The organism is Kitasatospora sp. NPDC050463 (genome assembly GCF_040655255.1).
GTDB lineage: Bacteria > Actinomycetota > Actinomycetes > Streptomycetales > Streptomycetaceae > Kitasatospora.
Genome location: NZ_JBFAJO010000027.1, coordinates 1 through 57,671, shown reverse-complemented (window position 1 = coordinate 57,671; position 57,671 = coordinate 1). Strand labels below are relative to the sequence as shown.

General features: G+C 74.4%; 41 protein-coding genes and 1 pseudogene (1 of these 42 running past the window's edge). 11 read left to right on the top strand and 31 right to left on the bottom strand.

What is annotated here, in order from left to right; all coding sequences use genetic code 11:
• On the top strand, nt 1-3,024 hold the 3' portion of the coding sequence (locus tag AB0J08_RS18900; protein ID WP_360634886.1) for an FtsK/SpoIIIE domain-containing protein. It extends 1,542 nt beyond the left edge of the window; 3,024 of the gene's 4,566 nt are visible here — the last part of the coding sequence; its start codon lies off the left edge, out of view; it ends in the stop codon at nt 3,022-3,024.
• Between the two features lie 51 nt (nt 3,025-3,075).
• Here the strand turns inward: AB0J08_RS18900 and AB0J08_RS18895 are convergent, their stop codons facing one another.
• Nucleotides 3,076-3,378 (bottom strand): WXG100 family type VII secretion target, encoded by a 303-nt coding sequence (locus AB0J08_RS18895; protein WP_360634883.1) that lies wholly within the window; start codon nt 3,376-3,378, stop codon nt 3,076-3,078.
• 46 nt (nt 3,379-3,424) lie between these two features.
• The gene (locus tag AB0J08_RS18890; RefSeq protein WP_360634880.1) at nt 3,425-4,234 is read right to left on the bottom strand and encodes a hypothetical protein; all 810 of its coding nucleotides are present in this window, start codon (nt 4,232-4,234) and stop codon (nt 3,425-3,427) included.
• Nucleotides 4,235-4,478: 244 nt separating this feature from the next.
• Between AB0J08_RS18890 and AB0J08_RS18885 the strand changes: the two genes are divergently transcribed.
• On the top strand, nt 4,479-12,344 hold the full coding sequence (locus AB0J08_RS18885; protein WP_360634877.1) for a hypothetical protein: 7,866 nt from the start codon (nt 4,479-4,481) through the stop codon (nt 12,342-12,344).
• A complete protein-coding gene (locus AB0J08_RS18880) occupies nt 12,344-14,908 on the top strand; it encodes a right-handed parallel beta-helix repeat-containing protein (RefSeq protein ID WP_360634874.1) in 2,565 nt (854 codons plus the stop codon). Before AB0J08_RS18885 ends, AB0J08_RS18880 begins: the two co-directional genes overlap by 1 nt.
• Nucleotides 14,909-14,990: 82 nt before the next feature.
• On the opposite strand, the gene AB0J08_RS18875 is transcribed toward AB0J08_RS18880, so the two are convergent.
• The 25 genes from AB0J08_RS18875 to AB0J08_RS18755 form a co-directional block, all read right to left on the bottom strand.
• Nucleotides 14,991-17,120 (bottom strand): molybdopterin-dependent oxidoreductase, encoded by a 2,130-nt coding sequence (locus tag AB0J08_RS18875; RefSeq protein WP_360634871.1) that lies wholly within the window; start codon nt 17,118-17,120, stop codon nt 14,991-14,993.
• Between the two features lie 60 nt (nt 17,121-17,180).
• On the bottom strand, nt 17,181-17,969 hold the full coding sequence (locus AB0J08_RS18870; RefSeq protein ID WP_360634868.1) for a DNA alkylation repair protein: 789 nt from the start codon (nt 17,967-17,969) through the stop codon (nt 17,181-17,183).
• Between the two features lie 94 nt (nt 17,970-18,063).
• Nucleotides 18,064-18,765: a hypothetical protein gene (locus tag AB0J08_RS18865; RefSeq protein WP_360634865.1), complete on the bottom strand. Its 702-nt coding sequence runs from the start codon at nt 18,763-18,765 to the stop codon at nt 18,064-18,066.
• 107 nt (nt 18,766-18,872) lie between these two features.
• Nucleotides 18,873-20,504 carry a DHA2 family efflux MFS transporter permease subunit gene (locus AB0J08_RS18860; protein WP_360634862.1) on the bottom strand — a complete coding sequence of 544 codons (1,632 nt, stop codon included), beginning with the start codon at nt 20,502-20,504 and terminating at the stop codon, nt 18,873-18,875.
• Nucleotides 20,505-20,717: 213 nt separating this feature from the next.
• Nucleotides 20,718-21,317 (bottom strand): class I SAM-dependent methyltransferase, encoded by a 600-nt coding sequence (locus tag AB0J08_RS18855; protein ID WP_360634859.1) that lies wholly within the window; start codon nt 21,315-21,317, stop codon nt 20,718-20,720.
• Complete coding sequence (locus tag AB0J08_RS18850) at nt 21,314-21,874, bottom strand: hypothetical protein (RefSeq protein ID WP_360634856.1); 561 nt, start codon at nt 21,872-21,874, stop codon at nt 21,314-21,316. Before AB0J08_RS18850 ends, AB0J08_RS18855 begins: the two co-directional genes overlap by 4 nt.
• A 99-nt stretch (nt 21,875-21,973) precedes the next feature.
• A complete protein-coding gene (locus AB0J08_RS18845) occupies nt 21,974-22,654 on the bottom strand; it encodes an NAD(P)H-dependent oxidoreductase (RefSeq protein ID WP_360634853.1) in 681 nt (226 codons plus the stop codon).
• Nucleotides 22,651-22,887, bottom strand: a complete 237-nt coding sequence (locus tag AB0J08_RS18840) for a ferredoxin (protein WP_360634850.1) — start codon at nt 22,885-22,887, stop codon at nt 22,651-22,653. The genes AB0J08_RS18845 and AB0J08_RS18840 overlap by 4 nt, the downstream gene beginning before the upstream one ends.
• 100 nt (nt 22,888-22,987) lie before the next feature.
• On the bottom strand, nt 22,988-23,611 hold the full coding sequence (locus AB0J08_RS18835) for a hypothetical protein (protein ID WP_360634847.1): 624 nt from the start codon (nt 23,609-23,611) through the stop codon (nt 22,988-22,990).
• Nucleotides 23,612-23,617: 6 nt separating this feature from the next.
• Nucleotides 23,618-24,553, bottom strand: a complete 936-nt coding sequence (locus AB0J08_RS18830; protein ID WP_360634844.1) for a carbon-nitrogen hydrolase family protein — start codon at nt 24,551-24,553, stop codon at nt 23,618-23,620.
• 4 nt (nt 24,554-24,557) lie between these two features.
• On the bottom strand, nt 24,558-25,556 hold the full coding sequence (locus AB0J08_RS18825) for a carbon-nitrogen hydrolase family protein (RefSeq protein WP_360634841.1): 999 nt from the start codon (nt 25,554-25,556) through the stop codon (nt 24,558-24,560).
• Nucleotides 25,557-25,662: 106 nt separating this feature from the next.
• Entirely contained in the window at nt 25,663-26,427 is a 765-nt protein-coding gene (locus tag AB0J08_RS18820) for a class I SAM-dependent methyltransferase (RefSeq protein WP_360634838.1), read from the bottom strand.
• Complete coding sequence (locus tag AB0J08_RS18815; protein ID WP_360634835.1) at nt 26,414-27,913, bottom strand: coproporphyrinogen-III oxidase family protein; 1,500 nt, start codon at nt 27,911-27,913, stop codon at nt 26,414-26,416. The genes AB0J08_RS18820 and AB0J08_RS18815 overlap by 14 nt, the downstream gene beginning before the upstream one ends.
• A 15-nt stretch (nt 27,914-27,928) precedes the next feature.
• Complete coding sequence (locus AB0J08_RS18810; protein ID WP_360634832.1) at nt 27,929-28,609, bottom strand: methyltransferase domain-containing protein; 681 nt, start codon at nt 28,607-28,609, stop codon at nt 27,929-27,931.
• Between the two features lie 5 nt (nt 28,610-28,614).
• Nucleotides 28,615-29,754 (bottom strand): BtrH N-terminal domain-containing protein, encoded by a 1,140-nt coding sequence (locus AB0J08_RS18805; RefSeq protein ID WP_360634829.1) that lies wholly within the window; start codon nt 29,752-29,754, stop codon nt 28,615-28,617.
• On the bottom strand, nt 29,751-30,641 hold the full coding sequence (locus AB0J08_RS18800) for an NAD(P)-binding domain-containing protein (RefSeq protein ID WP_360634826.1): 891 nt from the start codon (nt 30,639-30,641) through the stop codon (nt 29,751-29,753). Before AB0J08_RS18800 ends, AB0J08_RS18805 begins: the two co-directional genes overlap by 4 nt.
• On the bottom strand, nt 30,638-31,972 hold the full coding sequence (locus tag AB0J08_RS18795) for an AMP-binding protein (RefSeq protein WP_360634823.1): 1,335 nt from the start codon (nt 31,970-31,972) through the stop codon (nt 30,638-30,640). The genes AB0J08_RS18800 and AB0J08_RS18795 overlap by 4 nt, the downstream gene beginning before the upstream one ends.
• A complete protein-coding gene (locus tag AB0J08_RS18790) occupies nt 31,969-33,021 on the bottom strand; it encodes a zinc-binding dehydrogenase (RefSeq protein WP_360634820.1) in 1,053 nt (350 codons plus the stop codon). Before AB0J08_RS18790 ends, AB0J08_RS18795 begins: the two co-directional genes overlap by 4 nt.
• A complete protein-coding gene (locus AB0J08_RS18785) occupies nt 33,018-34,478 on the bottom strand; it encodes a cobalamin-dependent protein (RefSeq protein ID WP_360634817.1) in 1,461 nt (486 codons plus the stop codon). The genes AB0J08_RS18790 and AB0J08_RS18785 overlap by 4 nt, the downstream gene beginning before the upstream one ends.
• On the bottom strand, nt 34,475-35,722 hold the full coding sequence (gene mfnA / locus AB0J08_RS18780) for a tyrosine decarboxylase MfnA (RefSeq protein ID WP_360634814.1): 1,248 nt from the start codon (nt 35,720-35,722) through the stop codon (nt 34,475-34,477). The genes AB0J08_RS18785 and mfnA overlap by 4 nt, the downstream gene beginning before the upstream one ends.
• Complete coding sequence (locus tag AB0J08_RS18775; RefSeq protein ID WP_360634811.1) at nt 35,667-36,587, bottom strand: deoxyribonuclease; 921 nt, start codon at nt 36,585-36,587, stop codon at nt 35,667-35,669. The genes mfnA and AB0J08_RS18775 overlap by 56 nt, the downstream gene beginning before the upstream one ends.
• A gap of 7 nt (nt 36,588-36,594) precedes the next feature.
• Complete coding sequence (locus AB0J08_RS18770) at nt 36,595-37,440, bottom strand: sugar phosphate isomerase/epimerase family protein (RefSeq protein ID WP_360634808.1); 846 nt, start codon at nt 37,438-37,440, stop codon at nt 36,595-36,597.
• Between the two features lie 85 nt (nt 37,441-37,525).
• Nucleotides 37,526-38,164, bottom strand: coding sequence for a class I SAM-dependent methyltransferase (locus AB0J08_RS18765; protein WP_360634805.1), 639 nt, complete (start codon nt 38,162-38,164; stop codon nt 37,526-37,528).
• A gap of 67 nt (nt 38,165-38,231) precedes the next feature.
• Entirely contained in the window at nt 38,232-39,341 is a 1,110-nt protein-coding gene (locus AB0J08_RS18760) for a 2-deoxy-scyllo-inosose synthase (RefSeq protein ID WP_360634802.1), read from the bottom strand.
• A 249-nt stretch (nt 39,342-39,590) separates the two neighbouring features.
• Nucleotides 39,591-40,880 carry a TrpB-like pyridoxal phosphate-dependent enzyme gene (locus AB0J08_RS18755; protein WP_360634799.1) on the bottom strand — a complete coding sequence of 430 codons (1,290 nt, stop codon included), beginning with the start codon at nt 40,878-40,880 and terminating at the stop codon, nt 39,591-39,593.
• A gap of 388 nt (nt 40,881-41,268) precedes the next feature.
• Between AB0J08_RS18755 and AB0J08_RS18750 the strand changes: the two genes are divergently transcribed.
• Nucleotides 41,269-41,931 carry a GyrI-like domain-containing protein gene (locus AB0J08_RS18750; protein ID WP_360634796.1) on the top strand — a complete coding sequence of 221 codons (663 nt, stop codon included), beginning with the start codon at nt 41,269-41,271 and terminating at the stop codon, nt 41,929-41,931.
• A gap of 393 nt (nt 41,932-42,324) precedes the next feature.
• On the top strand, nt 42,325-43,194 hold the full coding sequence (locus AB0J08_RS18745) for a helix-turn-helix domain-containing protein (RefSeq protein ID WP_360634793.1): 870 nt from the start codon (nt 42,325-42,327) through the stop codon (nt 43,192-43,194).
• Between the two features lie 93 nt (nt 43,195-43,287).
• Here the strand turns inward: AB0J08_RS18745 and AB0J08_RS18740 are convergent, their stop codons facing one another.
• Nucleotides 43,288-45,348: a discoidin domain-containing protein gene (locus tag AB0J08_RS18740; protein WP_360634790.1), complete on the bottom strand. Its 2,061-nt coding sequence runs from the start codon at nt 45,346-45,348 to the stop codon at nt 43,288-43,290.
• A 427-nt stretch (nt 45,349-45,775) separates the two neighbouring features.
• Here AB0J08_RS18740 and AB0J08_RS18735 point away from each other — a divergent pair, with 427 nt between their 5' ends.
• From AB0J08_RS18735 to AB0J08_RS18715, 5 genes are all read left to right on the top strand, one after another.
• On the top strand, nt 45,776-46,597 hold the full coding sequence (locus tag AB0J08_RS18735; protein WP_360634787.1) for an alpha/beta hydrolase: 822 nt from the start codon (nt 45,776-45,778) through the stop codon (nt 46,595-46,597).
• Between the two features lie 263 nt (nt 46,598-46,860).
• Nucleotides 46,861-49,587 carry a BREX system ATP-binding domain-containing protein gene (locus AB0J08_RS18730; RefSeq protein WP_360634784.1) on the top strand — a complete coding sequence of 909 codons (2,727 nt, stop codon included), beginning with the start codon at nt 46,861-46,863 and terminating at the stop codon, nt 49,585-49,587.
• A gap of 197 nt (nt 49,588-49,784) precedes the next feature.
• Complete coding sequence (locus AB0J08_RS18725) at nt 49,785-50,750, top strand: helix-turn-helix domain-containing protein (RefSeq protein WP_360634781.1); 966 nt, start codon at nt 49,785-49,787, stop codon at nt 50,748-50,750.
• A 313-nt stretch (nt 50,751-51,063) separates the two neighbouring features.
• Nucleotides 51,064-52,032, top strand: coding sequence for an alpha/beta hydrolase (locus AB0J08_RS18720; protein WP_360634778.1), 969 nt, complete (start codon nt 51,064-51,066; stop codon nt 52,030-52,032).
• Between the two features lie 336 nt (nt 52,033-52,368).
• A complete protein-coding gene (locus AB0J08_RS18715; protein WP_360634775.1) occupies nt 52,369-53,271 on the top strand; it encodes a helix-turn-helix domain-containing protein in 903 nt (300 codons plus the stop codon).
• 152 nt (nt 53,272-53,423) lie between these two features.
• Here the strand turns inward: AB0J08_RS18715 and AB0J08_RS18710 are convergent, their stop codons facing one another.
• Complete coding sequence (locus AB0J08_RS18710; RefSeq protein ID WP_360634772.1) at nt 53,424-54,035, bottom strand: CGNR zinc finger domain-containing protein; 612 nt, start codon at nt 54,033-54,035, stop codon at nt 53,424-53,426.
• A gap of 104 nt (nt 54,036-54,139) precedes the next feature.
• Between AB0J08_RS18710 and AB0J08_RS18705 the strand changes: the two genes are divergently transcribed.
• Nucleotides 54,140-54,988, top strand: coding sequence for an SDR family NAD(P)-dependent oxidoreductase (locus tag AB0J08_RS18705; protein WP_360634769.1), 849 nt, complete (start codon nt 54,140-54,142; stop codon nt 54,986-54,988).
• Nucleotides 54,989-55,226: 238 nt separating this feature from the next.
• Here AB0J08_RS18705 and AB0J08_RS18700 read toward each other — a convergent pair whose 3' ends face one another.
• Nucleotides 55,227-56,177, bottom strand: coding sequence for a hypothetical protein (locus AB0J08_RS18700; RefSeq protein ID WP_360635028.1), 951 nt, complete (start codon nt 56,175-56,177; stop codon nt 55,227-55,229).
• A gap of 1,190 nt (nt 56,178-57,367) precedes the next feature.
• Nucleotides 57,368-57,520: pseudogene (locus AB0J08_RS18695) on the bottom strand (helix-turn-helix transcriptional regulator); the annotation flags it as partial.
• Nucleotides 57,521-57,671: the final 151 nt, after the last annotated feature.

Sequence of the window (57,671 nt, the reverse complement as noted above, 5' to 3'; positions counted from 1 at the left end):
CTGGTGGCCCAGATCCAGGCCCGGCAGCGGGTGCTGGGTTCGTCCATGGGCAAGGCGATGTTCAACGAGCCGGACGTGCTGGTGATCGCGGACGGCGCCCGGCAGCTGCGCGAGGTGCCGGGGATGGTGCAGGTGCTCACCGACGGCCCCCGGGTGCGGGTGTTCAGCGTCTGCCTGGACACCCAGGAGCGGCTGCTGCCGGAGGAGTGCAGCACCGTCGTCCTGGCCGCCGGCCACCGGCTCACCGTCCGCCGCACCGGCGCGCCGGACCTCACCGACGTCCGCGCGGACCTGGTCGACGCCGACTGGTGCGAGCAGGTCGCCCGGGCCCTGGCGCCGGTGCGGGACGTCAGCCCCGAGCACGACGCCGGGCTGCCGCAGCAGGTCAGGCTGCTGGACCTGCTGCGGCTCGAACCGCCGGACCCGGACCAGCTGCTGGCCCGCTGGCGCCGACGGCCCGCGTCGACCGCCTTCCTGCTCGGTACCGGCTACGACGGGCCGCTCACCCTGGACCTGGTCCGCGACGGCCCGCACGCGCTGGTCGCCGGCACCACCGGCTCCGGCAAGTCGGAGCTGCTCCAGTCCTTCGTCGCCTCGCTGGCGGCCGCCAACCGGCCGGACGAACTGACCTTCGTCCTGGTCGACTACAAGGGCGGCTCGGCCTTTCGCGAGTGCGCCGAACTCCCGCACACCCTGGGCATGGTGACCGACCTCGACGCCCACCTGGTGGAGCGCGCGCTGGCCTCGCTGGGCGCCGAGCTGCGCCGCCGCGAGCGGCTGCTGGCGGAGGTCGCGGCCAAGGACCACCCCGAGTACCGCTCCAAGCGGCTCGCCGACCCGGGGCTGCCGCCGCTGCCGCGACTGCTGCTGGTCATCGACGAGTTCGCCACTCTGGTCCGGGAGGTGCCGGACTTCGTCCCCGGGCTGATCGGGATCGCCCAGCGCGGCCGCTCGCTCGGTATCCACCTGGTGCTCGCCACCCAGCGCCCCTCCGGCGCGGTCACCAGCGACATCCGCGCCAACACCAATCTGCGGATCGCGCTGCGGGTCACCGACTCGACCGAGAGCCAGGACATCATCGACACCTCCGAGGCCGTGCACATCCCCGCCTCCGCCCCCGGGCGGGCGCTGGTGCGCCTCGGGCACCGCTCGACCGTGCCGTTCCAGGCCGCCTGGGCGGGCGCCGCCCGGCCCGGGGCGGACGCCCGGGGGCCCGCCGCTGCGCCGCGCCGCGCGGGCGGCGCGGTGCGTGCCGTCGAACTCTCCTGGACCGGACTCGGCCGCCCGGTCGCGCTGCCGGCGGCGGACGTCGACCCCGGCGCGCCCACCGCCCCGGCCCCCACCGACCTGCAGGCCCTGGTGGACGCCCTGATCGAGGCCGCGGCCGGGCTGGACGACTTCGTGCCGCAGCCCAGCCCGTGGCTGCCCGCCCTGGCGGAGGAGGTCCGGCTCGACGAACTGGTGGCGCTGCTGCCCGAGTACGAGGGCCGCGGCATCCCGCCGATCCCCTACGCCCTGGAGGACGTCCCGCAGCTCCAGGAGCGCCGGGTCGCCACCGCCGACCTGGCCACCTTCGGGCACCTCTACGTGGTCGGCGCGCCCCGCTCCGGCCGGACGCAGGTGCTGCGCACCCTGGCCGGTTCGGCCGCCCGCACCGCCTCCTCGGCCGACGTGCACCTCTACGGCATCGACGCCGCCGGCGGGGGCCTGGCCGCGCTCACCGCCCTGCCGCACTGCGGGGCGGTCGTCTCGCGGCACGACCTGGAGCGACTGGAGCGCCTGCTGCACCGGCTCACCAGCGAACTGACGAAGCGTCAGGAGTTCTGCAGCGAGCGGAACGCGGCCGGTCTGAACGAGCTGCGCGCCGTGCTGCCCGCAGCGGAGCGGCCCGCGCACATCCTGCTGCTGATCGACGGCTGGGACGCGCTGGCGGGCCTGCTCGACGACCACGACAACGGGCGGCTCGCGGACGTCGTCACCCGGCTGCTGCGCGAGGGCGCGGCGGTCGGGATCCACGTGGTCGCCAGCTCGGAGCGCTCCCTGCTCGGCGGCCGGCTGGCCGCGCACAACGACCATAAGCTGCTGCTGCGCCAGGGCGACCGCAACGACTACCAGCTGGTCGGCCTCTCGCCGAGCAAGGTGCCCGGCGCGGTGCCGGCCGGGCGCGGCTGGCACGTGCTGAGCGGCACCGAGACCCAGGTCGCGCTGCTCGCCCCCGGCGCGGGTGGCCAGGAGCAGGCCCGCGCGCTGGCCGCGATCGGCGTCGAGACCGCCCGCCGGGACGCCAAGGTACCCGTCTCCCGGCGGCCGTTCCCGGTTGCCGCGCTGCCCCGGTCGGTCGACTTCGCCGAGGCCTACGAGACGGTCGGGCCCGAGCTGCGCCGCCCGATGTGGGGCCTGCTCGGGCTGGGCGGCGACGACGCGGGCCCGGTGGGCGTGGACTTCGCCGGCACGTCGGCGGCGTTCGCGGTGCTCGGCCCGCCCGGATCGGGCCGCAGCACGGTCCTCGCCTCGCTGGCGGTCTCCCTGCTGGCCGGCGGTACCTCGCTGGTGGTGCTGACCCCGCGGCACTCGCCGCTGCGGGCGCTGGCCCGGCACGCCCGGGCACGGGTGCTCACCGAGCCGGACCCTTCGCCGCAGGACGTCCAGGCGGCCCTCGACGGGCTCGACGGGCCCAGGGTGGTGGTGGTCGACGACGCCGACCTGCTGGCGATGCCGGCCTGTGACCGGATCCTCAAGGACATCGCCGCGTTCGGCCGCGACCGCGGCCTCGGACTGCTCTACGCCGGGCCGGCCGACGCCCTCCAGGTCGCGATGGGCAGCTGGGTGACGGCCGCCAAGCGGGCTCGCCGGGGGCTGCTGCTGGCACCCAAGAGCCTGCAGGAGGGGGACATGATCGGCGTCCGGCTGCCGGTGCACCTCATCCGCACCACCCCGTCGGTCGGCCGGGGCTGGACCACCGGCCGGGCCGGGGAGCCGATGGCCGTGCAGGTGCCGCTGACGGTGCTGCGCGCGGAGGGCTGAGCACGCGGCGGGGGCCGGGACGTCCGTCCCGGCCCCCGCACGGTGCTGGTGTCACTTGCTCTCGCGCAGGCTGGCGGCCATGTCCTGGTCCATCTGGTGCATCTGGTCCTTGATCTGCCGGAACTGCTTGGCGAAGCCCTTGATGCCGTCCATCGCGGCCAGCAGGCTGGTGTTGAACTTGTCGTACGCCTCCTGCATCGCGGGGCTGGACTGCTGGAACACCATGCCGTCGCCGAGCAGGCCGTTCACGTCGTTCTTCAGGTCGTTCAGCATCGGCACGATGTTGTCGCTGGCCGAGTCCAGCCGGCCCGAGGTGGCCTCGATCTTCTCGAAGTCCAGGGAGATGTTGGGCATGGTCGTCCTCTCGAAGGGTGGTGGGTGACCGTGGCCGGGGGCCGGGTCAGTACATCGTCGGGGGGTCGTAGTCCGGGTCGGGCTCCGGTGGGCCGCCGCCGGTCTGCTGCCACTCCTGGCCCGGCCCGCCGCGGTGGTACTCGGTCTTCACACCGTCGTTGTCGGTGACGGTCATGTCGCCGCTGCCGTCCTCCCGCAGGTGCGTCTCGGCGTGGTTCTTGGTGCCGTCCGCGTACACGGTGTCGGTGGTGAAGGAGCGGCCGTGGTCGGTGTAGCTGGTGGTCGAGGTGTAGGTCTGGCCGTCGTGGGTGACGGTCGTCTCCTCCTTGATCACGTTGTTGTCGCCGTCCAGCGTGAGGTGGGTGTGCACCGAGCCGTTGGCGGTGTCGATGGTCTGGTCGACGGGCGGCGCGCCGGGGTCGGTCGCCTTGCAGAAGTCCGGGACCGTCCCGTCCGGGCCGGGGGTGCACTGGTCGGCGTGGGCGTTGCGGTAGTCCCAGGCCGCCTTGTCGTTGCGCCAGGCGTCCAGGCCCATGTTGGTGCCCATCACCCCCAGCCCGTCGGCGACCTGCGCGTCCACGTCGAAGTAGCCGTCGGCGACCGCGCCGAAGACGTCGCCCAACTGCTTGAGGTGGTCCACGGCCCGGTTCATCGGGTCCTTGGAGAGCCGGTAGAGGCTGCGGAAGCCGTTGGTGACGTTCGGGTCCCCGAACACGGCCTGGGCGTCGCCGAGCTTGCCCGAGCCGTACTGGGAGAAGAGGCTGTCGTGCAGCGTCGGCGAGATCCGGTCCGCGAGGCTGTGCAGGTCCTTGCGGGCCTCGTGGAGGATCCCGTAGTCCATCGAGAAGTCGGGCAAGGGTCCCTCCGGTCGGGTCGGCACACCGTGCTGCTGCGCCCGGACCACGTCCGAGCCCCGGCCCCGGTTCACCACGCCTCGCCGGCGCGGCCCGGGGCGCCGCGGTGAGCCGTCGTCGAGCTGCCGTCCAGCCGCCGTCGGGCCGTGTGAACCGCCGGGGCCGTCCGGCCGTGGTCAGGCGGGAGTGCTCCGCGCACGGCGGCGGGCGTCCCACCCGCGAGGCCGCGTACGGAGAGGACCCGAGATGGCTCAGCGTCCGACCGACTGGACCGCGATCGGCCTGAGCGGTGACCCCACGCCGGGGGATCCGGACCGGATGGACGAGGTGCAGCGCTCGCTGGCCGACCTCGGCCGGGTCGCCCGGGAGATCGACGACGCGCTGGACGCGGTGCTCAACAAGACCGGTGACGGCGCGTTCGTCGGGCAGACGGCCGACGCGCTCCGCGACAAGATCAGCGGACCGCTGCGCGGCTTCGTCCAGTCGGTGGCCGACGCCTTCGAGAACTCCGCCCGGGCGCTGACCACCTACGCGGGCGTGGTGCGCGACCAGCAGTGGCGCGCGGACAACGCGCTCTCCCAGGGTCGCGGCCTGGCCAAGGACGACTCCCGGCTGACCGAACTGGCGGGCACGGCCCGGCAGGCCGGCACGGCCCAGGACGAGGCCGGCCGGACGGCCGGCAGCGCGCTCAGCAGCGCCGCCCGGGGGATCAAGCAGCCGGTCTCCGACTGCGACCTGTTCTGGGAGGCCTTCCAGTGGCTGGCCATCGCGCTGATCCTGCCCGCGCTGATCTTCGGCGGTCCGATCGCGCTGATCGCCATCGGCGCCAACCTCGCGATCTTCGTCAAGACGGCCGTCGACTTCGCCCAGGGCAAGGCCAGCGCACTGGACCTCTTCCTCTCCGGCCTCGGCATGATCGCACCGACCACCAAGGGCATCCCGCTGCTCAAACTCATCAGCGCCGGGGCCAAGTTCACCTGGACCGGGATCAAGAGCGTCGGCCAGACGGTGAGCAACTTCTTCCGCGGCGTGTTCACCGGCGGCGGCCTGCACGGCTTCAGGTTCCTGCCCGGCCTGTCGGACCTCGCCAGGATCACCGGCAGCTGGATCAAGTCCGGCGGTCTCTGGGTGAAGAGCACGATCACCAACCTGCCGCACCTGGCGGGCGTGACCTTCAACGCCGGTGGTCTCGCCGTCATCCAGGGCATCAAGAGCCTGCCCGGCCTGGTCCGCGGCCTGCCCGCCGGCCTCGGCCGGATCGGTACCGGGTCCTGGAACTTCGCCCGGGCCGAGCTCGGCGGCACCAAGTGGCTGCGGCTGTTCCTGCCGGTCGACGCGGCCGAGATCGGGCGGTTCGGGCTGCGCGGCGCCCTGCGGATCGGTTTCTTCGAGCGCGGTGTGCTCGGGAGGTTCCGGTTCGGGGCGCCCCTGCTGGGCACCGCCGGGCGCACCGCCGCGGCGATCCCCGTCCCACCGCCGCTGCACCAGGTGGACGCCCTGGTCGACCTGCCGCGCGCGGACCTCGCGAAGGTCCGGCTCGGCGACTGGTCCGGACCGCGCGGTCTGGACCTCCCGCACCTGGAACCCGGCGGCCTCGGGCTCTCCTTCTCCCGGCCGCCGACCTTCGGCGTGCACTCCGGCTTCACCGACCAGCTCTCGTTCGCGCCGCACGCCGTGCGTCAACTGGACGCCCTGCTCGACATCCCGGTCCGCGAGCTGCACTCCGTCCGGATGGGCGACTGGGGCAACCTCACCGTCACCCCGGGCGGCCTCCACCTGGACACCGGCCTCGGCGTCAGTGCCCACCCGGGCGGACTCGGGGCGGGGGCGGGCGTGCACGCGGGCACGCCCGCCAGCCTGCACCTGCCGGGCACGCTCGGCAGCGTGCAGCCGGCCCCGGTCCACCTCGCCGAGGTCACGACGGGCGCCGGCACCGGCGCCGTCCACCTGCCGTCGGTGCAGACCCAGGCGATCGGCCTGCACCAGCCGACCACCGGGGTGGGCACGATCGGCACGGGGGCCGTGCACACCGCCACCCCGCACGTGCCCGCCGTGCACACCGCCGACCTGTCGGCCCCGACCACCCAGCTGGCCCCGACCACTCAACTACACGGGCCCACCGTGCTCCAGCACAGCGGCGGCCTCACCCCCGGCATCGCCGTTCCGGGTGCGTCCGTCCCCGGCCTCGGCGCGGTCGGCACCCCGGGCGCGCAGCTGCACGGCGCGCTGGACCTGCTCGCCACCGGCTCCCCGATCAACCGTGCGGATTCCCCCGTCTTCAGCACCGGTGCCCACCTCGGCGACCACAGCCGAAGTGCCCTGAACGCCCATCAGGTCAACCTGCACCTCTCCGAGTTCGCCCCTCCCCGGGTCACCGTCGCCCCGCCGGTCGTGCTGCCCGGCGTGCACACCGTGACCCCGCCCGCCACGGGGGTGGTCGGCCGGGTGGACGACGCCCTCGGCCTGCTCGACACCGGCGCCCTGGCCCGCACCCAGTCGCCGACATCCCTGGTCCAGGCCCCGACCGTCCAGGCGCCGGCCGTTCATTCGCCGGTCGTGCACACTCCGACCGGTCACACTCCGGCCCCGGTGGTCCTCACTGCGGCCCCGACGCCCCCGGTGCACACTCCCAGCGGTACCGGACTCCCGCACGGCGCCGGCCCCGAGCGGCTGACCGGCGCCCAGCTCGACCGGCTCTGGCGCGAGCAGAGCGACCGGGTGGTCGCCCTGTTCGGCCGGGCCGACGACCCGGGTCGGGTGGCCCGCCTCGATGCCTGGGCCGATCTCACCCTGGCCCGCCACGAGTTCGGCCGGGCCGAGCGGCTGCTGTCCGACCTGCACTCCCGCCCCGGCTCCGGCTCGCGGCCCAGCCCGGTGGTGATCCACGCCCAGGCCTCGGTGGACGCCGCCGCCCAGCGCCTCGACGACACCCTCGACCGGCTCGCCGCGCTCGGCGTCGACCCGGCCCGGATGGACCAGGACCTCGCCCGGCTCACCGCCGACAGCCTGCGCGAGCGCCCCCGGCTGCTCGGCGGAGCCGAGACCGGCGGCGGCGCCCCGCCGGTGCACGTCCAGCCGCAGGTCGCGCCCCAGCTCGCGCCGCAGCCGCACGTCCAGCCCCAGCTCGCACCGCAGCCCGCACCGCAGCCCGTCGTGCTCACCCTGACCGACAGCGCGGCGGGCGGCCCCAACGGCTGGCGGATCGAGACCACCACCGCCGGCGGCGGGCCGGTCCACCGGGTGCTGGACGCCCACGACGTGCCGGACCCGACGCTGCGCCCGATCGCCCGCCCCGGCGGCGGCTTCGACATCCACAACGCCCAGCTCGGCAGCGTCCAGAGCTACGACGGAACCGGCCGGCTGGTGGCCGAGGACCTCCCGCTCACCGGCCCGGACGGCGCACCGGTCGGGCAGTACGTGCACATCGACTTCGACGGCCAGGGCCACCCGACGTACCAGGTGCACGACGTCGACGGCGTCGTGGGGCTCCACGTCAGCCCCCGCCCGGGCGGCGGCTTCGACCTGCGCGACCCGGTGACCGGCGGACACCGCGGCTTCGACCACGGCGGACAGTTCGTCGAGGAGGGCCGTCCGCTGCTGGTCGCGGGCGGTGTGCCGCTGGGGCCGGTGCTGCTCCTCGGCCACGACAACGGGGTGGTCACCCGCTCGCTGGGCAACGCCGGCGGCCACGACCTGACCGTGCTGAACGGCGGGGCCGGCCTGCGGGTCACCGACCCGGTCACCGGCCGCTCGGTCCGGTTCGACCCCGACGGCGGGTTCCAGGGGGAGAGCCTGGCGCTCGGTGACGGGGCGGGTCTGCGGGGGACGCACTTCGTGGTGCCGCAGGGTGGTGGTCACGTGCTCACCGATGTGGCCGGTACGCGGTTGCCGCAGCCGGTGACCACGCTGCCGGACGGCACGGTGCGGCTGACCGACCTCGGGACCTTCCGTTCGGTGCGTTACGGCGGTGACGGTCTGCAGGTGGAGAGCGGTCTCGCGGTGGCGGACGTGCACGGTGTGCGGGGGCTCCACTTCCTCACCGACGGTGCCCCGCACCGGCTGACCGATGACCTCGGTCGGCCGACGGGTCTGACGGCCGATCCGCTGCCGGCCGGTGGTTGGCGGGTGACCGATCCGCAGTCCGGGGTGTCCACCCGATACACGCAGCAGGGCGGCTTCGGCGAGCAGGGCATCTCGCTCGGTGACGGGGCGGGTCTGCGGGGGACGCGCTTCGTGGTCCCGCAGGGTGGCGGTCACGTGCTCACCGATGTGTCCGGTACCCCGCTGCCCGAGCGGGTGATCGCCCACCCGGGCGGCGGCTTCCGGGTCGAGCAGCCACCCCTCACGCCCGGCGGCGGCCTGCGGTACCAGCGGCACGGCGCGGACGGCACTCTCCAGGTCGACGGGCAGCAGGTGCTCGACGGCACCGGCCGGCCGCTGGGCCATCTGGAGCGCCCCGCCGGCGGCCCGGTCCACCCGCTGGCCTTCCAGTGGCTGGACGCCGGCTTCCACCCGGACCCCCGGTGGATCGTCACCCCGGAGGGCACCGGGTTCCGGGTCGTCGACCCGGCCGGCGGGTTCCGGGTCTTCGACGACGCCGGGCGGATCGTCGACGACGGGACCAGGCTGCACGGCCCCGGCGGAGCGGTGCTGGACCAGTGGGTGGTGGTGCACACCCCGCCCGGTGGCCCACGCACCCTCGGCGTCGTGGACGCCGGCGGCACCCCGCTCCCGCACCTCACCGCCGTCGACCGGCCCGGCGGCGGGCACCAGATCACCGACACCACCGCGGGCGGGGACTTCGTCCGCTACGGCGCGGACGGTGCACGGCTGGAGACCGGCACCGGGCTGCAGGGCCCCGACGGCCACCCGAACGGCACCTTCGCGGTCGTTCCGGAGCCCGGCCCCGGCGCCGTCGCGGGCCCGGGCCACCTGGAGGGCCCGGCCGGCGTCCGGGTGCCCGAACGGATCGTCACCGTGCGGCCGGACGGCGGGCTGCAGGCGTCCTTCGACCGCCCGGGCGGCGCCCGGCACGGCGAGTTCACCGTCCACGCGCCGAACGGGGGCGCCGTCACCCACCAGGGCTTCAACGTGGTGGACGGCGGCCGCCGCACCGACCACCAGTACGTCATCGACCACACCGCGGCCGGGGGAGCCACCTGGCAGCGGACGCCGCACCCGGCGGCGGCCACCCCGCCCCCGGTCGGCACCGGCGCGTTCCACCACGGTCGGGTGGAGATCACCGGCGGCGGCAACCGCATCCGGCTGCTGTCCGCCACCTACACGCCGGTGGAGGTGTTCGAACGGCGGATGCTGTCCGGTGGCGGGATCCTGGACGCCTTCCGGCGCACCGACACGCTCTCCTTCGGCGACCTCAACCGCCGGACCGCCTGGGCGCAGTGGGACGGCGCCGGCGGCCTGGCGGGCCACGGCACGCGCCGCTACGACACCTCCGGCTTCGGCTGGCGGGACGTCGACCACCGGGGCACCACCGTCCACCAGTACCGCGACGGGCTGCAGAAGACCGGCGGCGTCACCGGCCACACCTTGGCCGTCCGCGGCGCCGACCGCTCCTGGACCTGGCACCGCTTCGACGGCGCCGGGGTGGAGCTCGGGCACGGCCCGCGCACCCAGCACCGGGACAGCGGCTGGACGGACCGGCTCGGCGACGGCACCAACACCGTCGTCCAGAAGCAGTGGGGGATGGGCCACGGGCCGGACAAGGCCGGGCACTTCCAGGAGTACACCTGGCGAAACGGTGTCGGGCAGACCTGGGAGCGGCAGTCCCCGCACGGCAAGGAGGTCGGCAAGCGCGAAGTCCTGGCGACCGACCGGGGGGTGCTGACCACGACCCGCTGGTCCGAGCAGCGCCCGCCGCTCTGGGTGCGCGACCGGCTCGGCGGGGCGCCGCAGGGCTCCGTCCGCCACCTGGGCAGTGACACCCGGTTCCAGACCTTCCTCTGGAACAAGACCGGCGGTGTGAACCCCGGTGGCGGCCTGCGCTACGTGGGCATGGACAGCAGCGTGGTCGACCTGGGCGCGGACGGCCGGTTCGTCCGCTCCACGGTGAAGCTGCACAGTGGCGCCACGCTCAAGGTCGGTGACCACGCCACCCCGCCGCCCCATCCGCCGACCAACCCCGCGCACGTCCCCTGGGAGGAGCCCGGCCGCGCCGGCTACCGGGCCGAGCTGACCCCGCCGGCCGGCGGCGGCGCGAACCACCCGGTCTGGCAGGACCGCTTCCAGGCACCGGGCGGCCACGACTGGCGGGTGGCCCGGGAGGGCTTCCCCGACGGCTCGGTGCGCGAGTACCGGGTGCCGCCGCGGGTCGATCCGGTAACCGGGCAGGTCCACGCCCGGTCGGCCGACCCCTGGGTGCAGCGCGACGCCCACGGCAACCTGACCGGCACCCACGACAGTTGGAGCGACGCGCACGGCAACGTCACCCGGATCACCGGCACCGGCCGCCCGGACTCCGCCGAGTGGCGCTGGACCGGCACCGACCACCTGGGCAACCCGGTCTCCGGTCGCCGGCTGGTGTTCCGCGGCTCCGACGATCCCCGGCTGCCCTGGGACGACTCCTTCCGGGACTTCGACGCCACCGGCGCGCTGGTCCGCGAACGGAACATGCTCGACGGCGGCCGGTACGCGGACTCCTGGCGGGGCGTCGACCCGGTGGGCGGCGGCGAGCGCTGGTTCACCCGCAAGTACGGACCGGACGGCGCCGCCGTCGACTACGGCGCCGGACAGCAGGTCCGCCGCTGGTGGAACGGGACCACCCGGACGTGGGACGACCAGTGGCGGGCCGGCGCCCGGCACTTCCGGGACGAGTTCCGCCCGGCCGGCGGCGGCCCGGCCCTCACCGTCCGCGAGGTGCCCCCGCACCTGTCGCTCGGCGACGGCCCGCTGCGGGTGCGCGAGTACGTCCAGGGCAACGGCGCGCCGCACCCGCCCGGCGCCTGGAAGGAGTTCGACCACGGCGCGGTGGTCCGCGAGCGCAAGCCGCTCGGGGACGGCACCTTCCTGGAGAAGGACGCCTGGCGCAGCCAGTGGCGCCGCTACGACGGCAACAACCGGATCATCGCGCAGCGCACCGACAGCGGCCTGGTCTGGGAGACGGCCCCCGGCGGCCGCTTCCGGGTCACCGGCAACGAGTACGACTTCCGCGGCCCGCTCACCGAGATCCGCGGCTTCGGCCGGCGGATCCGCGAGGCCAACCGGCTGCCCTGGGGCGACTCCGTCGAGATCCGGGTGCCGCGGATGCGGAACGCACTGGACGGGGTGCCGGGCCTGCCCGCCGCGAACCACGGGATCGTGCCACTCGGCGAGGCGCTCTACCAGCCGTACTGGAAGGTGCTGGCGAAGAAGGTCGCGCTGGAGTTCGGGCAGGAGTTCGTCCTGGAGTTCGCCGCCAACCTGGCCGTCAACGGCATCGTCGCGGCCGTCAACAACAAGCCGTTCACCGGCAAGGACGCGCTCAAGTCCTTCGCGAACGCGGCGGTCGGGGCCGGCGTCAAGAGCCTGGTCTCCACCGGGATGCACGAGCTGCGCGGCTCCGCCGTCGGCGGCCCGAAGTCGGTGCTGGGCAACGTGGACGGCGGGAAGCACGAGCTGCGCCGGCCCAACAACCACGACAAGCACTGGGCCAACGAGTGGGCGGGCAACGAGACCCCGACCCGCTGGCGCGGCGGCACCTACGACTTCTTCTACAACGCGGCGCTGGGCGGCCTGGTCGGCTGGGTCAACGGCTCGATGAACGCCGCCGTCTGGGGCGTCACCGGGGCCGACGGCAAGACCCACGTGCTGAGCGGGATGGACGCCTTCCTGGACGGCGGCATCGCGGGCCTGGCCGGGCTGACCACGGCGAGCAGCGCGGCGATCGCCAAGAACGCCGTGATCATGGGCGGTGGCAGCCGGTTCTTCCACCGGCAGGGCTTCGCCGAGTTCTGGATCCAGCTGCCGTTCAAGATCTTCGAGAAGTCGATCACCTCGATCTGGCTGACCAACGCCTACCGGGCGAGCATCAACCCCCCGTGGTACCGCAACCCGGCCCCGGTGCCCAAGCCCGTCCTCACCCCCGCCCCCGTACCGCAGCAAGGACAACAGCCCTGATGCAACACCGGACACACCGGATCCACGCCGTCGGCCCGCGCGGCCGGGGCGTCCACCGCCTGATCGCCGACGCCCTGCGGGCCGCCCTGCCCGGCGACACGGTGGTGGTCGCCCCCGGACGCTACGAGGAGTCGCTGGAACTCCCGCGGCGGGTCGTGCTCCTCGCCGAACAGGGCACCGGCACCGTCCTGCTGGCCGCCCCGCCCGGCGGCGGCCCCGCGCTCACCGTGCAGGGGCCGGACTGCCTCGTCCGCAGCCTGGACATCGAGGGCGCCGACCCCGGCGAGCCCGCCGTCACCGTCGCCCCCGGCGCCGGGCTGGTGCTGGCCCACTGCACCGTCCGCGGCGGCCGGGTCGAGGTCCGCGGGCCCGACGGCCCCGAGCCGGGGCAGCGGGACGCCGACGGTGAGGACGGCACCTCGGCCGTGCTGCTGCGGGACTGCCGGCTGCACGGCGCCCGGCTCGCCGCCCTTCGCCTGTCGGGTGGCGCCCGGGTCCGCGCCGAGTCCACCGTGATCGCCGACACCGACGGCACCGGCGCCGTGCTCTCCGGGACGGCCCGCCTGGACGCCGTCCGGCTCCGGCTGGAGTCCACCACCGGCTCCGGGATCCGGCTGCGCGGGCGCTCCCGGCTCCGGCTCGCCGACTCCGCGCTGCACGGCACCGGCCGGGCCGGCCTCCTCCTGGAGGACGGCGCCGGGGCGGTCGTCGAGACCACCCGGATCGAGGCGCCCGGCGCGGCCGGCGTGCACGTCACCGGCACGGCCTCGGCCCAGCTGGTCGACTGCCGGATCCTGCGGGCCGCCGCCAGCGCCCTGGTCGTCCAGGACGACGGCCGGCTCGGCGCCGACGGCTGCACGGTCGCCGCACCCGCCGCCAACGGCCTGCTGGCCACCGACCACGCCCGGGCCGAACTCACCGACTGCCGGCTGGACGACTGCGCGTTCAGCGCCGTCCACCTCTCCGGCGAGGCCGCCGCCGTCCTCACCTACTGCCGGGTGCGGGGCGGCGCCGAGCACGGCGTCCACCTGGCCGGGAAGGCGGACGCCGCGCTGACCGACTGCACCGTCACCGGCGTCGCCATGACCGGCGTGGCCGTCACCGAGTACGCGCGCGCCACCGTCGCCGGCTGCCGGATCGCCGCCGCCCACACCGGCATCGCCGTCACCTCCCCGACCGGCTCCCGGATCGAGCACTCCACCGTCACCACGACCGCGCGGGCCGGGCTGGAGATCGGCACCGGCGGCAGCGCCGTCCTGGTCGGCAACCGGGTCGCCGAGGCGGGCGCGGCCGGCCTGCTGCTGGACGCCGGCTCCGACGCCCGCGTGGAGGGCGGCTCGGTGGAGGGCAGCACCGGCTCCGGAATGGTGGTGTGGACGGGCGCCCGGCCGGTCGTCGGCGGCCTGCGGATCGAGGACACCGGCCGCAACGGCATCTACTTCGCCGAGGGCGCCGGCGGCGTGTTCACCTCCTGCGACGTGGTGCGCAGCCGCTTCCCCGCGCTGCACCTGGCCGAGGGCGCCGCCCCCCGGCTGCGGCGCTGCCGGCTGCTCGACTGCACCGAGGCGCTCGGCGGCGAGGCGGGCGCCGCCCCCGTCTTCGAGGAGTGCGACCTCGGCGACCGCCCGGGGCTCCCGGCGACCCCGGCCGCTCCCGCCCTCCCGACCCCCGCCGCCCCGCCGCGCCCGGGCCTGCCCGGCGCCGCCGGGCCACCGACCGCCGTCCCCGCCGAACCGTTCGACGAGACGGTGGTGGAGGAGAGCCTCGACGACCTGCTGGCGGAACTCGGCACCCTGGTCGGCCTGGACCGGGTCAAGCACGACGTGCACTCGATGGTGAAACTGATGCAGGCCGTCCGGCTGCGCGAGGAGGCCGGGCTCCCCGCCCCGCCGCTCAGCCGCCACCTGGTCTTCGCCGGCAACCCCGGAACCGGCAAGACCACCGTCGCCCGGCTCTACGGACGGCTGTTGAAGGCCCTCGGACTGCTGCGCCGGGGCCACCTGGTCGAGGTGGACCGCAGCGCCCTGGTGGGCGAGTACGTCGGGCACACCGGGCCGCGCACCGCCGCCGCGTTCACCCGGGCGCTCGGCGGGGTGCTCTTCATCGACGAGGCGTACTCCCTGGTGCCGGCGGCCGGCGGCGGACACGACTTCGGCTTGGAGGCCGTCGCCACGCTGGTCAAGCTGATGGAGGACCACCGCGACGACGTGGTGGTGATCGCCGCCGGCTACCCGGCCGACATGGCGCGGTTCATCGCCTCCAACCCCGGGCTCTCCTCCCGCTTCACCCGCACCCTGGTCTTCGAGGACTACACCGCGCCCGACCTGGTCGCGATCGTCGACCACCAGGCCCGCGAGCACCGGTACGAACTCACCGCGGACGCCCGCCGGCGCCTGCTGCGCCACTTCGAGACGATCCCGCGCGGCTCCGGCTTCGGCAACGGCCGCTCCGCCCGGCAGACCTTCCAGGAGATGACCGAGCGGCAGGCCCAGCGCATGGCGGAGCTCACCACCGCCCCCACCCCCGGCCAACTCACCGCCCTGGAGCCGGAGGACCTCCCGTAGGGCCGCCCCCGGCCCGCGCCCTCCGGCCGGGACGCCGGCCCGGCGTCCTGCCGGCCTGTCCGAGTGCACGGGGCGGTGCGGCTCAGGCGTCCTGCCGCGCCGCCCGGGTGACGGTGCAGCGCAGGCCGCGGAAGGTGGAGGAGCCCATCTCGGCGTTCTCGTCCTCGTTGGTGGTCAGCAGGTTGACGTTGGCCTCCCGCCAGCCGCCGTCGGCGCCGCGCTCCGGGTACCACCAGGCGGCCGGGGCCATCACCACCTCGGGGGCGATCCGGTCGGTGAGCAGCACGCGCAGCCGGATGCGGCCGGTGCGGGTGGCGAGTTCGGCCCAGTCGCCGTCGGTCAGGCCCTCGCGGGCGGCGGCCTCGGGGTGCATCTCCAGCCGGGGCTCGGGCTCCTTGGAGCGCAGCGAGGGCAGGTCGCGGAACTCGGAGTTGAAGTAGAACGGCGAGTGCGCCGAGGTGAGCAGGTAGGGGCCGTCGTCCGGCCCGCCGACCGGCGGGCCGGGGACGGGCAGCGGAGGGTAGCCGAAGGCCCGCAGGGCGTCGCACCGCAGGCCGACCTTGCCGCTGCGGGTGCCGAAGCCACGGCTGCGGTACTTGTGGTACTCCAACGTGGTGGCCCGGTAGTGGAGTTCGGCCAGCTGCCGCCAGTCCATGCCGATCGGCTCCAGCCGGGTGTCCAGGGAGTCCCGGGCGTCGGGCCAGAAGTCGGCGGACAGGCCGAGCCGGTGGGCCAGCTCGGTGAGGATCCACTCGTCGGAGCGGGTGTCGCCGACCCGGGCGAAGGCCCGGCGGGCCGCGACGTAGTGGGCGTGCTCGACGATCTGGTCGCGCTCCAGCCAGCCGCCGACCGGGAGGACGAGATCGGCCATGGCGGCGGTCGGGGTGAGCCGGAGATCGGCGACGGCGAGGAAGTCCAGCCGCTCCAGGGCCCGCCGGACCCGGTCGGAGTCGGCGTAGTTGAGCAGCAGGTTGCTGCCGTGCACCAGCATGGTGGTGACCGGGTGGGGGGCGGTGGGGTCGAGCACGGCGTCCCAGACGGAGCCGGGGTGGGCCCAGCCGGACATGGCGAGGATGCGGTGCCGGTCGCCGCCGAGGCGCTTGGCGGCCTGCTCCGGCGCCAGCAGCTCGGCACGCGGGAAGGACCGCCGGCCGTCGATGCCGGGCGGGTCCCACAGGACGTCGCCGCCGGGCGCGTCGAGGTTGCCGCAGATCGCCGAGAGCAGCAGGACGGCCCGGCAGGTGTGGAAGGAGTCCCGGTGCTGCTGCGGACCGGTGCCGAGCTCGATCGCGGCGCTCGGCGCCGCCGCGTAGGCGAGGGCGGCGGCCCTGATCAGCTCGGCCGGCACGCCGGTCCGTTCGGCGACGGCTTCGGGCGACCAGTCGGCGACGTGGGCGGCGAGGTCCTCGAAACCGACGGTGTACTTCTCGACGAACGCGTGGTCGTAGGCGTCGGCCTCGATCACGGTGTGGATCATCGCCAGCGCGAGCGCCGCGTCCCCGCCCGGGCGGACCTGGAGGAACTGCTCGGCGCGGGCGGCCAGCGACGTCTGCCGCGGGTCGACCACGATCATCCGGGTGCCGTCGCGCACGGCGGCGAGCAGCCGGGTGCCGATCACGCCGTCCCCGTGGGTGAGCGCCTTGTTGGAGCCCCAGACCAGCACCAGGTCGGGCCGGCCCTCGTAGTCGCAGAAGGTGAAGCCGCCCGCGGTGAGGATGCCGGCCATCACCCGGGGGTAGAAGCAGACGTGCGCCGGGCCGAGCACGTTGGGCGTGCCGAAGCTGTTGGCGAACCGGAAGAGCCACTCCTGGTAGTTGCGGTCGGTGCCCTGGGCCAGCACCACCGCCTCCGGGCCGCGTTCGATCCGGGCCCGGTCGAGGGCGGCGGCGGTCCGGTCCAGCGCCTCGTCCCAGCCGATCGGGCGGAACTCGCCGCTGCCGCGCGGTCCGGTGCGCAGCAGCGGCGTGGTCAGCCGGTCGGGGTGGTTCAGGTGTTCCAGCGAGGCGCGGCCCTTGGCGCAGAGGAAGCCGTGGTTGTTCGGGTTCTCCGGGTCGCCCTCGATGGCGGTCAGCCGGCCCCCGTCGACGGTGACGACGGCGCCGCAGCCACCGTGGCACATCCGGCAGATCGTCCGGTGCCGGCCGTCCTCGGCGAGCACCTGGACGACCGGGAGCGGCCGGCGGTGCCGGTCGGCGGGACTCTGGGCGGTCATACGGGCCTCCGGGCGGGCGGCGGGCGGGCGGTGGACGGGGCGCGGGCGGGGCGCGGACGGTCAGCCGCGAGGGCGGCGCCCGCCGAGTTCGGCGTGTTCCCGCAGGAGGCTCCGGCAGGTGTCGTCGTCGATCGGCCGGATCGCCTCGCGCAGGGTGAGTCCGGAGACCCGGGGCAGGCGTGCGCGCAGCCAGTCGGCGATCTCCTCGGGGTGGTGCTTGGCACCCTCGCGCAGGGCCCAGCCGAGCGCCTTGCGCACGAAGAACCGGGAGTCGGTGAGCAGCGGGTCGGCGAGCTCGGCGAAGGCGCCGAAGTAGTGCGGGAACTCGCCCCGGTCACGCAGGGCCAGCAGGTAGGACAGGATGCCGCCGCGCCGCACCCACTGGTCCTCGTCCCGGCTCCAGCGCAGGAAGTCCTCGGACGTCTCGGGCAGCCGCAGCAGCAGGGCGCCGGCGCCCTTGGGGGCGATCAGGTCGACGTGCGCCCAGGTCTCGCACTCGCGCAGCAACTGCTCCAGGTAGCCGGTGTCCGCGCGGACCAGCAGGTCGGAGCGGGCCTCCAGGAGCAGCGCGGCGCAGGAGCGCGATTCGTGGACCGGTGGCGCCCAGAGCTCCTCGGTGAGCTCCAGCAGGGTGTCCCGGTCGAGCCCGGGGTGGCGGCGGACGAAGCCGCGCACCACGGTGCGCATGGCGGGCAGCGGCACGCCGATGTGCTCCAGGCTGCTCTTCAGGTAGGCCTTCTCGCCTTCGGCCCGGCCGGGCACGGCGCTGTCCTCCAGCTCGGACCTGAGCCGGTCGGCAAGGACGGGGGCGGGCGGGGTGCCGAACGTCTGGGGGGTCTTGCGGGTCACCGAGGAAACTCCGGTCGGACGGGGCCGGACGGGCCCGGGCGCAGGGGCCCGGCCCGTCCGAACGCTGATGGTTCTCTTGGAGGTTGACGTTACGTCAGTCAGCGTCGTGGTACGGGTAGCGGAGCTCGCCGGCCCACAGGTACTCGGAGGCGGGGCGGCCGCTGCGGCCCTCGGTGTAGCGGAACACGTCCTGCCAGATCGCGCTGACCTTGTCGTTGCGGTAGGCGATGCTGGGCCCCTGCTGGTCGTACCAGCGGACGATCTCCAGGAAGAACGGGCCGGTGGCGTCCTCGCCGAAGTAGACCACGGCGCGGTCGCCGGTGGTCAGCTTCTCGTCGCGCAGGGTCGGCCAGTCGCGGGACATCAACTCGTGGAACTCGGCGACCTTGTCCGGGCGGACGAGGTAGTGGGCGAGCCCGGTGTAGGCGTCCTCCTCCGGGAGGTCGGGCTCGTCCTGGAAGTAGCCCATCCGGTGCACGATCGGGTAGTCCACCGGCGGCCGGCCCTCGCGGGCCTCGGTGATCGCCGCCATCTCCTGCCAGATCGCGTTGACCTCGGGGGTGTTGAAGGCGCGGCTGACCGCGTTCTCGTCCACCCAGGTGACGATCTCGAAGAAGACCGGACCGTGCTCGCTCTCGCTGTGGTAGACGGTCGCGGGCTCGTCGGTGACCAGGCCGTGGGCCTTCAGGGCGGGCCAGTGACGGGCGATGATGTCACGGGCCTGCTCGGCACAGCCGGGCTTGACCATGTACGTCGCCATCATGTGCGTGGACAGCACCACGGGGGACTGGGACATCGGATGACTCCTCGGTTCTCTTCGTTCGGTGCGGATCGGTCTGGTCGGCGTGGGCCGGTTGGGGCTGGTTGGGGCTGGTTGGGGCGGGTGGGGACGGGGGGCGACGCTCAGGCCTGCTCGGCCGCCGCCGGGGCGCTGCCCGTGGCCCTGGCGGCGGGCGGTCGCGGGGCGCCGAAGACCGGTGCCGGGACGTCCCGGATGAGCAGGAGGGCGACCACCCAGCCGACGGCCAGCAGGCCCACCGGCAGCAGCAGGCCGCTGTGCATGGCACTGGTGAAGGCCTGGGCGAAGGCGTCCTGGACCTTGGCGGCCTGGGCCGGGTCGGCGCCGGCCAGGGCGGGCGGCGGGCCGCCGCTGCCGATCTTCAGGGCGCCGTCGGTGAGCGGGGCGAACGCCTGCTTGAAGCCCTCCCGGGCCTCCGGCGGGAGCGCGAGGGCCTGCTCGTCCACCCAACCGCGCAGGCCGCTGGAGAGCCGCAGCGACAGGATCGCCCCGATCGCGGCGCTGGCCAGCAGCCCGCCGATCTCCTGCGCGGTGTTGACCAGCCCGGACGCGACCCCGGCCTGCGGGGGCGGGACTTGGCGCATCCCGACGCTGAACAGCGGCGAGAACACCAGGCCCATCCCCAGGCCGGCCAGCACGAACGGGCCGAGCAGCGCGAGCGTACCGGTGTCCGTCCCGGTGACCAGGACGAACGCGCCGAGCCCGGCGGTGAAGCAGGCCAGCCCGGTCAGGATGACGGCCTTGCCCGAGCCGCGGTCGGAGAGCTTGCCGCCGACCCCGGCGACCAGGGCCGAGGTGAGCGGCATCGCGGCGATGGTGAAGCCGGCCCGCAGCGGGGACATCCCGAGCACGGTCTGCAGGTAGAGCGAGATCGGCAGGAAGGCGCCGAGCATCGAGAAGCCCATGATCGCCGCGACGATGTTGGCGGAGGCGAAGTTCCGCAGCCGCAGCAGGTCGAACGGGAGCAGCGGGCTGGAGCGCTGGTGCCTGCGCTGGTCCAGCACGAAGTAGGCCAGCACCAGCAGCCCCGCCGCGATCGCCGACCAGGCGGTGGCGTTCCACTCCAGGCGTTCGCCCTCGATCAGGCCGAAGGCGAGCGCGGTGAGGCCGAGGACGAGCAGGGCGGTCGGCAGCACGGCCAGCGGCTGCCGTTTGCCGGGCCGGTAGTCGTGGACGTGCCGCAGCACCAGGTAGGCGGTGGCGATGCCGATGGGCAGGTTGAGGTAGAAGATCCACCGCCAGTCCAGGTAGCTGACGATGACGCCGCCCAGCGTCGGACCGGTCAGCACCGCGAGCCCGGAGAGCGCGCCGGTGAACCCGAACGCCGCGCCCCACTTGGAGGGCGGAAAGACCATGGTGACGATCGGGAGGATCTGCGGGGCGAGCATGGCTCCGCCGATGCCCTGGACGGCACGGGCCGCGATCAGTACGCCGGCGTTGGGCGCCACCCCGCACAGGCAGGAGGCGGTCACGAACACGGCCAGCCCGTAGAGGTAGACCCGGCGCGGGCCGAACAGGTCGCCGAGCCGGCCGGCGACGATGAGCAGGGTGGCGTAGCCGAGGATGTAGGCGCTGAACACCCACAGGCCCTCGTCCAGCGAGGCGTGCACGCCGGACATCACGTGAGGCAGCGCGATATTGACGATCGTCATATCGAGCAGCGTCATGAAGAAGCCCATACTGAGCACGCCGAGAATGAGCCAGGGACTTTTGTCCCGGCTTTGCGGGGTGGGCATAGGTGGCTCATTTCTTGGAGCGCCGGAACTCGCCGGAAGCCGTCGGAAGCCGTCGGGCGAAGCGGGCACCGGGCTCCGGGAACGGGGAAGCACGGAATGTCCGCCGGTCACGGCGGGCCGGCGCGAAACGGTCGCGAAGGGTGGGTCGTGAAGGGTGGTCGCGGTGGGTGGCCGCGCAGGGTGGTCGCGGGCGCGGCGGGTGGCCGCCCCGGTTCAGTCCGCGCGGCGCAGGACCACCGCGTTGGCGTCCAGCTTGAGGACGTCGGTGTGCAACTGGAAGGGCATCAGCGGCCCGGTGCTGAACCGGTCCGCGGGGAAGTGCCGGGTGAGCGCGGGGGCGTCCACCGGCTTGAACGGGAACATCTCCTGCCGGCTGCCGCGCAGGTAGAGCAGGCCGCCCGGGCTCAGCAGCCGGGCCACCTCGGTGGCGTAGCGGTCGCGGTCCTCCGGGCCGAGGTGGTGGAAGCAACCGCGGTCCACCAGCAGGTCGAACTCCTCGTCCGGCAGGTCGAGTCCGCGGACGTCGCCGACCGACAGCTCGATCTCCAGGCCCAGTTCGGCGGCCCGCGCGGCGGCCAGGCCGACGGCCTCGGCGCTGATGTCCACCCCGGTCGCGCGGTACCCGGCCCGGGCCAGCGCGACGGTGTCCCAGCCGGTGCCGCAGCCGAGGTCCAGGGCGCGGGCGCCGGGGGCGGGCGGGGTGGCGGCGAGGAAGCCGACCAGGTCGGGGGAGGGGGCGCTGAGCTCCCAGTACTGGTGGTGGTCCCCGGCCCGGTAGGCCCGGTCCCAGTCCATCGTGGTGGTCGTCGTCAAGGTCGTTGACCCCTTCCGGAGGCGCGCCGGACCGCACCGTGCGGCCGGCGGGGCACGCCGGCGGCGGGCGTGCGCGGGGGGAGGAGGCTGCCGCCCACGGCGCCGGCCGTGGGGGTCGCGGTGGCGTACCAGCCGACCACCTCGGGGCGCCCGGGCGTCAGGACGGGCGAACCCCGGTAGACCTCGTACCGGGGCCAGTTGGCGCGCAGCGCGAGGTCGGCGGCCGGTGTCACGTGCCGGTGCCGGACGGGCGGTTCGGCCTGGGCCGAGCCGCCCCGCCACAGCATCAGCCGCTCGCTGAGGACGGGCAGCACGCGGATGCCCAGGCTGTCCCGGCGCGGATCGAGCAGGGACAGCCCGGCGACCCGGTCCCGGGGCACCGACAGGCAGGCGTCGAAACGCCGCCGGTCGGGCGCCGTGGACTCCGGGTCGTCGTACAGGACTTCGATACCGACGGTGCGGTCGTCGGAAATCCCGCGATTGAACAGAAAGGCGGTGAGGCGAAGCCAGGTCGCCTCGCGCGGAGTTCCGTTGGACGGATGGCGGAGACTGATCACGAGAAGTGGTCTGGGGAGCACCGGGAACCATTCTCCGGCCCCCTGGAAATGCGCACCCAACGTGTGCGTCTTATTCACAGGGGTGACGCTATCAACGGGTCAGCGCCCGCGTTTGACTGTCCTGGACACGTTCGGAACTAATTCCGGCCCGATCCGGCCGGGTCGGGCCGACGCCGGTCCCGGTGCCGACGCCGGTCCCGCTCCCGGTGCCGACGCCGCCACCGGCCGCAGCAGCGCCGCCGCCCGGGCCACGCTGCGGGCCAGCTCGTCCACCCGCGCGCCCAGCTCGGGATCGGCCGGCTCGCCGCCCGGCAGCGCCGTCCGCGCCTGCGGCACGGCGACCTGCTCGGGCACCATCCAGGCCCGGTACCAGCGCGCCACCAGGCGCAGGTGGTTGAGCGCGTTGGAGTTGTTGCGGCCGCCGAGCGCGCAGATGGCCCCGAAGACCTTCCCCTCGACGTGCTCGAAGTCCAGCAGGTCCAGGGCGTTCTTCAGGGCCCCGCCGATGGTCCCGTGGTACTCCGGTCCGGCCAGGATGATGCCGTCGGCGGCCCGGAACTCCTCCCGCAGCAGCTTGACGTCGGGGCGGCTCGGCCACGGATCCTGCTTGTCGCCGTTGCAGAACGGCAGGTCCAGCTCGCGCAGGTCCAGCAGGGAGGTCCGGCAGCCGTCGGCGTCCAGTACGGCGATCGCCCGGCGCAGCAGCACCTGGCTGGTCGAGCCGGGGCGCAGCGAGCCGCCGAGGCCGAGGATCCTCGGCCCCGGCGGGCGGGCGCTCACTCCTCCTCGCAGATGGCGTCCGCCGGGCAGCAGTCCATCGCCTCGTACACCAGCTCCTCCTCGTCCTCGTCGGCCGGCTGGCGGGCGACGAACGTGTAGCCGGCCTTGTCGTTGCGGACGAAGGAGTCCGGGGCGATGCACCGGCAGGTGTCGCAGTCGGTGCACTCCGCGTTGACGTAGAACCGCCCCGGCGCGTTCTCCGGCAGCCGGGCCGGCACCGGGTAGCCGCTCATGCCGTCTCCTCGCTTCGCTCGGCCGCCGCTTCGCGGCACGCGCACCCCTGGATGATCCGCTCTCCCCCGGACTTCGGCCGGGGGTGCCCCCGTCGCCCGCTCATGCGTGGCTCCGGCCGGCGTGGACCAGTTCCAGCACCCGGTCGGTGTCGGTGCGCAGCAGGTGGCCGTAGGTGTGGCCGAGTTCGTCCGCGGGGGCGTAGGCCAGCACCTCGACGCTGTCGAAGCCGGCCAGGTAGTCGAGCACCCGGCGGACGTGGTCGGGGGTGTCGACGCAGAGTCCGAGGTGCGACATCAGCGCCCGCTTGCGCTCGGGCGGCTCGTCGGCCCAGGCCCCGTAGGAGCGGCAGGTGAAGAACTCCACCTCGGTGCCGCGCTCGGTGGTCAGGTTGATCCAGTGCCCGGGGGTGCCGTGCACCCGCGGCGCGATGTGCGAGGGGCCGGCGGACACCCGGCCGAGGCCCGGATGGGCCCGGACGGTCTCCAGCCAGGCCTCGTACTCCTCCTCGGCGCGGTAGTCGCCCAGGTAGACGGCGACGTGGTGCAGGCCGGTCAGCCGCAGGGTGCGCGGGTCCAGCGGCTGGCCGAAGAAGGCGAGCAGCGCGTCGGCGGTGCTGGTGGCGGCGGCGCGGTCGGCCCAGTCGAGGACCTCCTTCAGGGCGGGCTCGCGGTCGGCCCCGGTGGGCAGGTGCTCGGCGGCGGGGTAGAGCAGGCTGGGTGCCATGGCTGATCAGCTCCGTCGACCGGTCGTCAGGTAGTCCGTGATCAGGGTTTCCAGGTCCTGGTGGCCGGCGTACGGCTTCAGCAGTTCCTGGTACAGCTCGGGCCGGCGGCCGTGCAGGCAGAAGTAGAGGCTCTTGCGGAACGACAGGTCGACCTCCCGCAGTTCGCGGATCCGGTCGAGGTCGAGCTCGGCGATCAGCACGCCCTCCTCCTCGTCCAGCGAGCCGACCAACCCCTCGGGCGAGGCGACGGTGCTGTGGCCGGCCACCGAGATGGAGACCGTCCGCCCGGCGCGCTCGCCGGTCACCTCGCCGACGGCGCTGGCCAGCAGGGTGTAGCAGACGTTGAAGGAGGAGTTGGCCTGGATGCACGGCCGGGTGATCTGGATGTTGCCGCGCAGCGCCGCTCCCGGCACCGCGATGATCTCGGCGCCGCGCATCGCCAGTGTCCGCGGCACCTCGGGGATCCAGAAGTCGGAGCAGACGCAGATCCCCAGGCGCCCGAACGGGGTGTCCACGATGACGAGTTCGTCGCTGGGCGAGACGGTGACCATCTCGGCGGCGAAGCGGTGGGTCTTGCGGGCCTTGGCGGCGATCCGGCCCTGGTCGTCCAGCAGGACGGCGGTGTTGTAGTAGCGGTCGTCCTCGCGCTCGACGACCGTGCCGCAGAGCAGGTAGCAGCCCTTGGCGCGGGCGACCTCGGCGAGCCGGTCGAAGACCGGGCCGGGCACCGGCTGGTCGATCACGCCCTTGAGGTGGGCGCGGCCGGGGAAGTAGAAGGGCGGGCCGAGGAAGAACTCCGGCAGGATGATCAGCTCGACGTCCTGGACGGTGTCCAGCAGGGCGAGCGTCCGGGCCAGGTTGACCTCGGGGTCCGGGTCCCAGAAGGTCTGGATCAGCGCGACCCGGGGCCGGCTGGTGGCGAGGTTGCGGTCGACGGTCATGTGCTCAGGCTCCGTCCGAGGTGCCCGGGGACGCCGGGGCGTGGTCAGGAGTGCCCGGGGACGCCGGGGCGTGGTCGGGGGTGTCCGGGGTGGTCCGCGTACCGAGGGCGTCGGCGGCCCAGTCGGGCAGCGGCCCGTCCGGGTGGGTGGCGGCGGTCAGCGCCAGCCCCAGCGGCGAGCGGCGGAAGTCGGCGGCGAAGGGCGCCGCCTCGCGCATCCGGCGCAGTTCGTGCAGGTCCAGGTCGGCGGTCAGCAGCACCTCCTCGCGGTCCGCCTCGGCGAGGACCGGCTGCTGCTTGCGGAAGTCCCGCGAGTAGGCGCCGATCGCCAGCGGGCTGCGCAGGATCGCGCTGCGGCCCATGTAGGTGAGTCCGGCGAGGGTGTTCTCGCCGGTGGCGCTGGCGAACAGCACGTAGGCGCAGTTCTCGGCGGCCCGGGCGAGCAGCATCTGCCGCACCGGCTCGGCGAACGGCCGCAGCAGCACCGAGGGGGCCACGATGACCTCCGCCGACGCGGCGAACAGGCCGCGCAGCACCTCGGGGAACTGCACGTCGTAGCCGAGCGCGAAGCCGATCCGGCCGAGCGGTGTGGGGAAGACGCGGGCACCGGTGGCACCCGTGATGAAGTGCGCCTCCAGGTCGTACACCATGGTGCGCCGCGCGGTGCCGACGAGGACCCCGGTGTCGTCCAGCAGCACGGCGGTGCTGTGCACGTGCTCCCCGGCGCGCTCCAGCACGCCGGCGGCGATCCAGACGCCGAGCTCGCGGGCCAGGCCGGCCAGCCACTCGGTGAGCGGTCCGGGCACCGGCTCGGCGATCTCGTGGCTCTTCGGCAGGTTGAGCGCGGTGGCGAACACCTCGGGCAGGACGACGAGCCGGCAGTCGTCGTCGGCCGCCGCGCGCACCAGCTTCTCGGCCCGCGCCAGGTTCTCCGCACGGCGGTTGGTGGCGACGGACAGCTGGACGACGCCGACCCGGTACCGGCGGAGATCCGCGGTGGGCATGGTCGTGCTCCTTCCGGAGGAGGGGGCTGCGTTTTCGCCCGCTCGGCGGCCCCGGGTGCGGTGCCCGCCGCAGTGGCGGGCACCGCACCCGGACCGGGGCGGACCGTCAGTCGAAGATCCGCTCGTAGATGCCGGGTTCGCCGACGGTGTACCCGGTGTCCCGCGCCCGGGAGGAGACCACCAGGTTGATGCCTTCCTTGGTGACGCTCCAGTCGCCCAGGCCGACCTGGTCGAGCAGCTCGCGCATCTCCTCGGTGGAGTACGAGGCCCGCAGCGAGGTCATGAACGCGTTGGCGTCACCGCCGGCGTACTGCAGCACGAAGGAGACCATGCCCTCGTCGGCGTCGCGGGCCAGGTCGTACAGCAGGACGGTGCCGCCGGGGCGGCAGACCCGCGCCAGCTCGGGCAGGATCCGGGCCGGCTTGTCCCAGCGGTTGATCGCGCAGAAGCTGAACACCACGTCGAAGCTGTCGTCCGGGTACGGCAGCCGGCTGTACCGGGCCCAGTCGCAGGCGAAGTCGCCGCCGTAGGAGACCAGGTTGGCGAAGATGGTGTTCTCCCGGGCGACCTCCAGGAAGGCGTCGTTGCTGTCCAGCCCGGTGAAGGTGGAGTCGCGGTGCTGGGCGGCCAGGCGCAGCGACAGCAGCCCGCTGGCGCAGCCGATCTCCAGCACGTCCTTGTCCGGCCCGCAGTCCGGTCCGATCAGCTTCATCATGTGCTGCATCGGGATGATCATCGAGGTGCGCACGCTGCGGTCGTAGGCGCGGCACTCCTCGGCGGTCTCGAACGGGTCGCCCTGCGGTGCCCGTTCGGCGAGGTCGAAGATCCGGCCCCGGCGGGCGCGGCGCGCGGTGGTCTCAGAACTGGACAAGGGGGAGCCCCTTCCGGCCGTCGGTGCGGTCGATCTGCCACTTGAGGATCTCGGTGCTCGCCGAGGTCGGCTGCGGGAGCCGGTAGTTGGCGTCCGAGTAGAAGCTCTTGGAGATGTTGTCGATGTAGTACCAGCCCTTGGGGTAGGTGACCTGGATCGCGTCGTCGTCGACCTCCAGCAGCCCCTTGGCCACCAGGTCGTCGACCTTGTCCTTGAAGTACTCGTACGGGTCGACGCCGTGCCGCTCGCGGTAGACCGAGCGCTTGACCCGCAGCAGCTTCAGCCCCAGGACGAGGCTGCGGCAGCGCTGCTCGTGCTCGTCGGTGTAGGCGCCCATCACCACCGGCAGCCGGCCCTCGTTGCACCGGCTGATGTAGGACTCGATGTCCGGCTCGTTGAGGTACATGTGGTTGTTCAGGTACCCGTAGGCGCCCGAGCCGATGGCCACCATGTCCCCGCACCGGCCCCAGATCTGCGACAGGTGGTCGGTCAGGTAGAAGGTGTCCGTCTCCAGGCCGCGGTACGGCTTGCTGCCGTCCTTCACCACCGGGTAGGTCTTGACCCCGGCGGCCTCCCACTCGGGCCGCATCGGCTCGATGAAGTCGTTGTAGGTGAGCGCCAGGTAGCCCGCGTCCATCAGCGTGGTGTGCAGGTACTGGTACATCTCGTCGGCCTCGCGGGTGCTCGGGCAGGGCGGGGTGGCGCCGCTCTGCAGCGCGAAGAACACCTCCGAGCCGGGCATGACCGCGTAGTTGTAGACGGAGAACGACGTCACCGGGAGGTCCATCAGGGTGCGGATGTCCTGCGCCCACAGGTCCGGGGTCTGGCCGGGGATGCCGATCATGTAGTCGATGCAGAGGTTCTCCAGGCCGCTGCGGTCGATCAGCTCGATGGTGCGGGTGGCGGACTCGCCGGTGTGCGCCCGGGCCCGGCCGAGGTAGCGCAGCAGCGGGTCGTGGAAGGTCTGGACGCCCAGGCTCATCCGGTTGACGCCGTGCTTGAGCAGCACGTCCAGCTTCTGCTGGTCGACGTCGACGGGGGTCGACTCGATGGTGATCGAGCAGTCCGGGCTGAGGTTGAGCCGCTGCTTCATGTAGCCGAGCAGGTCGTCGAGCTCCTCGGCGCGCAGCGTGGTCGGGGTGCCGCCGCCGAAGTAGCCGGAGGTGAACACGGTGTCCCGGACGTGCGGCAGCTGCGAGTACAGGTCGATCTCGCGCTTGAGCGCCTGGATGTAGCGCTGGGTGAGCGTGTTGCGGGTGGAGAACTTGTTGTACGGGCAGCTGGTGCAGACCTGGTTGCAGAACGGGATGTGCACGTAGAACGAGGTGGTCCTGGGGAACTTCTCGCGGGTGGCGTAGATCTGGTCCGCCGTCAGCGGCTTGACGTCGCACGGGTACCAGCGGACGAACTCGATGTCCCGCTCCGGGTAGTCGCGCCAGAAGCTCGGGGTGTCGAGGAAGTTCCGGGTGATCGCTTCTTGGGTCATGTGCCTCTCCGGTCGTCAGGTGGCGCGTCGGTGCTCGACGGTGAGTGCCATCGGGCCGTCCGGGCCGACGGCCCAGTCGGCCATCCCTGCGGCGTCGAGCCGTTCGCGCAGTTCGGCGCCGGTCCAGGCGCCGCGCAGGGAGTCCAGGTAGGTGCGCAGGCGGTACCGGCCGTCGGGCGAGTCGTCGGCGGCCATCTCGCGCAGGGTGTATTCGAGGATGAAGGGGTCCGGGTCCCGGCGCAGGTCGTTGACCAGCAGCCGGCCGCCGGGGGCCAGGGCCTGCGCCAGCTCGCGCAACAGGTCGGCCGGTTCGACGCACTCGCCGAGCGCGTGCACGCTGTAGACCAGCGGGTGGCGCCGGGCGAGGGCGGCGGGCAGCGGGCTCCCGGCCGGCCAGTGGTCGACGGGTGCCGCGTCGCCGAGGCGCCCGCGCAGCGGGGCGACGGCGCCCGGGTCGGTGCAGAGCACCCGCAGGTCGACCGGGCGGCGCGCCAGCAGCAGGCCGGCGAACCCGCCGTAGCCGGGGCCGACCTCCAGCACCGGGCCGTCCGTGCAGGCGCTCTCCAGCAGGTCGAGGAACTCCTCCTTGTACTGGTTGCGGGCGGCCACGTACCGGTCGTACGCGAGGCGGTCCGCCTCGTCGGAGAGCCGATGGCGGGTCGGCGTCCGGACGGCCGGCAGCAGGCCGGTGGACACGCCGCTCACACCTCCCTCAGCAGGGCGAACAGCTCCCGCTCGGTCTCGGCGACGGAGCTCAGGGCGGCTCGCAGCTCGCCGGCCAGCCGCTCGCGCACCGGGGCGAGCCCGGCCGCCGCGGCGGCCCGCAGCCCGGGCAGCCGCTCGCCCAGCAGTGCGGCCCGGGCGAGGGCGGCGGCGCCGCCGTCGAGCAGCTCCGCCTCCCGGGCCCGGTAGGCGGCGCCGAGTTCGGCGAACTCCGTCGTCCAGTCGGGCAGCAGCAGCGCGATCACCCGCTCCCAGCGCCCGGCGCTGTCGGCGCAGAGCAGGGCGGCGTCGGCCAGCCGGTGGTCGCCGGTGAGTTCGGCCGCCTCGGCCAGGAACGCCCGGAAGAGGTTGCGGAAGGCGTTCCCGCCGGTGCCGGCCAGCTCGAAGTCGACGTAGGCGCCGGCGAGTTCGTCCACCACGGCGTCGGCGGCGGTGTCGCTGAGCAGCAGGTGCCGCAGGCCGGCCCCGTAGGAGTCGAGGCCGCGCAGCCCGAAGCTGGGCACGGGCGGGTGCAGCATCGCGCGGCAGGAGTGGCGGATGCCCTGGCGGATGTCGTCCTCGGTGGGGTGCCGGGCGGCCTTCCAGTCGGCGCGCAGCAGGGCGTGCCGGGGCGGGAAGGGCTGGTGGGCGGAGGCCCGGGCGGTGGCCAGTTCGGCCGTGGTGAGGGTCTGCGGGCGGGCCGGGCGGTCCGAGACGGTGACGGTGCCGCGCCGGCGGTCGTGGCCGAGGACGACGATCGCGTGGCCGCCGAAGTGCCGGGTGGCCTGGAAGTACGGCAGGTGGAAGAGGTCCGCGTAGATCACCGCCGGACCACCCCGGTCGAGTTCGGCCAGCAGGTCGTCCAGGGCCCGGTCGGGGTCGTCGGTGACGGCGACCTCCAGGTCCAGGCCGACGCCGGCCGCCATCCGCCGGGTGAACTCGGGGAACGGGCCGTTGCGCCCGCCGGTGAAGCCGCGCCCGCCGGGCGGCGCGGGCATGTGCATGAAGTTGATGCCGCCGGCCACGCCGAACAGCATCGCCTCGGTGATCGGCAGGCCGTGGGCGGCCAGCTGCTTGCGCATCGAGGCGGTCTCGCAGTGGGCGCCGCCGTGCGGCACCTCCGGCGGGGTGGTGGTCATGCGGGTCCTCCCGGGGTGACGGGGCGTTCGGCCCAGGCGGCCCAGCCGAGCGCGTCCGGCGGGACGAGCGCGGTCGGCGGCGGGGTGGTCGGCTGCGGGCCCTTCGGTGTCCGGGCGGCCCGTGGCGCGGTGACCGGCCGCGCCGTGGCAGTGGCAGTGGCGGTGGCCTCGGCGGCGATCTCGTCCAGCACCGAGCGGGTGTAGGGGTTGGCGTCCGAGGGCGGGTAGTCCAGTGCCGTCCCCACGAAGACGTTGCGGACCGCCGCCCGCACGATGTCGGTGGGCAGGCCGCGCCCGGTCAGCTCGGCGGCCAGCTCGGCGCAGGCGCGCAGGGCGGCCTTGGTGGCGGCGCGGTTGGCCGGGCCGACGCACGCCTCCGGCCCGAGCACCACCTCGCCGAGGTCGGCGGCCAGGGTCCGCAGCAGTCCGATCCGGCGCGGCGCGGAGGTCACCAGGACGGTCTTGAGACCGAGCGCCACCGCGGTGAACTGGCAGACCGGTTTGAGGCCGACCACCTCCACACCCAGGTCCGGCAGGTCCTCGGTGGGCACGCTGGTCGCCATGTTGACGAACAGCGCCCGGCGGCCGACCTGCTTGGTCAGCGCGGCGAGCCGGCGCAGCGCGGCCGCGGTCTCCTGCGGCGGGACGCAGAGCAGCACGGTGTCGGCGGCCGAGAGGATCTCGCGCTGGTCCATGTCGGGCAGCGAGAGCTCGGCGGCGACCCGCCGGGCCACCGCGGGGTCGCTGTCGTTGAGCAGTACCGGGAAGCGCTCGGCGAGCCGGTCGGCCAGCACCGCGCCGAGCCGGCCGAGGCCGACCACGGCGATCGTCCCGGGGTCGTTGTGCCGGGGTTCGGCCGGGTTGCCCGGGCGCGGGTCGAGCGTCATGAGACCGCCTCCAGGTCCTCGATGGTCAGGCTGCCGGGCTTGAGCATCCGGTCCATCGCCCGCCGCACCTGGGCCCGGTCGATCGGGGCGACCGCCGCGGGCACCCCGAACTCGGCGGTGACCCGCTCGGCGACGGCGGCGCAGAGCGCCGTCGGGTCCTCGATCTCGGCCTCCACCCGGATCTCCAGCCGGTCCCCGGTGACGCCTGCGGCCCAGTAGAGGCCGGCGCCCTCGGTGGCGAGCACGGTCTGCTCCAGCGCCAGCTTGTTGATCCGCTGCCCGCCGACGATCAGCTGCTCGCTGACCCGCCCGTGGTGGGAGAGCACCCGGCGCGGGCTGCCGCAGGCACAGGGCTCGGCGCCGACGGTGACGAAGTCCCCGCTGCGGTAGCGCAGCAGCGGCATGGCCCGGCCGGCGAGCGAGGTGATGACCAGTTCGCCGGCGGTGCCGTCGGGCACCGGGTGGGTGGTCTCCGGGTCGATCACCTCGAACAGGTGCCGGTCCTCCGTCAGGTGCAGGCTGCCCCGCTCGCAGACCAGGCCGAGCGAGTTGGTCTCGGTGGAGCCGTAGGCGTTGGAGAGCCGGACGCCCCAGAGCGCGGCGATCTTCTCCAGCTTGGCGGGCGAGCAGGTCTCGCCGACGTAGAGGAAGGTCCGCAGGCCGATCTCGGCCGGGTCTCGCCCGGTGTCCTTCAGCATGTCGTAGAGGCGCAGCGCCCGGCTCGGTGTGCAGACCAGGGCGGTCGGGCGGACGGTCCACATCATCTCGACCATCCGCTCGAACGGGCAGACCAGGCTGAGCGTGCCGACCGGCACCACGGCCGCGCCGTTCTGCTCCAGTGCCCGGTCCAGGTCGTACGAGGCGAAGGCCAGCTCGTAGGGGATGGCGATGAAGGCGAGGTCGCCGGGGCCCAGGACGTGGCCGACGGACTGCTCGACCGCGACGTTGCCGCGGATCCAGTCCTCGTAGGTGATCATCGACGAGGTGGGGCTGCCGGTGGTGCCGGTGGACTCGCCGTAGCGGATCAGCTCCTCGCGGCCGACCGCGAGCAGGCCGAACGGGTAGGCGCCGCGCAGCTCCGCCTTGGTGGTGAAGGGCAGCGTCCGCAGTTCCTCGACGGTGCCGGGCCGCAGCGTTCCGTGGCGCTGCGCCCAGTGGTCGCGGTAGAACGGCGAGTTGGCGAAGGCGTGGTCCAACTGGCGCCGCAGCAGCGCGAACTGGTGGTCGGGCACCTGGTCGGGGCTGAGCTTCTCGAAGGCCGCCAGATCGGCGAGCGCGGCCTCCCGGATCTCCGGATAGCGCAGGTGCGGGGGGCGGTCGGCGGTGGTCACCGGGCATCCTCTCCAAACATCAGCTGGGTCTTGATCCGGGTACGGGGGTCGAGTGCGAAGGCCTCCGCCGCCCGCTCGGCGGGCAGCCGGTGGGTGACCAGCAGGGCGGCCTCCTCGCGGTGGCCGGCCAGGAACTCCTGGGCCCGGTCGAAGCCGCCGGTGCCGCCGATCGAGCCGACCAGGGTCAGCGCGTTGGCCACCAGCAGGTCGGTGCGCAGCGCAGCGCTGCGGCGCAGCCCGAAGCAGAGCACCCGCCCGCGTGGTACGGCGCAGGCCAGTGCGGTGGCGAGGCCGTCGGCGCCGCTGGAGCAGTCCACGGTCAGGTCGTAGCGGGCGGTGGCGGTGAGGGCGGCGTAGCCGCCGGCCGACCGCGCGGCGGCGTCCGGCTCGGGTGCCTCGGTGCGCACCCGGGCGTTCGGCAGCAGCCGCCGGACGGCGGCGGCCTTCACCCGGTCCGCCTCCAGCAGCTCCACCTCGCCGGCCCCGTACGCCCCGGTGAGCAGCAGGTACGAGGCGAGGCCGAGGGCGCCGGCGCCGATCACCAGCACCCGCTCGTCGGGGCGCGGTGCGATCCGGTGCAGGCCCTGGGCGGCGACGGCGAAGAACTCGGAGAGCGCCAGCAGTCCGGGGCCCAGGCCGTGCGTGTCGGGGTAGAGGTAGCGGCGGTCCACCGTCCGCAGGCGGGTCGAGAAGCCGTCCACGGTGAGGCCGAACTTCTCGATCCGGGTGCAGACGTTGCGGTCGGTGCCGCACCGGGGGCAGTCGCCGCACCAGCGCGAGCAGTCGCCGGTGACCCACCGGCCCAGCAGCGCCCGGCCGTTGCTCCCGGTGTCGAGCACCAGGCCGGACCACTCGTGGCCGAAGCGCAGCGGGTAGCTGCTCGGGCCGCCGTAGGCGCCGTCGTACAGCGCCTGGTCGCTGCCGCACAGGGTGACCCGGTCGACCTCGACCAGCACCTCGTCCGGGCCGAGCGGCGCGGTCGGCGGCTTCGCCTCGCCGACGGTGAGCCGGCCGGGGCCGGTCAGCCGGAGGTCCGCCCCGGCGCTCACCGCGCACCGCCCGCGGGCGGTGCCGGGAGCGGCGGCAGGTGCTCGCCCAGTTCGGCCTCGATCCGCTCGCTCTCGGCACGGGCCATGGTGATGCGCTCGCGCAGGCTGATCGAGTTGAGCCCCCACCACAGGTACCAGTTGTCGTTGGCGAGCACCCGCGCCTGGATCTCGTCGAGGAGGGTGTCGTCCTCGATGACCGCGCGGGAGCAGTAGTACTTGGGCACGATGAATCGCTCCGTTCCGGTGATCATTCCCTCGGCGACGGCGGTGGCGTGCAGGGCGGTGCCCCGGCAGACCCGCAGGCCGAGCGTCCAGAAGGCGTGCACGTCGGGCGTGGCGGGCGGGACGAGCCGTTCCATCACGTCGAAGGTCTCGCGGACCGAGGCCCGGTCGTCGCCGGGGCTGCCGATGAACAGGCAGTGCTCGACCCGGATGCCGGCCTCGACGAACCTGCGGTGGGAGTCGACGATCTGGCGCTGCCGGAAGTTCTTCTTCAGGCCGCGCAGGATCCGGTCACAGGCCGAGTCGGTGCCGAACTCCACGTAGTAGCAGCCGGTCCGGGCCATCAGGTCGACCAGCTCGGCGGTCACGTTGCCCGGGTTGACCATGCAGGACCAGGGCATCTCGATGCCCCGCCGGACGAACTCCCGCAGGACCTCCAACGCGTAGTTGAGCGGCAGGTTGAACACCCCGTCGACGATCTCCAGGACCTCCAGGCCCTCGTCGCGCAGCCGCTCCACCTCGTCGGCCACCCGGGAGACCTCGTCGAACTTCACCCCGGTGCCGTCCACCAGGAAGTTGCTGCAGAAGACGCACTCCAGCACGCAGCCCTTCTTGGTCTGGATGGTCGCCGGCACCTTGAGGCTGCGGTCGTGCGTCTCGTACGAGTAGCTGAAGTACCGCTGGTCGTACAGCGCCGGGTCGGGGCGGGCCGCCTTGCGGTAGTCGATCCGGAAGACCGGGTCGCGCCGGTGGTGTCCGCCGCCCGGGAGCGGGCGGATCACCCCGGGCACGTCCAGCGGTTCCTCGCCCCGGGCGAGGTGGTCCAGCAGCGGTTGGACGGACTCCTCGGCGAAGCCGGTGATCCCGTAGTCGGCCCGGACGAAGTCCATCAGGTCCTCCGGGACGGTGGAGAACCCCGGACCGCCCAGCAGCACGGTGACGCCGGGCAGTTCGTCACGCGCCCAGTCGGCCACCTCGCGGGCGAGCGGGGTGTAGACGACCGGCTCCAGCATGCTCTGCGAGTCGACGTTGCGGATCGAGATCCCCACCACGTCGGGCCTGAACGCGCCGACCGCCGCCCGTACCACCGGCTCGTCCTCCTCCTCCCACATCAGGTCCAGCGTCTCGACCTGGTGCCCGGCGGCCCGGGCCTGGGTGGCGATGGTGACCATGCCGATCGGCAGCACCGGCCGGAAGGACTTCAGCTTGTTGATCGAGACGAAGAGCACCTTCACGGCCGGCCCCCGTCGAGCTCGGCGAGCACCGTGACCAGGTGGCGCAGCTGCCGCTCGCTCTGGTGCCAGTGCACGACCAGCCGCAGCAGGCCGAGCCGGCGGGCCACCGAGGCGATCAGGCCGCGCTCCTCCAGGGCGTCCACCAGCTTCTCCGGGCTCGGGTGGCGGACGGTCACCACGGTGAGCTCGGGCCGCGGGGCCACCTCGAAACCGGCCTCGGTGAGCAGCCGCACCAGCAGCGTCCGCCGCTCCCAGAGCCCGGCCACCGACGCCCGGTAGCCGTTGCGGCCCTGGGCGCGCAGCGCCGCCCAGGTGCCCAGCAGCGCGCCGCCGGGCCGGGTGCCGAGCAGCGCGTGGTGGTCGAAGGTGCCGCGGTAGTGCGAGGAGGTGCGCAGGGCGTCCGGCGCCTCCCGGTCGCGGAACAGGACGTGGCCCGCGGGGATCGGCGCGCCGCCGTACTTGTGCGGGTCGAGCGTGATCGAGGAGACGCCCGGGACGGCGAACCCGATCGGCGGCAGCGGCTCGCCCAGCTCACGGGCGAACGGCACCAGGAAGGCGCCGGTGGCGGCGTCCACGTGCACCGGCACGCCGAGGGCCGAGGCGTGTGCGGCGATCGCCGGCACGTCGTCCACGGCGCCCGACTCCGAGCTGCCCGCGGTGGCCACCACCAGGGCGGTGTCCGGGGTGACCAGCGACAGCAGTCGCCCGGTGTCGACCCGCAGCCGGTCGTCGGAGGGTACTCGGACCACCTCCACCGCCAGCAGCGCGGCGATCTTGTCGAAGGAGAAGTGCGCGCTGTCGCCCAGCAGCACCCGGGCCGGCGCATCGGCCCCGAACCGGGCCCGGTGGCGCCGGAGGGCGGCGAGCACCGCCAGCAGGTTGGCCTCGGTGCCGCCCGAGGTGGCCACCCCGGACGCCCCCGGGCCGTCCATCAGGTCGGCCAGCATGGCCGTCACCTCGGCCTCGGCGCGGGGCAGTGAGGGGAAGATCCGGTTGTCGCCCAGGTTGGCCTGCTGGTGGGCGGCGAACACCTGCTCGGCCACCGGCAGCGGCGTCGAGCAGATCGAGTTGAAGACCGTGCCGTCCCGGTAGTCGTGGTCGTCCGCGCAGAGCCCGGCCAGCTCGGCCAGCACCTGCTCGACGGGCGCGCCCCGGTCGGGCAGCCCGTGCGGGCGGGCGCCGGCGGGCTCACCCGGCGGCGGTGACCCGGTGGGGGACGGCGAAGAACTGGGCAGCGTTGCCATGAGCGAGAGCCCTCACGATCTGCTCGGGGACACCATGGAGTCGGAGCCGGTGCACCGTCCGGGCCAGACCCAGCGGGTCGGCCGAGCCGAAGTGCAGGCCGGTGTTGAGCATCAGCCGCTCCGGGCCGAACCGCTCCAGCAGGCCGAGCACTTCGCGGTGCGACTGCTTCTCGCGGACCTGGAACAGCGCGTCCTGGCGCGGTGCGACGGCGATGCCGTACCCGCCGAGCCCGCGCAGCGCCGGGTGCTCGGCCAGCAGGTCGATCCGCTGCTCGTCCAGGTCGAGCAGGGCGATCGTGGCGGGGTCGATGCCGGCCCGCTCCACCGCGCCCGCCAGCGGCGCCAGCATCGCCCGGAAGGCCGGCAGCGCGGGCGGCGACTCGACCAGCACCGGCACCGCGCGCGCCGACGCCAGCTTCAGCTGCCGTTCCAGCACCTCCACCTCGTCCGGGCCGCCGCCGCGCAGCGACACCTCGCCCAGCGCCCGCACCCTCGGGTGGTCCAGGTACTGCTCCAGCACCTCGATCCCGGCCAGCGCGCCGCGCAGGCCCGCCATGTCGGCCGCGTGCACCGCGAGCGCCACGTGCAGGTCGATCCCGTACGCGGCGGCCCGTGCGGTCTCGGCCCCGGCGAGCCGCTCGAACCGGGCGGCGAAGGCGCTGCCGGAGTCGCGGGCCTCCAGCGAGGCGGAGCACGGCGCGAGCGCGGTGAGCACCCCGCTGACGGCCATCAGCTCGTAGTCGTCCGCGTTGCGCAGGTCGGTGTGGATGTGGTGGTCGAACAGCGGGGTCAGACCGGTCCCGTGCAGGGCCCGGGGGGCCAGCGGCGGCGGGGGCGGCGGCGGGCCGGGGCGGTCGGCGGGCACGGCCGGGTCAGCCCTGAGGGCCGGCGGCCGCGGCGGCGATCGCGGCGGTCAGCACCTCGCGGCTGCGGCGCAGCGCGTGCTCGTAGCGGTCGGCGTGGTTGTACAGCTCCACGCTGACGTAGCCGTCGTAGCCGCCGCGCCCCAGCACCGAGAAGAAGCCGGCGAAGTCGATGTCGCCGTCCCCGGGGATCTCGTGGTGGTGCACCCGGCCCTTGATGTCCTCGACCTGGATGATCTTCGTGTAGGGCAGGTTCCGCTCGACCGAGCCGAGGTAGTCCTCCTCCACCACCCGGCAGTGCCCGAGGTCCTGGGCGAGGGCGAACCGGTCCGAGGCCAGCGCGTCGGCCAGCCGGGCGACCCCGTCGTTGCTCTCCAGGAAGAACTCCGGCTCGGGCTCCATCGCCAGCACCGCGCTGCCCGGGCCCTCCAGCACCTGCCGCACGCCCTCGTCCAGCCACTGCCGGGCCTGTGCCTCGCCCACCTCGGGCTTGCGCTTGCCGGTGGCGAAGTTGACGTACGGGATGCCGAGTTCGTCGGCGATCCGGACCGCGCGCAGGACGAGGTCGACGCGCCGGGCCCGGCCCTCGGCGGTGGGGTGGATCAGCGAGGGCTCGAACCGCTCCTCGCCGAGCAGGTTGTCGGCGCCCGCGGCCAGGCAGCAGGCCGTCAGGCCGGAGCGTTCCAGGGCCTTGCGGATCGGCGCGGCCTCGGCGGGGCCGAAGGTGAACGGGTCCAGGTGGGCCGGGTGGAGCGAGAGCTCGATCCCCTCGTAGCCGGCGTCGGCGACCGCCTCGATCGCGCGTTCCACCGAGATCGTCCGCAGGCCGTTGGCGTTGTAGGCAAGCTTGACCACGACAGTTCTCCTTCTCCGTTGCTGATGGATCGTCAGGTGCTGGGCTGTGGGCCGCCGTCGGGGTGGCCCTCGGTGCCGGTGCGCCTCACTTCTCCGCGGTGGCGTGCACGTGGAAGTCGTGCCAGGTGCGCAGCTCGATCCGCTGGAATCCGGCGGCGCGCAGCATCTGCTCCACCTCGTTCAGCGAGAAGCGCAGGTGCACCTCCTCGGGGCCCGCGCCGTCGGGCTGGCGGGCGTACCAGGCCTCGATCTCCCGGTTGCGCTCCTTGTCGGCGGTCTTGCGGTAGTCCGCCAGGGCGACCCGCCCGCCGGGGCGCAGCACCCGGTACATCTCGGCGATCGCGGCCGGTGCCTCGTCCGCCAGCTCGTGCAGCACGTAGGTGGAGATCACCAGGTCCGCGGCGGCGTCGGCGAGGGGCAGCGGTACCACCGGGCTCACGGTGCGGGTCAGCCGGTCGGCCACGCCCTCCCGGGCGGCCCGGGCGGCGAGCACGTCCAGCAGCTCCGGGCTGCCGTCGACGCAGTGCACCGAGCCCTGCGGCCCGACCAGCCGGGCGGCGGGCACGGCCGCGTAGCCCGTCCCCGCGCCGACGTCGACCACCTGCTGGCCGGGGGCGGCGCCGACGCTGCGCAGCAGGTCCTGCACCTCGCCGAGGGCCCAGCGCAGCGGGCCGTCGAGCCGGTAGACCGTCTCGGCGATCTCCGGGGCATGCGCGTCGTACATGGATGACTCCTTCGGGAGGCCGAACAGGCCGTCGGGGCCTGTGAGTTCAGCGGTGGGCGGTGGGGGCTCAGGCCTCGGCGAGGACGCTCTTCAGCAGGGGCTCGGGCACCGGCGTCTCGTGGTCGCCGTCGACGATGTGCACCCGGCCGACCTCGGGTACCAGCACGAACCGCACCGCGCCGCCCGCCCGGCGCTTGTTGTCGCTGAGGATGACCTCGACGATCCGTTCCGGGGTGAACTCCCGGGGCACCGTGGTCGGACTGCCGATCAGGGTGCCCAGCAGGTGCTCCTGGCGGGCCAGCACCTGCGGGGCGGTGATCCCGAGCCGGATGCCCAGCCGGGCCGCCGCGCACATCCCGATGCCGACCGCCTCGCCGTGCAGCAGCGCGCCGCCGGAGAGGAACTCCACCGCGTGGCCCACCGTGTGGCCGTACTCCAGGATGATGCCGGCGCCGCGCTCGCCCGGGTCCTGCGCCAGGATCCCCAGCTTGCTGCGGACCACCTCGTGGCAGACCCCGAGCAGGTCGTCCCGGATGCCCGCCACTCCGCCGGCCAGCAGGCCCTCCATCCGGTCGACCCACGCGGCGTCGTTGACCAGGCCGTTCTTCAGCGCCTCGACCAGGGCGCTGCGGTGCTGGCGCTCCGGTTCGCTGCGCAGCATCGCCACGTCGGCCCAGATGAACAGCGGCGCGTGGTAGACGCCGAACTGGTTCTTGCCGAGCGCGCCGTTGATCGCCTGCTTGTTGCTGAGGGTGCCGTCGGTGAGGTTCAGCATGGTGGTCGGGATCTCGACGAAGCGCAGGCCCCGGTAGACCATGGCGGCGGCCAGTCCGGCCAGGTTGCTGATCATGCCGCCGCCGAGCGCGCCGACGATCGAGTCCTTGGTGGCGCCGGCGGCCACCAGCCGCTCGCAGAGGGCGGTGAGTTCGGGCCAGCCCTTGACGCCCTCGCCCTCGGCCACGGTGACGAGGTTGACGGCGACGCCCGCCCGGCCGAGCCGGTGCGCGAGGTCCCGGCCGAACAGCTCGTACAGCGGCTGGCTGGTGACCAGGTAGAACTCGTCGAACGCGTGCCGGCCCAGGTACTCGGGCAGCCGGTCGCCGATGGACTCGCCCAGATAGTACGGGCAGCTTGGGCTGGTCCCGCTGGACAGCTCGATGATGGTTCCGTCGGACACGTCGGTCCTTTCGTGCGCGGTGTCGGAACGGGTGGTGTCGGAACGGGTGGTCCCGGGGTGCTCGGTCCCGGCGCGCGTGGTCCCACGGCGCGCGGTCGTGGTCCGGGTGCTCCCTTCGGCGCGCCTCGTGCGCGGGGGTGGTGCTCCCGGTGGTGCGGGCGAGGCCCGGCCACGCGGTGGCGTGCTCCCGGTGTGCGTGGTCGGCGGGGCGCTCCGGACGGTGTTCGGGCCGGTCGGGTGCGACGCGGGTCAGCGGTGTGCGAGGTAGCCGTCGAGGTCGAGCAGCCCGTTGCCGCTGACGCAGGCCACGATCACCTCGTCCCGCCCGGTCTCCCGGGCCAGCACGGCGCGGTCCACGGCCGCGCGCAGCGCGTGGCACGACTCGGGCGCGATCAGCATCCCCTCGGTGGAGAGCACCAGCCGCCCGGTCTCGAACGCCTCGGCCTCCTCGTACGCGACCGCGTCCAGCAGCCCCTCGCCGCGCAGCACGCCGATGAGGGGCGAGCCGCTGTGCTGGCGCAGACCGCCGACGTGGGTCTCCGGGAGCTCGTAGTCCCGGCCCAGGGTGTACGACTTGCCGAGCGGGGTGACGCCCTCCGGGTCGGCGTGGTCGTAGCGCAGGGTGCCCCGGGTGAGCCGGGGGGCGCTCGCGGACTCCGCGCCGAGCAGCAGCAGCCCGTCGCCGCGCTCCGCCTTCTCGGCCAGGTAGGGGCCCATGAAGCCGCCGAGGTTGCTGCCGCCGCCGACGCAGGCCACCAGCGCGTCCGGCTGTTCGCCGAGGGCGGCCAGCTGGGCCTTGGTCTCCTGGCCGATGACGGTCTGGTGGATGAGGACGTGGGCCAGGTTGCTGCCGGAGATGTAGCGGGTCTCCGGGTGCAGCGCGGCGTGGCTGATCGCCTCGCCGATCGCGGTGCCGAGCGAGCCCAGCAGGTGCCGCCCGTCGCGCAGCAGGGCCTTGCCGACCGGCGTCCGCTCGCTGGGGGAGGCGTGCACCTCGGCGCCGAGCATCTCGATCAGCGCGCGCCGCCCGGGCTTCTGGTGGGCCGAGACCCCGGCCCAGTAGATGACTGCCCGCAGGCCGAAGCGGCGGGCGGCCCAGGCCACCGCGTGGCCCCACTGGCCGGCGCCGGTCTCGGTGACCAGCGTGTCGACGCCCTGCTCGGCCGCGAAGTGGGCCTGGGCGATGGCCGAGTTGAGTTTGAAGCTGCCGGTGGGCAGCACGTCCTCGCGCTTGAGGTAGATCCGGGCCGGGGTCTCCAGGTGGCGCTCCAGGGCCCGGGCCCGCAGCAGCGGGGTGGGGCGCCCGATCGACGCCAGCTCCTCGCGCACCCGCTCCGGGATCGCCAGGAAGGGTTCGGTGGCGCCGTCCTGGGCCCGGACGGCGTCGAGCCGGATCCGCTGCTGCAGGGCGAGCCGGGAGCCCCAGGCGTCGTGCTCCGCGCCCTCGGGCTCGCGGGGTGGCGGGACGGGGCCGGGCAGGCTGGGGACGAGGTTGAACCAGTGCGAGGGGACCTCATGGGGGTCCGCTGCGGCCGACACCGACACGGGGGTCCATTGGGCGGCTGGAGTCACGATGCATCCCTCTCGTCATCCGGATGGGGGAACCGCGCACGTCAGTTCTCGCAGCGAAACGACCGGGTGAGAAGCGGTTGGAGAGTTGTTGACCGGCTCAGTCAAGCTTTGGATCGGTTGCCGGGGGAGGACTTGACCGCAACGGTGGAAAAGCCGTCCCGGACCGGCCCGCTCCTGGGCGAAGCCCGGGTCAGCGGCCCGGCCCGGCGGCCGGGTGACGGCACCGGATCGCGCGACCGGGCGCGCGGTGACCGTCGCCGCGCCGTCTCGTTCGCCCCTTGCGGGGGCCTCCGGCCGCCCCGACCCACCGGCGCCCCGGGCGCCCCGATCCGCAGCCGTACGGGAGTTGTGCACCATGAGTACCACCGGCAAGACCGACAACACCGGCAAGACCGAGAAGATCGACCACCGCAAGCTCGGCGGCGCGCTGTACGGCGCCAAGGCCGTCCCGCAGGCGCTCGACGTCCCCGAGTTCGCCTTCCTGGCCGTCGACGGTGTCGGCGACCCGCAGCAGAGCCCCGAGTTCGGGGCCGCCATCGCCGCGCTGTACGCGGCCTCGTACGCCCTCAAGTTCGCCGTCCGGGCCGACACCGGGACGGACTACGCGGTCATGCCGCTGGAAGGGCTCTGGCGCAGCAACGACCCGCACTTCGACGCCGTCTCCGTGGACTCCTACGGCCCGGGCGACCGGGCCGGCTGGGAGTGGACCCTGCTGATCCGCCAGCCCGTCCCCTACACCGACGCGCAGCTCGCCGCCGCGCTGGCCAAGGCGGCGGCCAAGGCCGGCGCCGAGACGACCGGCCGGCTGCGCCGGGAGTCCTTCGCCGAGGGCCGCTGCGTCCAGGTGCTGCACAAGGGCCCGTACGAGACGGAGCCGCGGACGGTGAAGCTGCTGCACGACTACCTGCACACCGAGGGTCTGCGTGAGGCCGGCCGGCACCACGAGATCTATCTCTCGGACCCGACCAGGACGGCCCCCGAGCGGCGGCGCACCATCCTGCGCCAGCCGGTGTCCTGAGGCGTCGGCACACCCGGGCACGGGCCGGTGGCCGCCGTGGCGCACCTCCGCGCACCGGCTCCGGCCCGCTGGACAGCCTTGGACGCCCCCCCTAGCATCGTGAGAATCCCCGTCAGGGCCGACAGCCCGTTCGGGGCCCGTCTTCGCCCGTCCCCGGGAGCTGCCGTCACGGCAGTGTCCGTTCCCCGGCCAAGCTCCGGGGCGATCTGGATCCGGACGTCCGACCCTGGCGCGCACGGGGGGTTGCCGCGCAGGTAGGCATTGAGGTGCGATCGATTGACGTGCCATCGGTCGGTCCGTCGTCAGGCGTCGGCCCCACAGGCCCGGAATCGGCTCCGGTGGCCCGTCGGATCCCGCCCGGCGGACCCGAGAAGCGGAGGGCTTCAGTCTGCTATGAAGATCGACACGCTGAGCAGCCACGACGAGCGTCTGCGCCGGGCCATCCCCCACATCGTGGCCCAGGTCAGGGACGGTGAGGCGGCCGTCTCCCTGGAGGAGCTGGCGATGGCCACCCACACCTCGCCCGACTACCTGCGCCGGGTCTTCCGGCACCAGGTCGGGGAGCCGATCCACCGCTACGTCCGCCGGCTCAGACTCTCCCTGGCGGCCTACCGGTTGGTCTACGGCGACCGCACGATCATCGACATCGCCGTCAGCGCCGGGTACAACTCGCACGCGGCCTTCACCCGCGCGTTCCGTTCCGCGTACGGGATATGTCCCACCGACCTGCGCACCAACCCGCAGAACACGGCCTGGCCCACCGCCGGCGCGGCCGGCACCGACATCCGCCCGGCCGCGATCCCGCAGCGCCGGGTCGCGTTCTACTCCCACCTCGGCCCGATCGACAGCGCCGACACCGCCTGGGAGCGGCTGCGCGGCTGGCTCACCACCCACGGCCACTGCCCGGCCCGCTCGAAGGCCCTGGGCGTCTCCTACGACGACCCGGACTTCTTCATCGGCGCCCGGACGCGGCACGACATCTGCGTCCCGGTCCCGGACCGCTTCGACCCGCAGAGCCGGGACGGCATGGGCGTCCAAGTGGTGCCCACCTCCAGCGGACTGGCGATGCGTCACGTCGGGCCGCCCGAGCTGATCCCGTTCACCTACATGCACCTGGCGGTCAGCGCCGCCACCAAGGGCATGCAGCGCACCGAGCGTCCGCCGCTGCCGTACTACCTGGAGTTCTCGTCCTTCCCGTCGGCCCACCCCGAGCGCCAGGTCGCGGTGGACGTCTATCTGATGCCGCACATCTGCCGGAATTGAGCGGAGCGCGCCCGGGCAGTGGGCACGCCCCCCACACCCCACGCGCGCCCCGGGCAGTCGCCCGGGGCGCGCGCACTCCTGTCGGGAACCGCGTCAGGTGCTGTAGACCCCGACCTCGTAGAGCGAGTAGCCCCACTGCGTGCCGCGCTGGAGCCCGTGGACCCGGACGTACCGGGCCGGCACACCGGTGAACCGTGCGGTCTCCAGGCCGCCGCCACCGGTGCTGGTGGACCACACCGACTGCCAGGTGGCGCCGTCGGTGGAGACCTCGATCCGGTACGCCTTCCCGTAGGCGCGCTCCCAGTCCAGGGTGACGCGTCCGACCAGGGTGGTGGCCCCGAGGTCGATCCGCAGCCACTGGTCGTCGCTCCAGTCGCTGGCCCAGCGGGTGCCCGTGCTGCCGTCGATCGCCCGGTCGGGGGCGTAGCTCGTGAACGGGTTCCACTCCGCGGAGCCGGCCGTGGCCGAGGAGCCGGCCGCGAGGTTCGTCGCGGCCCGGTGGTGCTCGGCCGCGCCCCAGGTGCCGAGGTAGGACTCGGCGCCGCGGAAGAGGTCGTCCACCACGTCCTGGCCGCCGACCAGCCGGATGTCCTCCAGCCAGTCCGGGACGAGGCCGTAGTGCGCCGCGCCGTCGGTGTTGAGGTCCCAGGTGCGTGCGCCGGTGGTCTGCCGCTCGACGACGGAGCCGCCGTCGGCGGTGCGGAACGGGTAGCGGACCGGGTTCGGGGTGTTCGCGCCGCGCGGGGCCGGCCAGCCGCCGAGACCGTTCATGTCGGTCCCGTAGCCGTAGCCCACCCCGTACTTGTCGCGCAGCGCGTCGGTGCGCTTGGCCTCCGAGCTGAACGCCTCGGCGCCGTTCATGTACTGGGCGACGAAGCCGCCGAGCCGGTAGACCCGCTCGGTCCAGTCGAGGTCCATCCAGCTGTGCGAGGAGATCACGCCCGGGTACGAGGCCGATTCGAGGATGTCGAAGGCGCGGTCGGCCGCCTTGACGCTCATGTGGTCGACCTCCAGCATCATCTTGCGCTGCATCATGCCGCGCACCGCGTACTCGCCGAGCTCGGTGAGGCCGCGGGTGTTGCACTGCGCGCCGGCGGCGTACGACGGGACGGCCACTCCCGGTGGCAGCGAGCTCTCGGCGCCCGGCGCCGGGGCTAGGCCGATCGGGTTGTCGTGTTGCGGCCCGGCGCACTGCTCCGTCGCCCAGAAGGTGCCGGTGGACAGGAACTGGCCGACGTTGATGGCCGTGCCGAGGCCGCCCTCGTCGAAGCGGACCCCGCACAGCGCGTTGTCGAACTTGTGGCACAGGAACATGCTGCGCACGCCCAGGCCGTAGAGCTCGTCCAGGCCGCGGTCGATGTCGGCCCGGCTGCACTGCGCGACGTCCAGGATCTGCTTGCAGCCGAAGGGTTCGGAGGTCTCCACGCCGAGGACGACGGCGAGCTTGCCCTGCTTGACCACCTCGCGGGCCTGCGCGCTGTCGGTGACGATCCGGAACCAGCCCTTGCCCGCCCCGCCGTACATCCGGTCGATGTAGGCCTGCAGCTCGTACGTCTTGCGCGCCTGGAGGCGGATGGAGTCCATCTCGTCGCAGCCGCGGTCCTTGAAGAAGTAGATCGAGCAGATCACCCCGTTGGTGACCAGGTCGTTGACCAGCACCCGCTGGCCGCCGCGCCAGGCCCGCTCGACCCAGGCGTAGTAGTTCTGCTCGTGGGTCAGCGAGTCGTGGGCCGGCCAGTCCTTGAAGGTGGGCCAGCCGACCGGGTCGTGCTTGCCGTCGCCGCCCTTGGTGACGAAGTCGAAGACCGCGAGCGAGCCGTCGGGGTAGTGCTCGGGACAGTCCTTGAGCGCGTCGGCGATCCCCGACTCGGAGAACGTGCTGCCGCACAGGAGCCGGCCGCCGAAGGCCTCGTTGGACATCAGGTGGTCGTGCGCGTCGACGAAGCCGCGCACCCGCCCCTGGGCGTCGGTGCCCCGGAAGGGCTCGCCGGTGACGCCGATCTGCGAGTCGGGCGCGGGCCGCGCGACCGGGTTCCACCAGCCCGTCTCGCCCGAGGCCCCGGGGGCGGGGGCGGCGAAGAGCAGGGAGAGGAGGGTGAGGAGGGAGGCCAGGGCCGTGAGGAGTCTGCGCCGGCGGTGGGGGTGTGGGGGCATGGATCACCACTCAGGTCTTCGGTGCGCGGACGACGCGGAGGAACGGCCGCCGGCCCGGGGCACCTGACCGCCCGGCCGGCGACTGTCATGTCCCGCGTACTCGGTGTGACGAGAATCGCCACTGTTGGATTCCGAGTCAATAGGCGCGGACGGATGGCCCGTTGACGCACCGGGCCGGTCGGTCCCGGGCCGGCGCGACGGTGCGCCCGTGAGCAAGGCCCGTGCAGGGAGAGAGCAGCGGCCGTCCCGGAGCCGTACTAGCGTCGGTCGTGTTCCGCACGGCAGCCGGGAGCCCCCGCCCCGTCCGCCTCGCCGGACCGGCCGTCGGCCCCGCCGGCGGCCCGCCGGCACCACCCGCCCGAGAACCAGCGCTCCCCCCGGCCGGGCACCTCCGCCCGGCCGCGACACCGACACCGAAAGGCGTCTCATGCCCACCATCACGCTCTCCGACGGCTCGCAGAAGTTCTACAAGGACTGGGGCACCGGCCGCCCCGTCGTCCTCTCGCACGGCTGGCCGCTGAACGCCGACGCCTGGGACAGCCTCGCCGTCGCCGTCGCCGAGGCCGGCTACCGGGTCGTCGCCCACGACCGGCGCGGCCACGGCCGGTCCGAGCAGACCTGGGACGGCAACCACATGGACCAGTACGCGGACGACCTGGCCGAGCTGCTGGAGCAGCTCGACCTCACCGACGCCGTCCTGGTCGGCCACTCCACCGGCGGCGGCGAGGTCGCCCGCTACCTCGGCCGCCACGGCAGCGACCGGGTGCGCAAGGCCGTCCTGCTCGGCGCCGTGCCGCCGCTGATGCTCCGGACCGAGGCCAACCCCGAGGGCACCCCGATCGAGGCCTTCGACGGCATCCGGGCCGGCGTCGCGGCCGACCGCTCGCAGTTCTACTACGACCTCAGCGAGGCCTTCTTCGGCTTCAACCGGCCGGGCGCCGAGGTCTCCGAGGGCAAGCGCCGCGAGTTCTGGCTGCAGGGCATGCAGGCCGGCCTGAAGGGCGCCCTCGACTGCATCGAGGCGTTCTCCGAGACCGACTTCACCGAGGACCTCAAGAAGATCGACATCCCGGTCCTGGTCGCCCACGGCGACGACGACCAGATCGTCCCGATCGCGGCCTCCGCCGAGAAGGCCGTGAAGCTGCTCTCCCAGGGCGTCCTCAAGGTCTACCCGGGCGCCCCGCACGGCCTGGTCGGCGCGTACGAGGCCGCGTTCACCAAGGACCTGCTGGAGTTCGTCGGCGCCTGACCCCGCGGCTCCCCGCGACCCCGCTCACCTGCACGGCAGTCACTTCGTACCCCGAGGGCCCCGCACCTGCGCCGACGCGCGGACGCGGGGCCCGACGGGCGTTCCCGGCCCGGCACGCACACGCCCGGCAGGCGGTTAGCCTTGACCCTGCCCGGCGACGGGTCGCCGCCCGGCGACCCCGGCCCGCCGGGTCTCGCGCGCCAGCGCGGGCGGAACGAACTGCCGACCCCCGCCGGGCGGGTCGCCGGCCCGGGGGAGCGACGGTGCAGGAGGTGCGCGGCCGGCTCCTGGTCGGCCGCCGACGGGAGACGGACCTGCTGGACGCGGCCCTCGCCCGGGCCGCGGGCGGCGCGGGCGGCTCGGCCCTGCTGGTGCGGGGCGAGCCCGGCGTCGGCAAGAGCACGCTGCTGGAGTGGGCGGCCCGCGAGGCGCGCGAGCGCGGATTCACCGTCCTGCGCGCGGTCGGCGCCGAAGCGGAGACGGACTTCGCGTTCGGCGCGCTCCACCAGGCGCTCTGGCCGCTGCTCGGCGGCTCCCGCGCGCTCTCCGCCCACCAGCGGGAGGCCCTCGAAAGCGCCCTGGGCGTCCGGGCCGGCACGGCGCCGTCCGGGTTCGCGGTCGGCGCCGCCACCCTGGCCCTGCTCGCCGAGGCCTCGCAGCGCGGCCCGCTGCTGCTGGTCCTGGACGACCTGCCCTGGATCGACTCCTCCAGCGCCACCGTGTTCGCCTTCGTCCGCCGGCGCTGCGCCGAGCTGCCGGTGGTGATTGTCGGCGCGAGCCGGCCGGGCGGCCCGGTGGCCCAGGCGTGGTCGGCCGAGCCCATCGAGGTGCGGGCGCTCTCCGAGCCGGACGCCGCCCTGCTGCTGCACCGCAGTTACCCGCAGCTCGCGGAGACCACCGCCCGCCGGGTCCTGCGGGAGGCGGCCGGCAATCCACTCGCCCTGGTCGAGCTGCCGCGCCAGCTGGCCGCCGACCAGCAGCGGGGCGTCGGCCAGCTGCCCGACCGCCTCCCGCTCGGGCGCCGGCTGGAGCAGCTGTTCGCCGGGCGGCTGGCGGCGATCACCCCGGCGGCCGGACACCTGCTGCTGCTGGCGGCCCTGGCCGCCGGGCCGGACTCCTCGGGTGGGGGCTGGCTGCGGGCCGTCGCGGGCGAGGACGCCGAGGATGCCCTGGCCCAGATCGAGGACGGCGGCCTGGCCGGGTTCGACCCGGCCGGGCGGCTGGTCTTCCGCCACCCCCTGGTGCGCACCGCCGTGATCTCGGCGGCCTCCCCGGTCGCCCTGCGCGAGGCCCACCGCGTGCTCGCCCGGTGTCTCGCGCCGCAGGACCCGCAGCGGCTGATCCACGAGGCGTCGGCGGCGCTGCTCCCGGACGAGGACCTGGCCCGCCGCCTCCAGGAGGCCGGCAGCCGGCTGGCCCGCCGGGGCGGCGACGCGGAGGGCGCGCTGCTGCTGGACCGCGCCGCCGCGCTCAGCGCCGACCCGGACGAAGGCACCCGCCGGCTCACCTGGGCGGCCGTGATGGCGGCCCGCGGCGGGCAGTTGCGACACACCGCGGCCCTGGTGGAGGAGTTGCGGAGCCGGCCGGTGCCGCCCGACATCGCCCCGTTGTTCGCCTACGCGGTCGTGTACGTCGACCAGAGCCACCGGATCGACTTCGAGTCCGCCTCCGCACTGCTGCCCGCGGCCCTCGACGCACTGACCGCGCCCGGCGCCGAGCCCTTCGACGGCCTCGCCGAGCAGGTCTTCTTCAAACTGCTGCTCACCGCGACCTACACCGACGATCCCAGGGCCTGGCAGGCGCTGGACCGGCACCACGCGCACGTCTCGGAGCCCGCCCGGCTCTGCCACCGGGCCTGGCTCGACCCGGCCCGGACCGCCGCCGGCGTGGCCGGGGAGCTGAGCGCGGTCGTCGACCGGATGAGCGAGGAACAGGAGGCCGGGGCGGCCTGGCTGCTGCTCTGGACGGCCTCGGCGGTCGAGGTGGCCGACGGCGACCTCTGGCGGCGCTTCACCGGCCTGCACGGCTACGCCACCCAGGGCTCCGTCGCGAAGGCCAAGTGCTACCAGGACTTCCTGCGCGGCCGCTGGGACCTCGCCGCCGTGTGCCTGCGCGAGGCCGAGGCCGCGGAGGAACTCGGCTACCACTGCAACGCGCTGATGTTCCGCTTCTACCACGCCCACTTCCTCGCCGGCCGCGGCGACGAGGCGGGGCTGCGGGAGACGGCGGGGCTGATCCGGCCGGTCGCCGCGCGCGCCGGGATGCGCCTGGTGCTGGACCGGCTGACCCACCTGCAGGGCCTGGCCGCCCTGGCGCACGGGCGGTACGAGGACGCGTACACGCACTTCACCGGGCTGGCCCCGGCCGGGCGGCTGCCCAGCGGCCTGCGCTGGTTCCACCAGCTCGCCTTCGACCTGGTCGAGGCCGCCGTGCACACCGGCCGGCGCGCCGAAGCCCGCGCCCACCTCGCCACCGGCCCCGCCCAGCGGCCCGGCGAGATCTCCGGCCACCACGCCTTCCTGTTCGCCGCGGCCGCCGCCCTGGCGGCCGAGGACGACGCGGCCGACGACGCCTACCGCGCCGCGTACGCCGTCCCGGGCGCCGACCAGTGGGTCTTCGAACTGGCCCGGCTGCGGCTGGCCCACGGCTCGTGGCTGCGCCGCCGCCACCGGGCCGACGCCCGGGACGTGCTCCGCACGGCGCACCAGGCCTTCCGACGGCTCCAGGCCGAGCCGTGGGCCCGGCGCTGCGAGGAGGAACTGCGCGCCGCGGGCGGCCCGCTCGCCCCGGAGCCGCACCGGGTGCCCGACGCACTGACCGGGCAGGAGCTGCGGATCGCCAGGCTCGCCGCGACCGGCCTGAGCAACAAGGAGATCGGTCACCGGCTCGGACTCTCGCACCGCACCGTGGCGGCCCACCTGTACAAGGTCTTCCCCAAACTCGGGATCGCCTCGCGGGCGGCGCTCGCCCGTGCCCTGGAGGGCCACTGAGGCTGCGGTCTCCTCCCGCCGGGCTCCTCCCGTCCCGCGCCCGCTGTAACGGCCGCGCACTCCTCCTGTCCTCACCGTGCACGGCCGCCGCCGTCAGGCGCAGCGACAGTCAGATGACCTAGGCAACCGTCCGCTCCCCGGACCAGGCTGGTCGTGCGGGGCTTCGGCCGTGAACGCCGAGAGAAGGGGACAGCCAGGTGAACCTGCAGGTCACGACCGCCGCGGTGCCGGACGGGGAGAAGGCGGTGCACTGGGGCAGGGCGGTCTCCCACGCCCTGGCGCCGGTGGAGGTGGTGCCGCTCGCCGACGGCCCGTTCGACGGCCGCCTGGAGTCGCACCGGCTGGGCTGCCTGCGGGTGTCCACGCTGGAGGCGGACGCGACGCGGGTCTCCCGGACACCGGGCCTGATCGCCCGCTCGCCCGGGGCGGAGGCCCAGGTGGCGGTGGGCGTCCAGGTGTCCGGCCGCGCGGTGCTGACCCAGGACGGCCGCCGGGCCGAGCTCGCGGCCGGCGACCTCGTGCTGTACGACACCGCACGGCCCTACTCGGTCGACTATCCGCAGCGCTTCCGCTCCCACGTGTTCCACCTGCCGCACCGGCTGCTCGGCGTACCGGAGGCCGAGATCCGCCGGGTGACCGGGCGGGCCGTCAGCTCACAGGAGAGCCTCGGGGCCGTGCTGCGCCCCTTCCTCGACACCCTCGCCGATGCCGCGCCCAGCTACCCGTCGGCCGTCGGTGACCTCCTGGCCGGCAGCGTCGCCGACCTCTTCCTCACCCTCGTCGCCGAGCTCGCGGGCCGGCCGGCCGCCGAGCCCGACGTCGCGAACCTCCACCTCGTCCGGCTGGTCCGCACCCACATCGACCGCCACCTCGGTGACCCCGGGTTGACCCCGCAGAGCATCGCCGACGCCCACCACATCTCGGTGCGCTACCTGCACCGGCTCTTCGAGAAGGAAGGGGTGACGGTGAGCCGGCTGATCCAGCGGCGCCGGCTGGAGGAGTGCGCCCGGGAACTCGGGCGGCGCAGCCGCAGCGCGCCGACGGTCTCGGCGGTCGCCCAGCGCTGGGGGTTCGTCAACCCCGCGCACTTCAGCCGGGCCTTCCGGGCCGCGTACGGGACGTCCCCGCGCGAATGGCGGCTGCGGCGCGCCGACGGGGCCTGACGGGCTGCCGGGGCCGCCGGGGGGTGTGCATGAGGGGCGTGCGCGTCGGGACGGCCGTGCGCGGAGGGGCATGTTCCTGTTCACTCTCGGCACCGTTCGCGGGCCGACCGCCGCCTAGCGTGGCGAGGTGCCGTCCGGGCCGCTCCGGCCCCGGGCCGGGCACGACCTCCGGGCACGGTGGCAGTCCCCCCGGCTCGCCGCCGTGCCCGGAACCGCCGCGGCGGCCACCACACGCCGCGGCGCCGGACGCGAGGGCGAGGCGACGACCACCCGCGAAGCCGGCCCGGCCGGCCGCTACGCCAGGAGCGCACCCGTGTCCGACAGCACCACCCCCGACGGCCGGAACCCGATCCTGGACCACGACCTCCAGGACTTCCTGACCGCCCGCGCCCGCAGGCCGGACGGGTCCGCGCCGCTGGACCTCTCCTTCCTGGCCGGCCCGCACCCGTCGGACGGTCACCAGGACACGGTCGTCGCCCGGCTGGCCCTGCCGACCCCGGCCGGCCGGGTCCGGATCCAGGTGGTCCGCCCGGTCGACGCCGCCCGGCCGACCCCGGTCGTGCTCTTCCTGCACGGCCTCGGCTGGGCGCTGGGGGACGCCGACGGCTACCGCCACCTGCTGCGCGAGTTCGCCGTGGGCGCCGACGCCGCCGTGGTCCTCGTCGACTACGGGCGCCCGCCCGCCGAGAGGTTCCCGGTCGCCGTCGAGCAGAGCTACGCCGTGGCCTGCTGGATCGCCGCGCACGGCCACGAGATCGGGCTCGACGGCAGCCGGATCGCCGCCGCCGGCGACTCCGCCGGCGCCAACCTGGTCGCGGCCCTGACCCTGCTGCTGCGCCGGCGCGGTGGGGCCCGGCTGCTCCACCAGGTGCTGCTCTGCCCGGTGACCGACGCGGACTTCGACACCCCGTCCTACCGCGCCTTCGCCGAGGGGTACTTCCTCCACCGGGCGGACATGCGCCGCTTCTGGGACGCCTACCTGCCCGACCCGGCCGACCGCGCGCAGGCCACCGCGGCCCCGCTCCGCGCCGGCCTGGAGGAGCTCGCGGGCCTGCCACCGGCCCTGGTGATCACCGCGGAGGCCGACGTCCTGCGGGACGAGGGCGAGGCCTACGCGGCCCGGCTGCGCCGGGCCGGAGTCCCCGTGGTGGCCACCCGCTACCAGGGCGTCGTGCACGGCTTCGTGCTGCTCGACTCGCACTGCCGCACCGACTCGGCCCGCTCCGCCCTCATCCAGGCCGTGGACACCCTGCACATCGCCTTGCACCGCCACTCCTGGTAGGCGGCCGCCCCGCCGCCGTAGTCACCCGGTGGCCCGTCGGTACGCGCCGGCGGTCCGGGCCGCGCCCCCGCCCGTCCGCACGGTCGACGAGTCCCCGCACCGACCGGAGCGCGGAGCCCGGCACGCCCGTCCCGACCCTCGCCGACGAGGCCGACACCGGGCCTCCTCGGCCGACCGGCGCCGGCAGGGCGCAGTTCCTCCTGCTGTTCTTCCTGGTCCTGCACCGCCCGAGCGGCTGGGATGGGAGGGCGGGGCGCGTCGCCCGCGCCCCTTCCCTCACCCCGTGTCAGCACCCGGCCGCCCGGGCCCACCCGGGCGGCCGTCGCAGGAGTACCGATGTCAGTCCTCACCCCCGCCCCGCCCCGGAGCGTCCCCGTCCCCGCGAGCATCGCCGGCCACCGGCTCGGCCCGCTGCGGGTCTCCTCGATCGTGGCCGACCCGTGGCCGGCCGCGCACGGCCGCAGCGTGGTGCTGTGCGGCCGGGAGGACCACATCACCCTCGTCCTGCCGCAGCACGGCACGGCCGCGCTGCTGCTGGACGGCCACCGGCTGCCGCTGCGGCCGGGCACGTTCGCGGTCGCCCGGGCCGGCCGCCCGGTCGTCCTGGAGGTGTCGGAGGCCTTCTCCGGTACGGTGTTCCACTGGCCCCGGTCGGCTGCCGGTCTGACCGAGGAGGACCTGCTGGAGCTGTCCGGCGCGGCGTTCGAGACGGACACCGGGACGGCCGCACTGGTGGCCGCCTACCTGGGTCGCCTCGCCCGTCCGGTGGTCTCGCTGGACCCGCAGCTGGCCGGCCGGCTCGCCACCACGGCCCTGGACCTGCTCACCGTCCTCGCCCACGAGCACCGCCGGCGCGCGGCCCGTGCGGTGCCCGAGGAGCTCCGCACCACGATCGCCAGGACGAAGGAGTACATCCTGCGGCGGCTGGGGGAGCCCGGTCTCACCCCGGAGACGATCGCGGCCGCCCACCACTTCTCGGTGCGCTACCTCCACAAGCTCTTCCAGCACGAGGGCGTCACCGTGGGCCGCTGGATCCAGCGCCGGCGCCTGGAGATGTGCCGGCGCGACCTGGCCCGCCCGTCGGCCCGCCCCGCCACGGTGGCGACCGTCGCCGGGCGCTGGGGGTTCGTCAGCACCAGCCACTTCAGCCGGGTCTTCCGCGCCGCCTACGGGGTCACCCCGCGCGAGTGGCAGGCGGGCACCCGGGAGGACGTCACCTGCTCGGCCCTCCCGGCCTGACCCGCGGCCGGACGGGGCGGTACGGCCGCAGTACCGTCCCGATCGGACAGCGCTGGATCAGAGCGGCGCCTCACCACGACCGGGCTCCGGCGTCGCTCGTCGACCGCCTCCAGGAGTACGTACTTCGCCCGCGTGCCCCGTGGAGCGCGGCCTCACGTCTCGGGCGGTGCCTCGCCCTCCTGGCGCTGCCGCCGGCGGTAGTTGCGCATGGACACCTGGGAGCCGCAGCCGGTACTGCAGTAGAGCCCTGCCCCGTTGCGGGTGCGGTCGAAGAAACCGAAATGGCACGGGGGGTTGCGGCACGCCTTGATGCGCCCCCAGTCGCCGGTCTGCGCGAAGGTCGTCACCGCGGCCAGTACGGTCCCGAACACACGCGGCACCCCTGCCTGCGGCGACGCCAGCTCGACGCCACCGGCCGTGACCACCGTCGCCAGCGGGTAGAGCGCACCCGCGCGCCGCAGATGCCGCTCGGCGTCCCGTAGCGGCTCGCCCAGGCTCTCCTCGTCACCCGAGTGTGCGAGCAGCAGGGTCACCAGGGCGTCGCGCAGCTCGCGCGCGGCCGCGGCGTCGGCGTCGGTCGCCACGGTCTCGCCGCCGAACTCGTCGTGCTCCGCGAGCCACGCCGCGAACGAGTCCCCGTTCCCGAAGAGCTCACGCCGGCCGGCCCCGTCCGCGCGCGTGTTCACGAACGCGAGCACGGTCTCCACCGTCGGCATGACGGTGCGCTGGCTGGGTTTCGCGGATCCGGCCGCAGCACTGCTCATCGCCCCATCCTACAGCAGCAAGAACAGGTGCTAAGCCGTCTAACGGGCAACGCGTGGCACCAGCTCGCTTGACGCGTTATGAGCTATCGGCTTACGGTCGCAACATGAACGGAACTTCGAACCAGCAGACCGCCCCCCGCACATGGCTCATCACCGGCGCGACGTCCGGCATCGGCCGCGAACTGACCCGCCAGGCACTGGAGAACGGCGATGCCGTCTCGGCGCTCGCCCGCGACACCGCCTCCCTGGACGAACTCACCGAAGCGCACGGCGACCGCCTGCTCCTCGTCCCCGCGGACGTGCGTGACGAGCAGGCCGTCCAGGAAGCGGTGAGGCGCACGCTCGCGCGGTTCGGCCGCATCGACGTGGTGGCCAACAACGCCGGCTACGGACTCTTCGGAGCCGTCGAGGAAGCCTCCGACACGCAGGCCCGCGCCGTGTTCGACACCAACGTCTTCGGAGTGCTCAACGTGCTCCGCGCGACGCTGCCGGTACTCCGCGCCCAGCGATCCGGACACATCCTCCAGGGCTCGTCGCTCTACGGGCAGTCCGCCCACCCCGGCGTGGGACTGCTGGCCGCCACCAAGTACGCGGTCGAGGGACTGTCGGACGCCCTGGTGGCCGAGGTCGCACCGCTCGGCATCAAGGTCACGATCATCCAGCCGGGGCTGACCGCCACCCCCTTCCTGACCAACCTCGACGTCGCGGCCGGCCTCGACGACTACGACCAGACCGTCCGCGAGGTCCAGAAGGGCATCGGAGAACTGCCCGCATCCGCGTTCTCCTCCGCAGCCCGGATCGCCGAAGGCATCCGAACCGCGGTCGACGACCCCAACCCCCCGCTGCGCCTGGCTCTCGGCACCTCCAGCGCCACCGGCATGCGCACCGCCCTGGAGGCCCGCACCGCAGACCTGGACGACTGGAATCGCGTCACCGACGCCGTCGACAGGTAGTCGCACGTCCCGCAGGGGCCTCGGCGCTGACGGCCGAGGTTCGGGGCCGGTGAGACGACTTCGGTCATCGTGGGTGACGTCCACGAGACGACGGTGGCCCGGACCGCTGAGCGGTCCGGGCCACCGTCTGCCCTGGCGAGCGGGTGCGGAGGACACGAGATTCGACCTCGTGAGAGTCACCCCCACCGTCTCCTTCGAGTGAGCGCCCGGCCCGCCGTGCCCGGCCCCGGAGCAGAGGTCAGTCCGTCGTGGCCGTCAGGGTGGCTTCCAGTCGGGTGGCCTCGGCCAACCGGGCCGGGTCGGCGGCGGATTCGGCGAAGGATCTGGCCTCGCGGGCGGCGGTGAGGGCGCGGGAGCGGTGGCCGAGTTCGGCCAGGGCGTGTGCCTGGCCGAGGGCGGCGATGGCCTGGAGGAGGGGGACGGCGACGCGGGCGCCCACGGCGCGGGCTTCGGTGTAGGTGCGCTCGGCCTCCTGCGCGCGGCCGAGGGCCAGCAGGGTCTCGCCCTTCTGGGTCAGGGCGTTGGTGCGCGTGAAGTCGCCGATGTGCGCGGCGGGGGCGGTGGCGGGGTCGGCGAGCAGGGCGAGGATGGTGTCGGTGGTGGCCACCGCGTCGGCGTGGCTGCCGGTGGCGGCCTGGGCTGCGGCCAGGGCGAGCAGGGCCTGGGGGCGGCCCTCGCGGTCGCCCGCCGCCGCGAAGAGCTCGGCCGACCGCCTGGCGCGGGGGACCGCCCCGGCGGGTTCGCCCAGCCGGATGGCGGCGGCCGCGGCGTAGAAGTGCGCCCACGCCTCCTGGGTGGCATCCCCGCCGCGGCGGGCGAGTTCGGCCGCCTGCTCCGCGATGGCGGACGACTCGCGGGGCTGGTGCGAGCAGTAATGAACCGCCCAGGCCAGGTAGTTGGCGTGAGTGGCCGCGAGGACGTCGTCGCCCAGCGCGTGCGCCGCCGTACGGGACAGCCCGAAGACGGTGGGCCAGTGGCCCCAGTTGGTCCAGCGGTCGGAGAACCAGTGCATGGACTCCGCGGTCCGCACCACCTCGTCGTGGCGGCCGGCCGCGGCCGCGACGCGCAGTGCGGCCAGCCAGTTGGCGCTCTCGGCCTGCAGCCAGGCCTGCGCGGCCCGCGCCGCGCCGAGCCGAGCCCCGCCGTCACCGTCGCCCCGTCGTCCGGCGGCGGGCCGGGCTGGAACCACTGCCCGGCCGCCGCCGCCGTGTCCAGCAGCCAGCGGTGCAGCGCCGCCTCGGCGGCGGCGCGCTCCTGCGGGGTCTCCTCCTCCTGGAGCCGCTCGCGCGCGTAGAGCCGCAGCAGGTCGTGGAAGAGCAGCCGGTCGCCGGCGGTGTGGCCGAGCAGGCCCAGGTCGAGGAGTTCGTCGAGCATCTCCTCGACCAGGTCTGGCCGCAGGCCGGTGAGAGCCGCGCCCGCCCCCGTGTCGAAGTCCGCGCCCGGGACGAGCGCCAGCCGGCGGAAGAGGCGGCGTACCGGCTCGGAGAGCTGTTCGTAGGAGAGCCGGAACGCCGAGCGGATGCGCAGATCCCCGGCGGTCAGGCGTTGCAGGCGCAGATCCTCGTCCCCGAGCCGTTCGGCGAGGCCGTCCGCGCTCCACGCGGGCCGGCTGAGCAGCCGGTTCCCGGCGATGCGCAGCGCCAGCGGCAGGTGCCCGCAGAGCTCGGCGATCCGAGCGAAGGCGGCCGGGTCCGACCCGCCTGCGCCGCCGTCCGCCGGCTCGTCGTCGCGCTGGGCGAGGATCGCGCCGAGCAGCGCGGTGGCGGCGTCCACGGGCAGCGGCGCCAGGACCAGCCGCCGGGCGTGTTCGATCCCGGCGAGCGTGCGGCGGCTGGTCACCCAGAGCCGGCCCGCGCCCGGTCCCGGGAGCAGCGCGCGCACCTGGGCCTCGTGCGCGGCGTTGTCCAGGACGACGAGGGCCTGCCGCTCCCGCATCAGCCGGCGGTAGAGCCCGCGGCGCTCGTCGGTCTCGCCCGGCAGGTCCCGCTCGCGGACGCCCAGCGCCCGCAGCAGGCGGCCCAGGGCGTCGTGCGGGGCGACGGGCTCGGCGTCCAGGCCGCGCAGGTCGACGAAGAAGCAGCCGTCCGCGAACCGGTCGGCCAGCCGCGCCCCGGCGTGCACGACGAGTGCGGTCTTGCCCAGTCCGGGCGCGCCGGAGACGATCGAGACCGGCGGACGGCCGAGGGCGCCGGCGGTCCGGGCGAGCCAGCCGGTCTCGGTCTCGCGGCCGGTGAAGTCGGGTACTGCGGGCGGCAGATCACAGAGGCCGGGCGTATCGGTGGCCGAATGCCGCCGCCGGCCCGCGCGGGCGGCGCCCAGCAGCGCCTCGGTGTCGGCCGGGCCGAGCCCGAGGGCGCTGGCGAGGGCCTGGACGGTACGGGCCTGCGGGCCGCGGCTGTGGCCGCGCTCCATGTCGCCGATGGCGCGGGCGCTGACGCCCGAACCCTCCGCCAGCTCCTCCAGGGTCAACCCGGCGTCGTGGCGGTGCGTGCGCAGCAGCGGCCCCAGGGCCGGAACGTCCGGCTGGCTCATCTGACCCCCTGATAGGTGAGGGTCCATCCTACCGGTCGACGGCTCTGACCTGCGACGACCTGCGGTTTCCGGCCACCGGGCAGGCGCCGCCCCACCCGGTCGCCACCCCGGCGCACCCGGTGCCGCCGGGGCCGGGTGCGCCGGGGCCGGG

Coding starts and splice junctions, on each gene's coding strand:
- AB0J08_RS18815 (WP_360634835.1), bottom strand. CDS start 27,913: ATGACCCAAGAAGCGATCACCCGGAACTTCCTCGACACCCCGAGCTTC.
- AB0J08_RS18745 (WP_360634793.1), top strand. CDS start 42,325: ATGAAGATCGACACGCTGAGCAGCCACGACGAGCGTCTGCGCCGGGCC.
- mfnA (WP_360634814.1), bottom strand. CDS start 35,722: ATGGCAACGCTGCCCAGTTCTTCGCCGTCCCCCACCGGGTCACCGCCG.
- AB0J08_RS18765 (WP_360634805.1), bottom strand. CDS start 38,164: ATGTACGACGCGCATGCCCCGGAGATCGCCGAGACGGTCTACCGGCTC.
- AB0J08_RS18740 (WP_360634790.1), bottom strand. CDS start 45,348: ATGCCCCCACACCCCCACCGCCGGCGCAGACTCCTCACGGCCCTGGCC.
- AB0J08_RS18865 (WP_360634865.1), bottom strand. CDS start 18,765: ATGTCCCAGTCCCCCGTGGTGCTGTCCACGCACATGATGGCGACGTAC.
- AB0J08_RS18840 (WP_360634850.1), bottom strand. CDS start 22,887: ATGAGCGGCTACCCGGTGCCGGCCCGGCTGCCGGAGAACGCGCCGGGG.
- AB0J08_RS18830 (WP_360634844.1), bottom strand. CDS start 24,553: ATGACCGTCGACCGCAACCTCGCCACCAGCCGGCCCCGGGTCGCGCTG.
- AB0J08_RS18825 (WP_360634841.1), bottom strand. CDS start 25,556: ATGCCCACCGCGGATCTCCGCCGGTACCGGGTCGGCGTCGTCCAGCTG.
- AB0J08_RS18750 (WP_360634796.1), top strand. CDS start 41,269: ATGAGTACCACCGGCAAGACCGACAACACCGGCAAGACCGAGAAGATC.
- AB0J08_RS18885 (WP_360634877.1), top strand. CDS start 4,479: ATGGCTCAGCGTCCGACCGACTGGACCGCGATCGGCCTGAGCGGTGAC.
- AB0J08_RS18895 (WP_360634883.1), bottom strand. CDS start 3,378: ATGCCCAACATCTCCCTGGACTTCGAGAAGATCGAGGCCACCTCGGGC.
- AB0J08_RS18710 (WP_360634772.1), bottom strand. CDS start 54,035: ATGAGCAGTGCTGCGGCCGGATCCGCGAAACCCAGCCAGCGCACCGTC.
- AB0J08_RS18860 (WP_360634862.1), bottom strand. CDS start 20,504: ATGCCCACCCCGCAAAGCCGGGACAAAAGTCCCTGGCTCATTCTCGGC.
- AB0J08_RS18800 (WP_360634826.1), bottom strand. CDS start 30,641: ATGACGCTCGACCCGCGCCCGGGCAACCCGGCCGAACCCCGGCACAAC.
- AB0J08_RS18705 (WP_360634769.1), top strand. CDS start 54,140: ATGAACGGAACTTCGAACCAGCAGACCGCCCCCCGCACATGGCTCATC.
- AB0J08_RS18715 (WP_360634775.1), top strand. CDS start 52,369: ATGTCAGTCCTCACCCCCGCCCCGCCCCGGAGCGTCCCCGTCCCCGCG.
- AB0J08_RS18880 (WP_360634874.1), top strand. CDS start 12,344: ATGCAACACCGGACACACCGGATCCACGCCGTCGGCCCGCGCGGCCGG.
- AB0J08_RS18805 (WP_360634829.1), bottom strand. CDS start 29,754: ATGACCACCACCCCGCCGGAGGTGCCGCACGGCGGCGCCCACTGCGAG.
- AB0J08_RS18735 (WP_360634787.1), top strand. CDS start 45,776: ATGCCCACCATCACGCTCTCCGACGGCTCGCAGAAGTTCTACAAGGAC.
- AB0J08_RS18835 (WP_360634847.1), bottom strand. CDS start 23,611: ATGGCACCCAGCCTGCTCTACCCCGCCGCCGAGCACCTGCCCACCGGG.
- AB0J08_RS18875 (WP_360634871.1), bottom strand. CDS start 17,120: ATGACCGCCCAGAGTCCCGCCGACCGGCACCGCCGGCCGCTCCCGGTC.